Origin of the sequence: Allotamlana fucoidanivorans (assembly GCF_006265225.1) — a bacterium.
GTDB lineage: Bacteria > Bacteroidota > Bacteroidia > Flavobacteriales > Flavobacteriaceae > Allotamlana > Allotamlana fucoidanivorans.
Genome location: NZ_VDCS01000016.1, coordinates 1 through 57,671, shown reverse-complemented (window position 1 = coordinate 57,671; position 57,671 = coordinate 1). Strand labels below are relative to the sequence as shown.

Sequence of the window (57,671 nt, the reverse complement as noted above, 5' to 3'; positions counted from 1 at the left end):
CGCCTATTTTGAACCTTATTATTTAAAAGATTTTGTGGCTATAAAAGCCAAACCTAAACATTAAGCTTGTTTGTGTATTTCTACTTGATGAGGATATGGAATTTCAATACCAGCTTTGTCAAGTGCTTCTTTTACTTGTTCGGTAACCTCAAAGTATACTTTCCAATAGTCATCTGAAGTACTCCAAGGTCTTACAGCAAAGTTTACCGAGCTATCCGCTAATTCAGAAACATTTACAGAAGGAGCAGGCTCTTTTAAAATATTTGGGTGCGAAGTAAGTACGTTCATAATGACTTCTTTTGTTTGTTTGATGTCAGAATCATAACTCACGCCAAAAGTGAGGTCTACACGTCGGGTTCCTTCGGCTGAATAATTTACAATATTTCCGTTCGATAAAGAACCGTTTGGAATGATGATTTCTTTATTTGACAATCCTGTAAGTTTAGTCGTAAAAATTTCTATTTCTTTTACTACACCAATTTCGCCTTGTGCTTCAATTAAATCACCTATTTTAAAGGGTTTAAAAATCATAATTAAAACACCTCCTGCAAAATTTGATAGTGACCCTTGCAAAGCTAAGCCAACGGCTAAACCAGCTGCAGCAATAATGGCTGCGAATGACGTGGTTTCAACCCCTAAGGTGCCTAAAGCAACAATAATTAAAACAATTTTAAGCGCCCATCCTGCAAGGTTTAATAAAAACTTTTGAAGGCTTTCATCATAATTTCCTTTTGACATAACTTGCTTTGTGCCTCCTAGGAGTTTTTTTATTACCCAAGATCCAATAATCCAAATGGCAATAGCTCCAATAAGTTTAAGTCCGTAGTCTGCGGCTAAATCAATCCATTTTTCTGCGTCGATACTTTCTAAATCCATAAATTTTTAGTTTGTGTTATAAAATGTAAAATTAATTCTATTTTATTAGTTGTAGGAATTATAAAGGTAAAGAAATGTTTAAATGTATCATAGAAGAAAAGAGAGAATACCTAGAATTGCTGGAACAGACTGCACATAAAACAGTTTTAGTTGTTTTGTAGAAAAAGCGCCATAAACACCTGCAATAGTAACACAACAAAGAAAAAATAAAGCAAAATTCATGTTGTCTTTTATTATAGAAAACAAAAGACCAAAGGCCAGAAAGCCGTTGTATAAACCTTGATTTGCAGCCAACACTTTGGTGTCTTCAGCGAAGGATTTCGATTTTAATTTAAAAGTTGTTATGCCTTTGGGGGTTGTCCAGAGAAACATTTCCAGAATTAGAAAATAGATGTGTTCTAATGCTACTATAATGATTATTAGGACGGTAGATACATTCATTGCTTTATAAGTTTTATAGCGTCATCAACTTCAGAAACAGGAAGCTTACACGCTTTATTAACGCACACATATATTAAGGTTTTCTCTGGATTGTACCGATTTTCTAAAAGTGGCATAGAGTTTTCTTGAGTACTTCCAGCAATCAATTTATTAGGAATGTACGTTTTGTTGAGTTTGTTTATTTTATTTAGAGCATCATTCCCTACAATGGCTACTTCATAGAAAGGTTTAGCATATGTAAGCATTAGGTCATACCAATTAGAATACGCTGACGGATATTCCTGCATTTCTGGTTTTACATTGTTCAGCATGGTTTCAGCGGTTTTAGTATAGTCGGTATTATCAAAATAGTGTGATAATTTAAATAGGTTTTTAGCCATGATAGAATTGCTAGCAGGAATCACATTATCTCTGTATTCAATATTTCTTGAAATCAATGCGTTATCTTCGTTTGAAGTGAAATAAAACATCTTGCGGGCATCATCATAAAAATGATTGAACGTATATTGCATTAATAGGTTTGCTGTATTGAGCCAATTTTCGTCAATGGTTACTTCATATAAACTTATAAACGCATCAATAACAGTAGCATAATCTTCTAAATAACCATTTATTTTGCTAGTGCCTTCCTTATAGGTGTGATTAAGGCCTCCATCTTCACGTATTAATTTCTGCTTGATAAAATGAGCATTCTTTAGGGCGGTTTCTATATATTCTGTATTATTAAAAACACGATAAGCATCCACGTAACCCTTTAGCATTAAACCATTCCAAGAGGTTAGTATTTTATCATCTAATCTTGGTTTTTCTCGTTTACTTCTAGCATCTTTTAGTATAAGTTTCCAGTTTTTAACGGTCTCGTGGAGTTCTTTTTGAGTGATATGATACTTATTTGCTAAATCTTCATCATGCGCTTTTCTGATTAATACATAATGCCCTTTTTCCCAAAAACCAAAGTTGTTGATGTTGTAGTAATCTGAAAAAAGATCAAAGTCCTGGGTTATTAATGTTTGAAGCTCTTCTTTGGTCCAAATATAGTAGGCACCTTCCTCCAATTCTCCTGTTTCATTCATGCTGTCGGCATCTAAAGAAGCTAGAAAAGCACCTTCTTGGGTGGTGAGTTCACTTTTAACAAACGCAAGAGTTTCTTGCACAGTTTGTTGGTACAGATTGTTTTTTGTAAGCAGATAAGCATCAACATAAAGGCTAACGAGTTGAGCGTTGTCATATAGCATCTTTTCAAAATGAGGCACATGCCATTTCTCGTCTACAGAATACCTAGAAAACCCGCCTCCCACTTGATCAAAAATACCACCGTAGGCCATTTTGGTTAATGTTAGATTTATAAACTCTAATAAATCATCGTCCTTGTTTTGATGGGCATACCTAAGTAAAAAATGGTAGTTATTTGGCATCATAAACTTTTGGGTGCTTCGTAGTCCTCCAAATTGGTTGTCAAACCTTGTAGACCATTTTTTTACGGCATTTTCAATATCTGTAATCTCAAAAACAGGAGCTTCTGTGTTTAAGGCAATCATATCAAAGGATTCAACCCCTTTTTGAATGTTATTGGCTTGCTCCAAAAGTTTGTCAGGGTTTTCTTTGTATAGGTTAGATAATTGTTTAAGGGCACTCATCCACTGTTCTTTAGGTAAGTAGGTGCTTCCCCATATAGGTCTGCCATCGGGCAAAGCTACAATGTTAAGCGGCCAGCCACCATTGCCGTTGTTTAAAAGGTAGAGGGCATTCATATAGGTTTGGTCCACATCAGGCCGTTCTTCTCTATCAACTTTTATATTGACAAAATGTTCATTCATCACTTGAGCTACCAAACTGTCTTCAAAACTTTCATGCTCCATAACATGACACCAATGACAAGCAGAATACCCTACGCTAATAACCATTAATTTATCCTCTTGTTTTGCTTTTTTTAGAGTTTTATCATTCCAGGCGTGCCAATCTACTGGATTGTGGGCGTGTTGAAGTAGGTAAGGGCTGGTCTCATGAATAAGTTTGTTAGTATATTGATGCTCCTTCTCTTGTTGATTTTCTCCTTTACAGGCAAAAACAAAAATAGCAACGCTAAGTATTATAATGTTTCTCATAGAACCAAAGTTAGCATAATTTAGGTATAAAAAAAGCGCTCATATTTTGAACGCTTGTTTTGTGTTTTATGAAACTAAAAAATATTTTGATTAACCGTTTATCGCTTCAACCATTTCAACTTTTCCAGGAAGCATTTCTTTTAGCATATTTTCAATGCCGCTTTTTAGGGTGAAAGTGGATGACGGACAACCACTACAAGCCCCTTGAAGCATCACACTAACGTTTTTTGTGTTTTCATCATAGGCTATGAACTGAATGTTTCCGCCATCACTTGCAACTGCAGGTTTTACATATTCTTCAAGGATATTTACAATTTGCTTTGAAACATCATCTAAATGTTCAAATTGAGAATCTAATTGCTCGGTTGACTTTTGCATGGCTTCGGCAGCTCCAGCAGAAACAATTTCTTTTCCATTTTCAACATAATGCTTTATGAATTCACGAAGCTGAATGGTTATGTCTTCCCATTTGGTAATATCATATTTTGTGATAGAAACATAGTTTTCATCAAAAAATACACGTTTTACAAACGGAAAATGAAACAACTCTGTTGCTAATGGTGATAGTTTGGCATCATCAATAGAGGTAAATTCAAATAAAGCGGTAACCAGCTTTTTGTTGGCAACAAACTTCATTACAGATGGGTTAGGTGTACTTTCCGCATAAACCGTAACAGGTAATTTTTTTGGTGCGGCAGTATCTTCAATAATAACGCCTCCATCATTGAGATAGGCTTCAATTTGCTCTGCTACTTCATCCTTTACATCATTCCATTCTACAATATTATAGCGTTCTACAGCAATAAAATTTCCAGAAATATATACTTTTTTTACAAATGGCAGATAAAATAGTTGCTGGGCTAAAGGAGATGATTTCGCTTCATCAATATTATTAAATTCAAAACTTTGATGCTTTGTAATAAACTCGTTTAACTCAAATTTTATAATGGCGTTATTTGTTGTTTCTCGCACAGAAACCTTAAAATTTTTCATTTTAGCTAATTTTTTACAAAAATACTAAAAGAAAACATTAGTATCCATATATTTGAGTATTGTAGTTTTGTGAAATAAAATGCTTCTACTGGCGTTTTTTAATGGCCCAATCTACGTGATAAGAAAGTTTATGAAAATAAAATACATTATTTGTGTTGCTGTTTTGACGTTATCATGTCTAAAGGTGACTGCTCAGGAAGGTTTACCTATTTATACAGACTATCTTACCGATAATTACTATTTAATACATCCTTCAATGGCAGGGGCTGCTAATTGTTCAAAAATAAGATTAACAGCCAGGCAACAATGGTTCGGTCAAGAGGATGCCCCTAAACTTTTAACCCTGAGTGCTAATGGTAGAATAGGGGATAGTCCTTCTGCAATTGGTGGCATTGTATATGCCGATAAAAATGGTTATCATTCCCAAAAGGGTGCCTATGCCACATATGCACATCATTTAATGTTTTCAAGGAGTGAAGTGGATTTGAATATGCTGTCTTTCGGGTTAAGTGCTGGATTTATTCAATACCAATTAGATGAAACTGATTTTTTGAATGATGCTCCAGTTGGAGATCCTAGTATTGGGGGCGGTGTTCAAAGTAGAACGAATTTTAATATGGATTTTGGTTTTTCATATCACTATTTAGATTTTTATGCTCATGGTACCATAAAGAATTTATTGAAAAATTCTGGAGTTAATAATGATCTTGAAATTACAAGCAATCTAACACGTTATTTATTGTCTGCTGGCTATGTTTTTAGCAGATTAGAAAGTACATGGAGTTTTGAGCCATCTTTGATGTTTCAATATAAGAGTGGTACAAAAGAGTCTACCATTGATGTAAATGCTAAGGTTTATAAAGCAACAGATTTTGGAAGTATTTGGGGTGGTTTATCTTATAGACAAAGTTTAGACGGGGCTCAGTATTTATCAGATTCTGGAGCCATAAACAGTCAGAAACTAAATCAGTTTACACCACTTTTAGGGGTCAATTACAAGAATTTTATGTTTGCTTATAATTACACCTATCAATCCAATGCTGTGGTGTTTACAAACGGGGGCTTTCATCAGCTGTCATTAGGTTATAATTTTAGTTGCAGACGAGAACCTTATGACTGTAATTGTCCTGCTGTAAATTAAATAAGTAAAGAGGTTTCATAATGAGAACCTCTTTTTTTACTACCAGATATAATTCTTTTTTTTAGCTTGATTTTTTATCGCTTGAATCATAACATGTTCAAGACCGTTGTTGGTTTCTTTTTGTTGCTTTAAAACGTAATCGTTTCGCTTTTTATTTAGTTTTTGAATTTCTTGTTGAATAGATTCGCGTTCTTGTCGTTTTGCATCAATATAAGATTTAATGTCTGCTTTTGATTTTCCTTTTAGTTCATCAGGTAAGGCATCATCAGAAATAGATTCAATAACCACTTCGTCTAAGGCTTCAGCGTCTACTAAATCCCACGATTCATTTTTATACAAATGAGAACTTTTACTTATGGCACGTTTTACGGCATTGGTTTTACTATATTTATTCGCATTTCGGTCTTGTGCTTCCTGCATACTTTTTTTATAACGACCTTTTGTTCCGTAGCTCACATAGGTTTGGTTGAGTTTTTTGTTTAAAATTAAAATAGCATCATCATAAGGAGAAGTAATGTATACTGTGGCTTTGTTAGAGTTTATGGCGGCGTAATTACCATGAGTTAAATCGGCACCGTCTTTCCAAAGTGATGAGATTCCTTGGTTATAATTACCGCAAAATATGGTGTTAATAGTAATGTGTTTTTCTTTTGCTTGCAAAGCAACATTTTTATAGCTGATTTTACCTTGGTTGAAAGGCTCATTGCCTGCAATAAAAATAAGTTTTAAATCGTCTGGGTTTTTGCCCCAATCCAGTTGTTTTATGGAGGTTTGAATCACTTGTCCGCAGTATTCTTCACCTCCATTTGTGGTAAGTGAAAAAAGCGCTTCAGATATATCATCTAAATCATTACCAAAAGGAAGCACCTGTTTAATATAGCCTTCTTTTGAACTCAAATTATCATTGCCGTATTCATATAAAGCGATTTGTAAATTTGGTTTTGTAGTGCCGCATTTAGCATATGAAAGCGTGTTGACAATATCCCATAGTTGTGATTTGGCCTGATTAATTAATCCATCCATGCTATTGCTTGTATCCAAAAGAAGAGCTACCTTAATAAAATGAGTTTCATTAGGCTCAGTGTTTTGAATCGTAAAAGAAGCCTTTGATTTGGCTTGCATGTGCGGAGCATAAAGCCCAAAGCAAAATAATAAGAATACAGAATACGTTTTCATAAGGTTTAGGTTTTTTGATTAATAGTTTAAAGCTACCACGAACAATATTTTTTTAAAAGTAGGAATGCGTATATTATGCTTATCAATGCGTGAAGCTTATCTAAGAATGATTAACCGCTATATTTTTAGAGTAAAAACAGTAGTATTTCACTTTTAAGTATTTTAATAAACCAATGAAAGTGCGTATGTTTATCTATGATATTTTAAGTCAATGCCGCGAGTAATAAAACATATAGTAAGTGTTCTTTTTCTTTGCCATGCTTTGTTGGTAGAGGGGCAGGTGGGCAATAGGTTATCTAGACAAGATGAAAGATTTGAAGTACACGGATCTGTTATTGAAAGCGATTCAAGAGCTCCTATTCCAAATGTAAATATTGAAGTGAGTGAAGGCGGATATACCACCACCGATAGTTTTGGTGAATTTAGAATAAAAGTTAAAATAGGGGATGAGCTCATTATAAGACATATTGATTTTGAAACCGTTTATTATACAATACGAAATAATGACAGGATACGTGTTGAAGTTGAACCAGACACCGATAAGTCAAGTAAAAGTCCTCAATTAAAAGAAGTATCATATACTGATGAAACACCCTTTAAATCTTTAATAGATTCAGCGCAAGTCTATTTGAAAAAGGATGCTAAAAAGAGTATTCAGTTTGTTGGAGATGCTTTAACCGAAAGTAAATCGGTAAAAGAGAATAGTGAGGTGTATGAAGTTTTAGGTGATATTCATTTCTACTGGAAACAATATGATTTGGCAGCGTCAAATTATCGCATAAGTTTACAAAGTCAAGAATCAAATGTGGTAAAACTTAAGTTAGCCAGGGCATACAGGCAGAATAAAAACTATCAGGAAAGTTTAACCATCTATCATAATATTGCTAAAAGGAATCTTTCTCCTGGGCAGCATATAGAACTCTATGAAGGTATAGGAGACATCAACGTGCAGATTAAAAAGTTTAAAGAAGCGCTAAATGCCTATAATTTGGGATTAAATAAAGCAAAGAAACATTTAGTAAAACCTAAGATTACCGATTTAAACTCAAAAATAGCGCAAGTGTACAAAGAGGAAGGTAAGGTTGAACAAGCTGAGGCTTATTTTGAAAAATCAATGCAATTGGCTAACACCGAAAATAAAAAGCGCGCTGTTCAAGAGAAAGCCAAAGTAGCTGAGTTTAGAAATGAAACCAATAATTTTTCAGGTGAAATAGAACTTAGAAAAGAAGTTTTAAATGAGCTCGATGATATAGAAGAAGATGCAGTTTTAGATAACGAAAGTAGTCTTACTTCTCAAAAACAGAATTATAAAATAGGAAAGGCGTACGCCTCTCAAAGTGATTTTAATAATGCTATTCCTTATTTGGAAAAAAGTATAGAGGAGGCTGATAAAAAATCGGATTTAATTGTTCAAAAAGACGCTACCAGAAAATTATCTGAAGTGTACCGAGATGCCGGGCAATTTGATAAAGCGTTGGCCGCCTATCAAGATTATGTTGAACTGGTAGATAAACTGTATATAAAGCGAGAACAAGAAATATCGCAAGCTAGTCGCTTAAGTAAAGATATCATCAATAAGCAAAACAGAATTTTAAGTTTAGAGAGTGATCGTGAACTGTCGCAAAGTAAATATCAATTATCGGTTGAGCAAACAAAACGTCAAAAGCTCGTTATTTATTCATTAATAGGAGGTGTTGTATTGCTGTTGGTTGCTGGTGTTTTTATGTTTAAATACATTAAACAACAACGTTTGGCTAATAATTTATTGGCTTTAAAAAGCTTACGAAGCCAGATGAATCCGCATTTTATTTTTAATGCGCTTAATTCTGTAAATAGTTTTATTGCAATGAATGATGAACGTACTGCCAATAAATATTTAACCGATTTTTCCTTACTCATGCGTGCTGTTCTTGAGAATAGCGAGCAAGATTTTATTCCATTAGAAAATGAACTTGAATTGCTTAAATTATACGTTCAATTAGAGCATTTTAGATTTAAAGATAAGTTTGATTATCAAATACATGTTGATGACAGTATAGCTATAAATGATTTTGTTATTCCGCCTATGTTGTTGCAACCTTATATAGAGAATGCTGTGTGGCATGGGTTGCGTTACAAAAAACAAAAAGGGATTTTAAAGATAGCCATAGCGCAAAAGACTACAGATGAAATTCAGATTACAATTTCTGATGACGGTATAGGGAGAGCAAAGTCAAAATCTTTAAAATCAGAACATCAGAAAAAACAGAATTCAAGGGGCATGGGAAATATAAAAAAACGCGTGTCTATTTTAAATAATATGTATAAAGATAAGGTACGTGTTTTAATTACAGATTTATCAACTCATGAAGATGTAGGCACAAAAGTAGAGGTAACGTTAAAGAAGAATTAAATGGATTTGAAAGCTATAATTGTAGAAGATGAGCAAACCAGCAGAGCTATTTTAAAGAATTATTTGAAAAAATATTGTCCTAATGTTTGTGTTTTAGGTGAAGCAGAAAATGTGGATGAGGCACTCGTTTTAATTAGAAACAAGGATGTAGATCTTGTGTTTCTTGATGTTGAAATGCCTTATGGAAATGCGTTTGATTTACTAGAAAAAGTAGGAGATGTTGATTTTGAAACTATATTTGTTACAGCGTACAATAATTACGCCATTGAAGCCTTAAACGCCCATGCATCTTACTATTTAATGAAGCCTATTTCCATTGATGAACTTATAAAAGCGGTTGATTATGTAGCCGAAATCAGGAAAAAAGAAGCCGCATTGCATCATCAAGTGTTAGTTTCAAAAATTAAGAAGAGAGTGTCTGGTAAAATTACCATTCCTCAATTAGATGGATTTGAAATTCTTAATACTTCTGAAATTTTATATTGTAAAGCGGATGATAATTACACAGAGATTTATCTTGTAAATGGTAAAAAGAAGCTAGTAAGTAAAACGCTAAAATATTTTGAAGATGCCTTAAAAGGTGTAGGGTTTGCACGTGTGCATAAATCGTATATGGTAAATGTAAGTGAGGTAGTAAAATATGTGAAGGGTAAAGGTGGGCACGTATTGTTAAGCAGTGGAAAAGAAATTATGGTTTCAGCATCAAAAAAATCTGAATTGTTATCTTATTTTAAATAAAAAATAAAATTATGCCAGTAATAAAATCTGTAAAGGGGAAAATACCAAAAATACCGAGCAATTGTTATGTTGCTGAAAATGCTACCATTGTAGGAGATGTTGTTATGGGAAACCAATGTAGTATATGGTTTAATGCGGTTTTACGCGGTGATGTACACTTTATAAAAATGGGGGATAAGGTCAATGTTCAAGACGGTGCCGTTATTCACTGTACGTATAAAACATCGCCAACCACCATTGGAAATCACGTGTCCATTGGGCATAATGCCTTGGTTCATGGCTGTACTATTCACGATAATGTACTTATTGGTATGGGTAGTATAGTAATGGATGATTGTGTTGTGGAGTCTAATAGTATTATTGCCGCAGGCGCGGTTTTAACCAAAGGCACTAAAGTAGAATCAGGTAGTATATATGCAGGAGTTCCTGCAAAAAAGATTAAAGATATTAGTAAAGATTTAATTTCAGGAGAAATTAATCGTATAGCCGATAATTATATTTTATACTCCAGTTGGTTTAAGGAAGAATAGAGGTAATATTAAGAATATATAGTATTGTATATCTTGTTTAAAAACCTTAAAAAAAAATTACGATTATTAATTACTTTGTTTTTGTGAAGCTTAACATAAAATTTATTTCCTGAAGCATCCAAAAAGCGGTAGGCAACATAACAGATACCGTCTTTATGCTCGTTTAAAATGTTTATGCAATCAAGTCCTAACTCCTTTTTAGGGTCTTTAAAGGTTTTTGAAAGGTGAGCTGATATGGTATCGATTATGGTTTTCTGGTGGTCTTCAAAAAAGTGAATGGCGTTTAACTGCTCGTCTTCCATATCATGCAAAAAACTAACCGCTATGCTATTTGCATACAAATTGGTGTAACCGTTAGTCTCTTGAGCAGGAATTACAGCTGTAAAATCTTCATTAAGCAGTCTAAAACCTTTTAGGGCTTCAATTAGTATATAGCAGTCATAGTCGCGTGTTTGCATATGTATTTCTGTCGATTTTATCTAATTACTCGGTATAAAATTATGATTCTGTAAATATGAAGAAACATATATATTATTTTGAAAGTAAAATCTTAATTTATCCCAATATTAATTAATTTATATGATTTTTTTTAATTTGTAACAATAATCAACAATACGATAAAAATTAACTGATATACAATTTCTAATAACACATAATAATTTATTTACCACAACTATTAAAAAGTAATATTAATGCAATCTTTTTTACCCAAACTAAGCAAACACTATTTTGCTATTCTTTTTCTCTCTTTATCATCTTCAATCTCTTTCACTCAGTTTATTGAGAATGTAGGCGATTGTCTAAATGTTGGTTTATCTGCCAACCAGGGGACTTATAGTTACAGAGCAACTGTAAAAGCAAGAGCTAATAATCCAGGAAAAAACGAGGTTGAAATACAAGTTTCCATAGTTACTTATGAGATTACTGATTTTCTTTTTAATGGAGAGCATTCGACTACTCTTCAACTTCGCTCAGGGCAGGCCTTCGAATCCACTCAGAGTTGCTAGCGACAGTGCTTAACCAAAAATTAACTTAAATCAAAATACATGAAAGCTAAACTACTATTTTTCAGTTTTTTTATCCTAACATCATTTTTGTGCATTGCTCAATCTGAGACACCAACAGTTGTTCCCGCTGAAAGTGGAATGACCGAAGAAGAAAGGAGGGCTCATAATGCTAGACTAAAAATGCAAAGTGAAGAAGTAAAACGTGAAGTAGAAGCTTACAAAATTGCTGAGAAAGAAAAAACAGCTAAATATTGGGAAGAAATCGAAAGAAGAACCAAAGAAGCCGAAGATGCTGAAACCAAAATCTACTTAACCAATATGGATGAATTAGAACTTTCCAACTTCGAAGTGCAAATGGCCATGCATGAAGCTTTGAAAAAAACAAATTTCTATTCGTATAGATATTCGGGGATTTCGGAAGCGGATTCTTATAACATGGTTCAACAGGACGTCCAGATGGAAACCTCTTCGAAACAATTAGAAAATTCACTTAATGCCCTTGGAAAATCTATTTTAGATGGTATTGAAAGAAAAAGACTAGAAAAAGAGGCTAAAGAACGTGAACAAAGCAATGCCAGGCGCAGCTATAAAGAAAACTTTTCTCAGAAAATGAAAGAAATTGATAAACAGAACGATATTTTTAACACGGCATTTTCTAAAAATCTAGACATTAACTTTCCTGTAAGCAGCAATGTAGTCGCTCTAAAAAAAAGGATTCTAGCTGTATCAGCTGGTTATCAAGACATATATTACACCTCTACTTTAAGATATGATTATATGATAGTTCATCAAACCATTCAGCGGGCCTATTTTAAAGGGAATACATTAATTCTAGAAGTAAATCAAGAGATTGTAAAAACCTCGCTTGATCATGATGAAATCTCTCCTATTAAACATACGGTAAGCTCAATAATGACCTTAGATTTTGACACCAATATCGAGTCAATAAAAAGAAAAATTTTCTGGAAAAACAGCACAACCATTGCCTCTGGTAATTATTTGCCTTCATACAAATTTAGAAACGAGACTAAAAAAGTAAAAGCTGCAAATAGGCGTTATACGCTGCCCCATAAACTTACTTTTAGCTTGGGTATGTATAATGGTTTTCAATCGAAATTAGTAAGTGCTATATGGTCTTTAAAGCAGGAATTTAGCCGATTAGCTATGGAAGATGCCTCGGCCTCCTTCAAAAACAACAATGATGCATACACACAAAGGATAAACAACATAAAAGAAAACATTACATATTTATCTAACAATGCCGTTGCTGTTTATTACTATAAGAAATTACCTCAAAAAGGACAATCGCCTAATCAATATGATGAAATTAATGTTCTCATTTTATTTTCTGACAATAGATATATCAGACTTTCTCTCGCTGACGAGGATGACACCAAGTTATTTACCTCCAATAAAATTTTTAATAATAACTGGGTAAATCCACCAACTTTGAGTCAAAAGGTAAGCGTAAAAATTGGAGGGGTTAAGCAAAAATTTGTTGAAAGTACAGACAAAAATTACTTAATTGGTGGTAGTACAGGCAAGGACCTATTATTGACAGGCTCCCACAATAGGACTTTCAACCAGCGTGTTTATGAATTATTAGAGTTCGGCACTCCTATAAAAGAGTTGGCTGGTAACTCAAAGATAAAAGAAGAAATTTATGAAACGATTACTAACCCAAGAATTGAGGTAGGGAAATATGAAATTGTATTCAACGAACAAGATATAAACAATGCTCTAGTTACTAATAAATTACAAGCCCATCCCATAAATGCACAACCATCAGATAGAATTGGAGAACCCGATTTTCAAATTAAGTTAAGAGACCTGAAAACCGGGTATTTTATACCCTCTACTTTGGTGACATACAATTATAAAGACCGTGTAAAAGTGGCCTACGAAACCCCAACCTTGAAATATAAATACAAGGCCTTACATTACACCCCGGTCAGTGAATCCAAGGAGTATACCGTTCATTTGGTAAGATCAAAGCTGCCTTCCTACAGGCTTATTAAATTTAATGACCTGGAAAGCTTCTATGAGGTTTCAAACAATTTACATGAACACGGTATTTCTCCTAATAATTTATTGAATGTCTATAATAGTATGACACATAGTGGTAATAATGCGGGTAAAGTATTTACAGGACTTGCCAATGAAGAACAACTTACTTCCTATGTAAAACAGTGGTTAGAGTCTATCAATAATTCTTATTATGCCACCGAACGACCAGGAATACTAGACGATGTTTCTAAAAAATATGATGACGGAAGTTTATATGTAGGTACCGTTAATAGGTATTTACAAAAACACGGTCAAGGAAAAAAGACTTATGCCGATGGAGATGTTTATGAAGGAGAATGGCAAGAAAACTATAAAAGTGGCTTTGGAATATATACCTGGCCTGATGGTAAGGTTTATACAGGCGAATGGAAAGATGATAAAAGAAACGGACATGGAAGTTTTACCTGGCTTAGTGGACAAATTTATTCAGGTGAATGGAAAGATGGTAAATATAATGGACAAGGTAAAATGTCCTATGCTAATGGAGATGTCTATGAAGGTGAATGGAAGAATGGCCTAAGAGAAGGTCAGGGGCAATTTACCAGATTGGACGGGTTCAATTATGATGGGGAGTGGCAGGCTGACAAACAACATGGGAAGGGGATGTTAGAGGAAAAAGGTATTATTTCGGAAAGTTCATGGGATCATGGTAAAATGATAACACAGAACCAGATCTATGAAATTGCTAGATTTAATGGTGATCTGACTTTCGTCGATTGGGTATTGGAAGAGCTTAATAAACTCGAATTACATGTCGAAAAAGGTTATGAAGAAGCACTTTTCATTTTCAAAATAAACAAGGAAGGAAAGCTTGTTATTGACAAAGCCCAAACCTTTTGTCATGACTGTGATGTAAACATTATTGAAGGAGAGATAACCGTAAGCTTACATAATTCATTGGAGACTTTATTAAGTTTATCCCCTGCTTGGATCCCTGCAAAATTGCATGGGGTAGCATATGAGGAAATTCATTTTATTGATGCTGTGATCAAAGGTGATAAAATAACGATTCAACACGATCTTAAAAAACCTTAATTAACCAAATGAGGCAAGAAGACTAGGGGGTAGAAGGCAAAGTTTATGTTCAATTTAGAGTAATGGAAGATGGAAGCATCACTTCTATTAAAGTCATTAAAGAAATTGGTGCGGGTTGTGACGAAGATGTTATCCGTCTTTTAAAATTATGTTCTAAATGGATACCAGCAACTCCACATCCAATTGCCAAAATCAATAGGGCAATTGAACAATCTCAAAGAACTGCTTTTAGGAGAAAATAAATTAGAACGATTGCCCACAAGTTTTTCCAAACTAAACAATTTGGAAATTCTTAACCTGTTTTCAAACAAGCTTTCAGAACTTCCCAGAGGTTTTGACAGCCTAAAGAACCTTAAGGAACTGTAATTTGGGAATCAGCCAGTTTGCTTATTTACCTAAGGATATTGTGGATTTGGAGCATCTTGAAATTTTATCGGTGCTAGAAAACACCTTGAAAGAATTCCCTAAGGACTTAGGAGAATTAGCCTCATTAAAAAAAGCAAGTTTTATTAAAAATGAGTTGGAAACATTACCACAATCCATCGCCAAGTTAACTAAGGTTGAAGAATTCTTTTTTTTATAAATAAATATCAATCAACCTAAATGACTGGTTGAATGGCTTAATAATTATTTTATATAATTAGACTTCTAGTCATTAAAAAAAAGTGTATTGTAATTTAGGTTTTAAGTACTTATTAGTAAGGGGCTCGGTATGTTTAAATACGATATGAGGAAACTTTTAAAAGTTCCTCATATCATGCTCATTAAAAAAATAGTCTGCTATGGTGAGTTGCAGATTGGCTATATACGCATTGTTTGCGTTGAGGTTTAAAAGAACTAAAGCATATCCTAATTTAGATAACTTGCAGTCTTTCATTAAACCATCGTTGTGTTGTGAGTAAAATGGTTTAAAGTGTTGGTCAACATCAAGGCTTAATCTGCGCATAACCATTAGAGCCTTTTTAATGCCTTGCGTAATGTCGCTAACAAGCAGACCTTTTTCTAAAAGATCACTAGCCAAATAAGGCATGTTATTTGAGTACAAAGCATCTAAAAAGCTATGGATACTTGGTTGGGTGTAAGACTTATTGTATAAAATAATGTTCATGCTATTATTCATTTAAATGTGGTTGAATAATGTTTGTGAGCTGAGCTTTGCTGTGAACACCAGAAGCTCTCCAAAGCAATTTCCCTTTTTTGTATAATGCTAAAGTAGGAACACCTCGAACCTGATATTGCTGGGCTATATTTTGGTTTTTATCAATATCAATTTTAATGACCCTAAGGGCACTATTCATGTCTTTAGCCAAATCATTAATAATTGGTGTTTGTGCTTTGCATGGCCCACACCAAGTGGCATAAAAATCTACTAATACAGGGGTGTCACTATTTACTATGTTACTAAAATTTCCTTTCATGTTTATAAATTTAAACGGCATTTTTATGCCTTATGTTTTTTAATTTTTTAAATAATTCTGTTTCTTCTTGATTTAAATTCTTGGGTAATTCCACCTTAATTTTTACCAATAAATCACCGTGTTTTTGAGTATTGTAAATAGGCATACCCTTTTCCTTTAGTCGTAAAAGTTTTCCAGATTCTGTTCCTGCCGGAATATTTATATTCAATGCTTTGTTAAGGGTTTGTACTCTTACTTTACCACCAAGAATGGCTGTATAAAGATCTACTGAAACTTCAGTTTCCAGATTGTTTTCCAGCCTTTTAAACTTAGGGTGATGCTCTTGTTTTAAGGTAATATACAAGTCGCCTCTATGTTTTTTAGAAAAATCAAGGTGACCCTTACCTTTTATTTTTAGTACCTGGCCATCATAAGCGCCAGGTTTTATACTAATGCGCATTTTTTCATTATCTAATTGAAAGGTGCGCTTGCTGCCAAAATAAGCTTCATCCAGTGTTATAGGTAACTCGGCTTGAATATCTAGAACTTTGGTATTGTGATGAGGTTGATTGGTGAAAGCGTTTGATTCACCGCCAAAAAACATATCAAAGAAGCTTGAAAATTCACTGCCTTTATTTTGTTCACCAAAAAAATCAGAAGCATTACCATAGTAGTACTGCCCTTGTTTGTTTTGGTTTTGTGTATATTTTTTCCAGTCTTCTCCCGCATGCTCATAGGCTTGCCAGTTTTCGCCTAAAGTATCGTATTTCTCTCTTTTATCAGGATTGCTTAAAACTTCATTGGCCTCATTTATTTCTTTGAATTTGGCTTCAGCAGCTACGTCATCCGGATTTTTATCAGGATGGTATTTAGCGGCAAGCTTCCTGTATGCTTTTTTTATGTCTTTTTCAGAAGCATTTTTATCTACTCCTAAAATGGTATAATAATCTTTATATGTCATGATGTTTATGGCTCTATTTTACATAATGATTAGCAAAAAAAATACCAAAGAGAATTGAGCTTTGATTGTGTTATTAGTTAAAGGGATAAGAGCTTTATTTTGCCAATTTTCGATTAAAAAATGACGTTTAGGCAGCAGTTAAATGATGTTTAGTGCCAAAATGACATTATTTTTGTAGTATATTACTTGGTTTTTTGAAGTTTGTGATGCCATTTTGCTTTGGCACTTGGTTTGTTCTATTATAGACGAGGTTGAGTGATAGTAATTCAATCCTTTAGTATGAAAATATGTTTAATTAAAAAATTATAGAAGTTATGAGTACACTAATGCATGTTCCAAAAAATGGACACGGAGCCCAAAAGAAATCGAGTTTTCCAACTTGGACTAACTGGATTGATGATTTATTCGATACAGAGCATGTGCCAACAGTTTTTTCTAGCAATTACAATTCTGGTATGTCTATGCCTAAAGTGAACATTAAAGAAACAAAAGATGATTATTTTGTTGAAATGGCGGTTCCCGGAATGAAAAAGTCAGATTTTGTTATAGACTTAGATAATGATATTTTATCGGTATCTGCAGAGCATAAGGAAGAATCTGAAACCAAGGAAGAGAATTACACTAGAAAAGAATTTGGTTATTCTTCGTTCAAAAGAACATTTTCGTTACCTGAATCCATTAACGAAAGTAAAATTAATGCCACATATAATGATGGTATTTTGATGATTCAGTTACCTAAGCGCGAAGAAGCTAAACAAAAACCAATAAGAAGTATTAAAATTTCTTAATAAAATTTTTGTTTTGATGTGGAAAGAAGAGGCTGTTTGGCCTCTTTTTTTTTAAATAAAAAAATGTAGTTTTAAGGAAGGGTTTTTACAGTAGAGTCAATAGTTAATAGCGACTTTAAAATCGCTGGGTTGCCATTGGTGTAAAAAGAAATCTTTGCTGAGGCACTGTTTTTATTCAACAAATTATGTTGTTCCAAAATGGCTTTGGTTTGTCTGGCTACGGCTTCACCAGAATCAATTATTTTAACATGTTTAGGTAATAGCTCAGCAAGTAATGGGATTAAATAAGGGTAATGTGTGCAACCTAACACTAAATAATCAATGTTGGTATCAAGCATGGGCTTTAAATATGTTTTGAGTAGGGTCTTCATGGCGTCAGAATACAGCTCACCGTTCTCTATAAGCTCTACTATACCATTGCCAATTTGTTCAATCACTTTGATGTTGTAAGCAAATAAACTAGAGGTTTTTGAAAACAAAGCGCTAGTCAGGGTGCCTTTGGTAGCTAGAATACCAATGGCTTTGGTTTTGGTTTGAAGAGCTGCAGGTTTTATGGCAGGTTCAATTCCTATAAAAGGTATTTTATAATGACTTCTTAAAAAGTCTATGGCATTTGTGGTAGCCGTGTTGCAAGCAACAACAATAAGTTTGCAGTTTTGTTTTAGTAAAAACTCTGTGTTTTTAACACTAAGGTCAATAATAGCTTGTTTGCCTTTTGGGCCATATGGCGCATTCTTACTATCGGCTAAGTAAATGGTATTTTCATGAGGGAGTAAGGCATGTATTTCTTTCCAGATGGAAGTACCGCCAATGCCGGAATCAAAAATGCCGATAGGTTGTTTACTCATGTTAAAACAAAAATAAAAAAGCTGCCTAGAAAAGACAGCTTTTATAAGTTTTTTTAAATCTATATTATTTAGATGCCTAACTTTTTCTTTACATCAGCTAAAATATCGTCACCATTAGCAACAATTAACGTAGCACGATCTAATACATACTGGTAGCCTTTTTCTTGAGCAACGTCATTGATTGCTTTCATAGCTTTTTCTTGAATAGGCTTAAAAAGTTCAGCTTCCTTTTCTGCTAAATCTTTTTGTGCGTCTTGACGAAACTGAGCAATACGTTGTTGCTTTTCTTGAAGTTCAACCATGCGTTTTTGGTTTTCTTCAGCTGTTTTAGTTTCAGCTTCAGCGTCATATTGTTTAACTGTATTTTGATATTCAGTAATTGAAGCTTGAATATCTGTTTGATACGTTTTACCTAAGGTTTCAATCTCTGTTTGTGCGGCTTTAGCTTCAGGCATAGCAGCTATTAATTCCTGCGTGTTTATATGAGCAACCTTACTTTGTGCTTGTGAAAAACTAACAGTTATTATACATAATGCAGTTGCTAAAAGGAGAGTTCTAAATTGTTTCATTTTCTTTAATCGTATTAAGTGTGTTATAAATTTATTATTTGTTTTTTATTAAATACTATCTTGTTTTTTTTGGCGCTCTTCAAGAATTTTTTGCTTACGTTCTTCAAGTGCCTTTTTTCTTTCTTCTCTTTGTTTTAGTTTTTTCTGTCTGTTCTCTTCAATAAGTTCAGCTCTGGTTTTTTTTACATGCTCAGGTTTAACCTCATTTGATTTTAATGCCGTTTCTGCCTTTTCAGAACTTTTTGAATCATCCGTTTTTTGAGTTGTTTGATTTCTGGTATCTAATTTGGCTTGCTTTGCTTTTTCTCTTTCCTCTAGCGTTTTTTTGCGCTTTTCTTCTGCGGCCTTCACTTTGGCTTCACGCGCAGCTAGTTTTTCTTGTCTGGCTTTTTCAATAGCACTTTCTCTAGCCGCTTTCTTTTCCTCTAATGCTTTTTCACGAGCTTCTAATTCTTCGTTAATTTCAGGAATGAGTTCTTCATCTTTAGCCGCTTTTCGTTCTGCTTTTGTTTGGGCTTGCTTACGTTTTGATGAGCGGTTTATGGTTCTTAATATCTGCTCACTTAAATCATATTGTTTTGCCGAAAAGAGCATGGTGGCATCAGAGGATTTGTCAAATATAAAATCATATTGTCTGCCTTTAGCTAAATCTTGAACAGCGGCAAATATTTGATCTTGTATAGGTTGCATCAATTGTTTTTTCTGAATAAATAAATCACCATTTGGGCCGAAACGTTTTTGTTGATAATCTAAAATTTCTTTTTCAGTAAACTCAATGTCTTCTTTCCGTTCTGCAAATAGCTCACTGGTTAGAAGGGCTTTTTCATTGTTTAGCGCTGTGCGCTGTTGTTCAACTTCTGCTAATTTTAGTTGGATCTCATTTTTCCACTTTTGAGCTTTACTATTTAATTGAGCTGTGGCTTCTTGATATTCAGGAACATTCTCTAAAATATATTCAGTGTCTATGTAGGCAATTCTAACGCCGCGTTGGGCAAAAGATGAAAGGCTTAGCATAAAAACTAATGTCAGTAAAAAAAGAACGTTTTTTTGCATTTGTTTGATGTTTTAATTATTAGGTTTCAATAAATTCTAAAATGCAAATAGATTTTAAATATGCTTTTTAAGAATTTAATCTTCAAAATTAACGAAATATAACCTTAAAAATTTTAATTCACTAGCAAATCATTAATGTGTTAATAGAAAATATCGTGCCAAAATAATTTATCGTTTTAAAACTGCTGTCCAATAATAAAGTGTGTTTCCCATCCATGAGGTCCAGTTTCGCCAGGTAAAGAATCAAATCCATGACCAAAATCAATACCTAATAGACCAAAAGCAGGCATGAAAATTCTAACGCCTACACCGGCAGATCTATATAAATTAAACGGATTATAATCTCTAAAATTATCAAAGGAGGCACCTGCTTCTAAGAAAGATAAGGCGTATATTTTTGCCGACGCTTTCAAAGTAATAGGGTAGCGCAATTCTAAAGAAAACTTATTATAAATACTTCCGCCATCTTCGCTTGACAACGATTGATTAGGGTAACCACGAAGCTGAATAGCTTCTCTACCATCTAAACTATAATTTCCTAAACCATCACCTCCTAAAAAGAAGCGTTCAAACGGGATAACACCTCTTGCATTATTGTAAGCTCCTAAATATCCTAACTCAACACTAGGTCTTAATACAAGATCTTTGGCTAGTTGTGTATACCAATCTCCTTTAAATTTTATTTTATAAAATTCTAGCCATTTAAAACGTTCCTGATCAATTTCGGCCACTCTTGCTTGGGCAGCTTGTCTTTCAGACTCAGGCTTTGTTGGGTCTCTTCTAATCACATCGTTTTCTTCTCTTTCATTAGCCAAGGCTTCGTAATCTACACCGTTAAATAAAGACCATGGAGGTGAAAATTTAGCAGTAATTGCAAAATTAGAACCACCCGTAGGGTAAATAGGGTCTACGCTAGTGTTATTTCTGCTTAAACCTATGGTGTAAGATAAATTGTTTGAATAACCATCACCAAAAGTAAATAAGCCCGTGTTATAGTTGTTTAAATCATAACGTTGAAAACCAATAGACTGCGATAAAGTAAAGAAATCATCAGGTACGGTTAAGCGCTTAGCAAGCCCGAATGTAATCCCTGTAATATTAAAGCTTCGGCTTTTATCAGCTTTTCTAGAAACAAAGTCATATAAAAACTGCTTGGTGTGCGACAGTGATGCAGAAAACTGTACAGGGCGTTTACCGCCTAACCAAGGTTCTGAAAACGAGAAACTATAGGTTTGATAAAATCTACTGGCTTGGAGGCGTAATGCTAATTTTTGACCATCGCCCATTGGGATAGGTTTGTAAGCATCTTTTTTAAAGATATCTTTAATAGAAAAGTTATTGAAAGATAGCCCTAAAGTACCAATGAAACCTCCACCACCATAGCCGCCTTGTAGTTCAATTTGGCTCGATCCTGTTTCTTTAACCGAGTATTCCATGTCTATAGTGCCTTCAACAGGATTCGGATTAATAAAATTAGGAGCTATTTCTTGGGCATCAAAGAAACCGAGTTGACCAAGTTCTCGTACCGTTCTTACCACATTGGCTTTACTGTAAAGCTGCCCGGGTCTGGTGCGTAACTCTCTGTAAATAACATGATCATTTGTCTTATCATTTCCAACAACGGTTACAGTATTAAAATAGGCGGGTTTACCTTCAGAAATTCTAATCTCTAAATCAATAACATTATTGTCTGCACTAACTTCAACGGGGTTAATGCTTGAGAACAAATACCCGTTATTTTGATACAGGTTAGTAATGTCTAAGGCATCAGGTTTTGAATTGTCTGCAATACGCTCCTGTAGCAGAATACCATTGTAGGTATCACCCTTATTAATTCTTAAAAGACGCTTTAAGTATTGGTCACTATAAACGGTGTTTCCTATGAATTTAATATCTCCAAAGGTATAGAGTTCCCCTTCATTAACATCAATTTGTAATGAAATGGTTTTGTCTGTATTGTATATAATACTATCTGAAAGTATTCTAGCATCCCGATACCCATTTTCTTTGTAGGTGTCTATAATATGTCCTAAATCTGCTTGATAAGCCGAATCAATATATTTTGATCGCTTAAATACTCTAAGGCGATTTATTTTCTTTGTACTTTTCATACTTTTTCTAAGCTTTTTATCGCTTAGAATATTATTGCCTGAAAAAGCAATGTCTTTTATTTTTACTTTTTCTCCTTTATCAATATTAAGTACCATATTTACTCTTGCGGTTTCAACAGAGTCTTGCACATCAATAGTGTTAATATGAACCTTCGTGTTTAAAAAACCTTCCTTTTGATACTTTTTAGTTAAGAAGTTTTTGGTTGTAGTAATAAGGTTTTCAGTGACTTTTACCCCTTTGTTTAATTTGTTGTCTTTTATTATAGCGTCTTGTTTGCCTTTTTTTACACCATTGATTTTTAAGTCATTCAATTGAGGTAAATCAGATAGCTTAATTTGCAGGTAAGCAGAATTGTCTTCAATTTTAGTGACATACACTTCAATATCATTAAAAAGTTTAGAATTCCACAGTTTTTTTATGGCGTCACTTATTTTTTCACCAGGTATGGTTATTTCAGACCCTTTTCTTAATCCAGAATAGGTTATGATGGTTTGTTCGCTAAAAGAGGTGTTGCCAGAAACCGTTATTTCTGCAATGGTATACTTTCCGTTAAATTCTTGAGCTTGAATATTAAAGTAATTTATAAAAAGGATAAAAGCTATAAAGTACTTTAACAGTGCGGTTTTATGTAAGATATTAACTAAGTTGTTCACTTGTTTTCCCAAATCGTCGTTCTCGTTTTTGATATTCAATAATAGCTTCATACAAATGCTGTTTGGTGAAATCTGGCCATAATACATTTGTAAAATATAATTCGGCATACGCAATTTGCCATAACAAAAAATTACTTATACGTTGCTCACCGCTTGTTCTAATAAGCAAATCTACGTCTGGTAAATTTTGCGTGTAAAGATGCTCATTTATAATTGATTCATCAATAGTTTCGGGCGAAATTATATTATTTTTAACTTTAATGCTAATTTCTTTTACTGCGTTTGTTATTTCTTCTCTTGAACCATAGCTTAAGGCAAGTGTTAAGGTCATTCTTGTGTTGTTTTTTGTTTTTTCAATGACTTCAAAAAGTTCTTTATATACTTTTGAAGGCAGAGTGCTTAAACAACCTATAGCATTTAGTTTGATATTGTTGTCTTGTAGTGTTTTAATCTCTTTTTTAAGAGAAGACACTAAAAGTTTCATAAGGGTTTGTACTTCTAGTTTTGGTCTGTTCCAATTTTCTGTTGAAAACGCATAGAGGGTTAAGTTTTTTACACCTAACTCGGCACATGCTTCAACTGATTGCTTCACAGATTTAGTGCCATTCTCGTGTCCAACCGCTCGTATTAAACCTTTTTGTTTAGCCCAACGACCATTGCCGTCCATGATTATGGCTATGTGAACGGGTAGTAAATCTGTGCGTATGTTGGCTTTCAAATTCATATCATTTAACGCAGTAACAAGGATTTTCTCCAAAGGTGTAAGTTAGTGTAATTCCTGAGAAGACATACCAATCATTATTATTAATGTTTCCAAATCTATACTGTTGATTTTCAGGTTTTGATGGCAAGCTTCCGTCCATTTCATCGGTAAAGGTGTAACGTGCTCCAATTTCAATACCCAATACAAAGCTATTAATAACAGATACTTTAAACCCAGCAACCATTGGAATCCCAACTGTCCAGCTTGATGTGTTTTCAGAAACCTGAAGGCCATTGGGGAAGTAATAATTGTCAAATTTAGTTGCTGTAAGACCTGAATACAGGTATGGTGTATAGGCTGTTTCTCCACTATGAAGATCAAAATCCATAAAAGTAAACTCTAAACCTGCTGAAATTTCAAGTAAATTAGAGTTAAAGTAGTAATCTCTTTCTTGGCGTCTTGGGTCATCAGATTTTATATCTTCTGCAATTAAATCTGAATACAGTATTGAAGCTCGCCAAGAATGCCTTTCACTAGCATTCCATTTGTAAAGCACTCCTAAGGTTGGGGCGTTTGGGGCAATGTAATTGGTAGCACCCACATCCCCAATAAAATTACTCCCGCCAAGAAAAACACCAATTTCGTTGATTTGGGAATAGCTAAAGTATGTGCTTAATATGCTTAAAATCAATATGGTTAATCGCCTCATAAATAATCAAAAGTTTGCAAATATAATAAATAAGATTAGCTCGTGGTAATTTGAACTAATTAGTATGAGGTTAAAACAGTTTTTCCTTCAAAATATTGCTTTGATGCCACATCAAGTTAGATTTAATTACGTCTGTCTTCTCCCCAAAGTAGCTTTTTTCTGAGGGTAATAAGAAAGCTTTCATCTAAAAGGTCAATCATTTTAATTTTGAAATCAGCTTTTTTTATGGTGATTAACGTGTCATTGTTTAATGTAGCAATTCTGGAATCTAATGAAACTAAATGTTGTTCTTCACGGCCACTTACTCTAAGTTGTATTTCTGTGGAGTCTGGAATAATAAGCGGGCGTGCGCTTAAATTGTGCGGTGCAATGGGTGTTAAAACAAAGCTATCGGTTCCCGGAGTAATCACGGGACCGCCACAACTTAGAGAGTATCCTGTAGAGCCTGTTGGGGTGGACACTATAAGACCGTCGCTCCAATATGATGTTAAATATTCTCCATTTAAGTGTGTTTCAACAGTAATCATAGAGGTGGTGTTCTTTCTGCTCACTGCTACTTCATTTAATGCAAAATTTAGAGCCTTTATATCCTTATTATCTGATGAGGTTTCTACAGACAGTAAACTTCTTTCTGAGATGCGGTATTTACCATCAATAATGTTTTGTAAGGCGTTCTCAATAACATCAACCTGTATGGTTGCTAAAAAACCAAGTCTACCTGTATTGATTCCTATTATTGGAATTTCAATGTCTTTTACAAAAGTGATGGCTCTTAAAATGGTACCATCACCGCCAATACTTATTAAAAATTCAAAGGAGGTGTCAAGTGTTTTAAAGGTCTTATATCTGTTAAAATCTTTAATTAAAACAGATTCTTCTTTTATGAGATTAAAAAAGGTGCTTTCAATATAGACATCGATACCTTTTTTTAGGAGAAAATTAGAAAGCCTCTCTACAGAAGAAGAAGTTCTTTTGTTGTAAAATCGGCCAAAAACAGCAACTTTCATAGATTAAATGTTAAGGTATTTTCTTAGATAATTTGAGCGTTCTTTTAAGCTTTCTAAGTAGCCGTCTTCTTCATGACCAGAAACAATGTTATAGCTGTATCTTCTAAACGTTTGAATGACCTCATTAAGGCTGGTATTACCTACTTTAAGAGTAATTTGAACTAAGTCTGAATTCATTTTTGAAATAAAGGCGCCTAACAATTTACCATCATTTGATTCTACAATCTGGCTAAGTTCACTAAAAGAGTAATCATTTATGCCTTTTTCTATCACCAATATACCACCCGCTTCAGCAAAAAATGGTGCCTCGCCTAGTAAATGGATAATATCGTTTAATTCGTAATATCCTAAATACCTATTATTAATATCTAATATAGGCATGATGTTGGTTGAGTTTACGGCAAAAGCCTCAACAATATCAAGTAAAATAGTTGTGTCTCTAACAAAGAAGTTTTCAAAAGAATGTCTGTAATCATCTAAGGTTTTGTCCTTTTCACAACAATAAGCATCGGCTTCAGAAAAACAACCTAAATAATTTTTATGGTCATCTTGAATGGGCACATGAGAAAATGTTAATTGGTTAAACAGCAACTGTAAATCGCTAATTTTACTTTTGCTATTTAAAGGTTTAACATCGTTTATGATGAATTCTGAAAGTTTCATCTTTGATAGTTTTTTTAGTTAAAAACAAAGTTTTGTTGTTATAATTCCAGTGCTTTTTAGTAGGAATAGCATATAACAGATTCTGCAAATTAATTAAAAAAAAAGTATGTAAGGCTGTTCAACTTTGTATTTTTGTTTTTAAAATAGATTTATGACAAAGTTAAGTGTTAATATAAATAAAATAGCGACTTTAAGAAACTCAAGAGGTGGAGATGTGCCTAATGTGGTTCAGTTTGCGAAAGATGTGCAACGTTTTGGGGCAGAAGGTGTTACCATTCATCCAAGACCAGATGAAAGACACATTAGATATCAAGATGCCAGAGATTTAAAACCTGGAGTTTATACAGAATATAATATAGAAGGGAATCCTATTCCTTCTTTTATTGATTTAGTGCTTGAAGTGAAGCCTACTCAGGTAACTCTAGTGCCAGATGCCGAGGATGCTATAACAAGTAATGCAGGATGGGATACCATAAAACACAAAGACTTTTTGGTTGATGTTATTGCAGAATTTCAAAGTAATGGCATTAGAACCTCCATATTTGTTGACCCAGTTTTAAATCAAATTGAAGGTGCTAAGGCAACAGGAACAGATAGGATTGAACTATATACAGAAGGTTATGCGCACCAGTATAGTTTTGGAGATAAAGATGCTATTAAACCTTACGTAGAAAGCGCAAAATTGGCAAATGATTTTGGGTTGGGCGTTAATGCTGGGCATGATTTGTCTTTAGAAAATATTAAATATTTTAAGTCATGCATTCCAGGTCTGTTAGAAGTTTCTATTGGGCATGCTTTAATAGCAGAGAGTTTGTATATGGGGGTTGAAAATGTGATTCAAATGTATTTACACAAATTAAAATAATGCTGTTACATTCAAATATTTTAGGAGAAGGTAAACCATTTGTAATTTTGCATGGTTTTTTGGGGATGAGTGATAACTGGAAAACTTTAGGAAGTCAGTTTGCAGACCAAGGTTTTCAGGTGCATATAATTGATCAAAGAAACCATGGTAGAAGTTTTCATGATGAAGCTTTTAGTTATGAAGTGTTAGCCGAAGATTTAAAACGTTATTGTGAAGCACACCAATTGGAAGATGTTTTGCTTTTGGGACACTCTATGGGAGGGAAAGTAGCTATGTTGTTTGCCTCTGAATATCCAGAATTAGTATCAAAATTAATGGTAGCCGATATTTCACCCAGATTTTATCCTGTACATCATGATGCTATTTTAAACGGATTAAGTGCTTTGGATTTTAACACGATTAAAAGGCGAGGTGAGGCCGATAAAGCACTTTCAGATTATGTTTCCGATTTCGGAACACGACAATTTTTGTTAAAAAATTTGTATTGGGTTGAAAAAGGACAGTTGGGACTAAGAATAAATTTGAGTGTTTTAAGAGATGAGGTCGCTGAGATAGGAGAGCCTTTGCCGAGTTATGCCTTGTTTGAAAAGCCAACCCTGTTTCTGCGTGGTGATCGGTCTGAATATATAGGAGTTGATGATGCGTCTATTATTAAAAAGCACTTTCCAAATGCCAATATTGTAACGGTGTCAAATGCAGGGCATTGGCTACATGCCGAAAATCCTAAAGATTTTTTTGAAAGTGTAATGCAGTTTGTAGGCTGAAATAATTTTGTACATTTAAGAAAAATTAATGTATGAATATTTTAATCAAATTACTCATCACAGCTCTAGCTGTTTTTATCTTGGCTTATTTTCTGCCAGGAGTCACTTTAACAGGCGATAAATTTGTTACGGCCATTATAGTAGCGGTTATTTTGGGGGTATTAAATTTATTTGTAAAGCCAATTTTGGTCATATTTACCCTGCCTATTACTATTTTAACCTTGGGGCTGTTTTTACTTATTATCAATGCGCTTATAATAATGTTAGCTAGTAATTTAATTGACAACTTTTTGGTAAGTAGTATCTGGACTGCCATACTTTTTAGTATATTATTGTCTGTTTTAGAATCTATACTTCATTCGCTTTTAAAAGAAGATAAAAATTAGCTTATAATCAAGCAATTAAAAACTTTGTTGGGATGTAAAAATGTATTACTTTTGCATCCCAATTTTGGTTTGGTGGGTTTTCATTCCAACCCTTTTGTTAAATGCCCTGAGCGGGTTTTATATAGTTTAAAATGAATATTACAAGAGAAAACGTTGATGCATTAAATGCTGTAGTAAAAGTTGATATCGTTAAGGAAGATTATAGCGATAAAGTTGAAAAGATCTTATCTGATTACCGTAAAACAGCAAATATCCCTGGTTTTAGAAAAGGACATGTGCCAATGGGGATGGTGAAAAAACAATATGGTAAAGCAGTATTGGTTGATGAAGTAAATAAATTATTGCAAGATGCGTTAAATAAATATTTAACCGAAGAAAAGTTAGATGTTTTAGGACAGCCTTTACCAAAACCACAAGACGATATCAATTGGGATGCTGAAGGGTTTACATTTGAATTTGAATTAGGCTTAGCACCAGAATTTGATGTAGAGTTGAAAAGCAAAGAGCCTATTACACAGTATAATATCATTGCTGATGATAAGATGATTGATGAGCAAATTGAGCGTATTCAAAAGCAATACGGGAAATTGGTTTCTCAAGACGTTGTTGAAGCAGATAGTGAAATTACAGGAACTTACACCAATGAAGAAAAAGAGATTGATAATACAGTAACACTTACTTTAGATAAGTTTAAAGGAGATGCTACTGAAAAACAATTTGTAGGTGCAAAAGTAGGGGATGTTATTACCTTAAATACAAAAGGTCTTTTTGAAGATGAGCACGATTTAATGCATGCTTTAAAATTAGGTCATGATGAGGTTCACGGACTTGATATTGAAGTTAATTTTACAATTAACGAAATTAACAAGCGTGAATTAGCTGATTTAGATCAAGAATTATTCAATAAAATTTTCCCTCAAGGAGAGGTTACATCTGTTACTGAATTAAAAGAGAAGATTAAGGAAGATGCTGAAAAACAATTCAAGCAACAATCAGATCAAAAGTTATTAAATGATGTTACCGAGTACTTAGTAGAGAATACTAAGTTTGACTTGCCAGCTGAGTTTTTAACCAAATGGATGCAAACGGCAGGTGAAAAGGAGATGGATGCAGATCAAGCCAAAGAAGAATATGAAAAGTCTGAAAAAAGCTTGCGCTACCAATTAATTGAAGGTAAATTAATTGAAGCTAATGAAGTAAAAGTTACTATGGATGATATAAAAAATCATGCCAGAGAGATGATCAAAGTACAAATGGCGCAATTCGGACAAACAAATCCTTCTGATAAGGAGTTAGATGATATTGCAGCGCGTGTGTTATCAAATCAAGATGAAGCACGAAGAATTTCAGAGCAATTGGTAAGCCAAAAATTACTTGAAGTATATAAAGAAAAGGCTAATCTTAAGGTTAAAGAATTAAGTTACGAAAACTTTGTGAAAGAAGTTTATGGTGATAAATAAGTAAAATAATAAATGCTTATATTTAAGCGCTTAAATCCTTTGATTTAGGCGCTTTTTTATTCAAAACAAGACCTGTAAATAGTATGGTTTAAGGGTTAAGTTTTGTAAACCAGTACATTATTTAATAAATAACGTTAAAAAATTATGGATTACGCTAAAGAGTTTGAAAAATTTGCGATAAAAGATCAAGGTATAAGTAGTACATATTACAATAAAATCATCAGTAGTATGTATCCTACCAACCTAACGCCAAATATTATTGAAGAACGTCAAATGAATATTGCAGTATTTGATGTGTTTTCTCGCCTAATGATGGATAGAATTATCTTTTTGGGAACAGGAATCAATGATCAAGTCGCTAATATTGTACAAGCGCAATTGCTTTTTCTAGAGAGTACCGATGCTAATAAAGATATTCAAATTTATATAAACTCTCCAGGAGGAAGTGTATATGCTGGTTTAGGTATTTATGACACCATGCAATTTATAAAGCCAGATGTAGCAACAATCTGTACAGGAATGGCGGCCTCTATGGGAGCTGTATTGCTTTGTGCTGGAGCAAAAGGAAAACGTAGTGGATTAACTCATTCTCGTGTTATGATTCATCAACCTTTGGGTGGCGCACAGGGGCAAGCAAGTGATATTGAAATCACAGCTCGTGAAATTTTAACCTTAAAGGAAGAACTCTATAAAATTATAAGTAAGCACTCTGGGCAGGATTACGACAAAGTATATGCTGATAGTGATAGAGATTACTGGATGAAGGCAGATAAGGCGAAAGAGTACGGTATGATTGATGAGATATTAGCCCGTAATTAAATAAAAAAATTGTAATTTTAAAGAATTATGACTGAGGAAGTTGCAAAAAAACTTCTTGAAATAGAATTAGATTAATGGCAAAAGAAGAATTAGAATGTTCGTTTTGTGGTAGAAAGAAGCCAGAAACAAATCTGTTAATAGCAGGCTTAGATGCGCATATTTGTGATCGATGTATTGAGCAGGCGCATGGTATTGTTTTAGAGGAATCTAAGCAAAATGATAATGGGGATTTATCAGCAGAATTAAAACTTCGTAAACCACAACAAATAAAGGCTTTTCTTGATGAATATATCATAGGGCAGGATGTTACAAAAAAAGTAATGTCTGTGGCCGTGTATAATCATTACAAAAGGTTACTACAAGCACCAACAAGTGATGAGATTGAAATTCAAAAAAGTAACATCATCATGGTTGGGCAAACAGGTACTGGTAAAACATTAATGGCAAAGACCATTGCAAAGATGCTCAATGTGCCTTTGGCTATTGTTGATGCCACCGTTTTAACTGAAGCCGGGTATGTTGGTGAAGACGTTGAAAGTATTTTAACGCGGTTACTTCAAGCAGCCGATTATAACCTTGAGAAAGCACAAAAAGGGATTGTTTTTATTGACGAAATTGATAAAATAGCACGTAAAAGTGATAACCCTTCTATTACGAGAGATGTTTCGGGTGAAGGTGTACAGCAAGCCTTATTGAAATTATTGGAAGGTACAATTGTTAACGTTCCGCCAAAAGGAGGAAGAAAGCATCCAGATCAAAAATTTATTGAAGTTAATACAGAGAATATTTTATTTATTGCTGGTGGTGCTTTTGATGGTATTGAACGTGTCATTTCTAAACGTTTAAATATGCAGGCCGTGGGCTATAGTGCTTCAATGTCTGATGATGTTGTTGATCAAAATCACTTGCTACAATATATTATTCCTAAAGATTTAAAAGATTTTGGGTTAATACCTGAAATTATTGGTCGATTACCCGTATTAACGTATATGGATCCTCTAGATGCTAATACTTTGAGAGCTATTTTAACCGAACCAAAGAATGCTATTATTAAACAGTACAAGAAACTGTTTGCGATGGATAAAATTGAATTTTCGGTAACTGATGGAGCATTAGATTTTATTGTTAATAAGGCTATTGAATACAAGTTAGGGGCTCGTGGTCTTAGATCCCTTTGTGAGGAAATTTTAACCGATGCTATGTTTGAATTGCCAAGTAGTGATGAAAACACATTAAATGTTACTAAGGCTTACGCTGAAAATAAATTGAACAAAACGGCTATCAAGAAATTAAAAGCGGTTTCATAGAGAGAAAACTATTGGAGTTTAAAATAAAAAAGCTGCATGATTATGCAGCTTTTTGTGTATAATGGAAATTAATTAATAATGGATATTTGTGTTTCGTAATTGTATGCCTTTTTTAAGACAGGATAAAAGTATAGGTAAAACATTTAAAGGCAAAATGACTTTTGTTGCTTTTAGATGATTAGACGAAAAACTCGTTAAAGCACTTTTTTTAGATGCAGATTATCGAGTGTGAAAATCAAACATGAGTTTGTCGCGTCAAAACAGTAAAGCTTATGCGTTTAAAACCAAGAGTTCATCCATGTATTCTCTGGTGTTGGATAGTCTTGGTATTTTATGTTGCCCGCCTAGTTTATTATTTTGTTTCAGCCAATCATAAAACAAGTTCTTGCGAGCCACATGTATTTTAGGTTTGTTTAACGTAATGTTATTAAAACGTTTGGCTTCATAGTCTGAATTTAACGATTTTAATGCATCATCAAATAATTCATTGAATTGGCTCATGTCTTTTGGCACCGTTTTAAATTCAATCAACCATTCATGAGCGCCCTTTTCTTTACCTAGCATGAAAATAGGTGCCCCCGTAAAGTCTACAATTTCAGAGTCTGTGGCATTACAAACATTTTTTAAAGCTTCTTCTGCGTTTTCAATAATGAGTTCTTCGCCAAATACATTGATATGATGTTTTGTTCTTCCAGAAACTTTTATCCTATACGGATTTAATGAAGTAAATCTTATAGTGTCTCCAATTTTATAACGCCAAAGCCCAGCATTTGTGGTTATTATGACAGCATAATTTTGATGCAAGGTCACATCGCTAAGCGGAATGGCTTTTTCTTCTTCGGTGCCGTAAATAGTCATTGGTATAAATTCATAAAAGATACCATAGTCTAACATCAGTAACAATTCACTGGAATTATTCCTATCTTGAATAGCAAAAAAGCCTTCCGAAGCATTGTAAATCTCGTAATATTTGAAATCCCTATTGGGAAGTATTTTTTTGTATTGATCTTTATAAGGTACAAAGCTAACACCACCGTGAAAATACACTTCTAGATTTGGCCAAATGTCATGAATACTTCTTTTTCCTGTTGTTTCTAACACATTATTCAATAAAACAAGCATCCAAGAAGGTACACCAGCAAGACTGGTTACATTTTCGTGTATGGTTTCATCAACAATAGCCTGCATTTTGTGTTCCCAATCACTCATTAAAGATACTTTGTTGCTCGGTGTACTGCTAAACTCGGCCCAAAAAGGCATGTTGTCAATCAATATGGCCGATAAGTCACCAAATACAGTGCCGTTTTCTTTGTAGAGTTCTTTGCTGCCCCCCAACCTTAGACTTTTGCCTGTAAATAGCTGAGCATCCTCATTATTGTTAAGATACATGCAGAGCAAGTCCTTGCTAGCCGCATAATGGCAATCTTCTAAGGATTCTGAACTTACGGGAATAAATTTACTTTTCGCTCTGGTAGTACCACTCGATTTTGCAAACCATTTTATAGGGCTTGGCCAAAAGATGTTATTTTCACCATGCCTTGAGCGTTCAATTAAATCTTGCCAGCCATCATAATTTTTAATAGGTACGCGCTCTGCAAAGGTTTTATAATCCTTTATAGAAGCAAAGTCGTATGTTTTGCCAAACTCGGTATGTTTTGCATAATCTATTAAGCTTAATAGTAATTCATTTTGAACTTCGTTAGGGTATTTAAGAAACAATTCTATTTGATGAAATCGTTTTTTTAAAAACCAAGAAGCAATGGAATTAACTATAGGTATTGGCATATTTATTTTATCTTTAAGATTTAAAAATAATATTTTTTTTTATGACCTACCAAGGTGTTTTAACAAAAATGAGAACCGAGTTTTTAAGTCCGATTCAATACTATTTGGTTTTTGAAAATGATTTTTTAAATATAAATCAATTGCTGAATAGAACGATTGATATTCAGTTTGTTAAGTATCAGTGTTTAAATTGTGGACAGGACAAACCTATTTATCGTCAAGGTTTTGATAAACAATGTTTTTATGAAGTGCCTCAGGCTGCCGATTGGATTATGCGACCAGAATTAAGTACGGCCCATTTGGGAAAGGAAGATCGTGATTTAGAGTATGAAAAGGCCATGCAGTTGCAGCCACATATTGTGTATTTGGCCAATTCAAGTAATGTTAAGGTTGGCGTTACTAGAAAGAGCCAAGTACCTACACGTTGGATTGATCAAGGCGCTCATGAGGCTATTGAAATAGTTGAGGTGCCTAACAGATACTTAGCAGGAATTACGGAAGTGGCGTTGAAAGATTATGTATCTGATAAAACAAATTGGCGTAAAATGCTAAAAAATGATATTGAAGATGAAAATTTGGTAGAATGGCGAGAGCGTTTAGCTGCATACATTCCAGAGGAAACTAAGGCTTATTACATTGAAAGTAATAAAGAAACGAACTTAGATTTTCCTGTGGAACAGTATCCAGAAAAGCCCAAAAGTTTAAATATTATAAAATCACAACGCTATTCTGGGAAGTTGGTTGGTGTAAAAGGGCAATATCTCATTTTTGAAGATAACACCGTATTTAATATTCGTGCCAATGAAGGTTTGGTGGTGGACATTACGGTTAGTTAACTAGTTAGAAAATTAAAACCCCATTTAAAGTGTTTAAATGGGGTAGTGTATTTTTAATGAGAATAAGATTTATATTTCTTCTTGATCTCTTAAGCCTTGAATATATGCTGCTTTTTGAATTTCTCGACGTCTTTTTACAGAAGGTTTAGTGAAAAATTGACCATCTCTCAGGTTTTGCATTACTTTTACATTTCTGTGTTTTCTTTTGTAGCGTTTTAAAGCGCGTTCTATATTTTCGCCGTCTTTTACAATTATTTTTAACATATACAGTACTTAATTTTTTAATTTTCAGATGCTTCTCTCAGTAGAGAGGTGCAAAATTCTTGTTTTTTATTTAGAAAACCTAACAAATGCGTAGGTTTTTTATGTTTCAAAAGGATTCAACTAGTTCAAGGTATCTTTTTTCTTTTTACCAAGCAATCCGCCTAGCACATTTTTTACAGCATCTGTGGTACTTTTTGATGCGCTTGAATCTGTCTTTTTATCATTTCCTATAATGTCTGTAAGTACTTTTTCAACAGCATCATTTTGTTCCTTTTTTGTAGAATCCGCCTTGGTTTTATTGCTACTAATAACATCTCCAATCAGGTCATTAACTTTGTCTTTGCCTTGATTCAATAGTTTTTGCTTTTGAATTTCAAGGAGTTGATTGGTTAGCTTTTTCACACCACTTGATAAATCTGTTTTTATCGAAGGGTTTGCATAGGTTCCTGATATGTTTGCCGTTACAGGAATGCTAATTTTATTGACTTCTTGGTCGTCAATTTTTCCAATAAGTCGATTGATATCACTACCTAAATATGTTGCAGGAACGTTTAAAACCGCTGTATAATCAACAGTTTTATCAAACCCATGCGACCCAGAAACAGTGATGTCAATATCCTTATAATTAAAATCAAAAGGTTTAACGCTTACTTTACCATTTGCAAAAGACAATTTGGTTTTTAAATCTTTTAAATCGAGCGCTTGAAAGTCAATAAATTCAAAAGAGTTGTCAAGTTTACTCAGCAAACCGTCAGATGTTTTATTTATTCGCGTAGCCAGTAATTCAGCCAAAGCATCACCAGAAATACTCGTTAAATCTGGAGTAAATTCCTGATCGAGGTTACCTGAAAGCACAATGTTTGTGTTTAATTTTCCATCTAAAATTTTGGCAATTGGGGCTAAGTTTTTTAATAACTCTAAATCATTGAATGATTTGGATATATCAAAATCTGTAGCATTTAAGTTAAGACTAAACGAAGGTGTGTCGTTTTTAGTTGAGACATTTCCAGATATAGCTAGTGCGCCATCAAATAGACGTGATTGCATATTATTTAAAGTAGCTTGCTGGTCTGCAATAATCAATTGGCCCGTAACATCCTTTAAAGTTAAATTGTCATAAATAACAGTTCTCGCATCCGCCGAAATAGTACAATCTAAAAAAGCGGGGATTTTCAGTGATTCGTTGCTAGAGGTTGTTTTGTTACTTTCTGGATTTGAAGTGTCTTCAGTCATAAAATCACTAACCTTAAACAGGTTTGAGGTGACTTTAAAATTACCTTTTAAGGTATTGTTGCTTAATAAAAACCCAAGCAAATTATTGATGGTTCCAGTGGCGCTAATATCACTCTGTCCTGTTTTAGCTTTAAAGGAATTCAGAGTCACTGTGCCAGGATTAAAAGTTACATTAGCTTGAGAAATTTCAATGGGATTGACTATATCTTTTGAAGCATAAACAAAATTTGAAATACTTGCAGAACCGCTACTTTTTATGCGCTCATAGGCGTTGGTTTCAATAGCGTTCATGTCAAAGTTTGTCTTTATTTTCCCTTTTAAAATTCCGCTGAGTTCGTTTTCTAAATCTACTGGATAAACTTTGGTGATATGAGCCAAATTAAGTACGCCATCTAAGTTGCCCGAAATCAGCATATTTTTGGTGAGATTTTTTATGGTAGCAGACGATTTAAAAACATCTTCATCTATTTTAAAATTTAGGGTTTCAATAGCAACATAGGTGTCGTCAGCCTTGCCTGTAGTGTTCTTTATCGAGGTGTTTATAGTGATGTTGCTAACTTTTTTAGGTAAATCTGGGTATTTGAAAGAGGCATTATTTGAAGTAATTTGTATATCTAGATTCGGAATCGTTTCTTCAGAATTTAATCCTTTTATGATACCTTTTACCTTAAAGTTGCCTGTGGTTTCAACCGTTTCAACATTTTTAGAATAGTTTTTTGGAATCACGGCCAGAAATGCTTTAAAATCAGATTCCGGATTTTCAAATGTAATATCAATATCTTGTCCGTTTTCAAACTGCTGTACATAACCGTTAAAGTGAAGCGGTAGATTATTTATAAACCCTTTATTTTCCTTAAAAGTGTATTTGCCAAGGGCTAAATCTAAATCTATTAACGCATCTAATTTTAACAGATTATTATTTAAATAGTTTGTGCTATCTAAAGAAAAGCTAATATAAGCTTCGCTATTAGTGTTTAATTCAGATAAGCCTGCCGAAAAAGTACCATGACCACTATGATTGAGTTCGGTGAGGTGAATAGTGGTTTTTGAAAGCAGGTCCATGTAAGTTAAAGCACTATTATTGATGCTATAATCTTCTATACTGAACGCAAAGTTGCTGGGTTGTGACCCTGTTGATGTGTCTGGGGCTTCTTTAGTAATGTCATAATTGTTGTTACCAAACTTGTCGGTTTTTAAAGTAAGCAATGCTTCATCTATGGTGATGGTGTTTATTATGATTGGGGCTTCTTCTGTAGTTTTAAAAAGTTCTTTTAGAGACATGGTAAACGCTATGTTTTTTACCGAAGCAAACGTTTCATCTTTAAAAGGGGCATAGTTGGTTATTACTAAATCACTAACATCAATATGGGCTTGTGGAAAACTTTGAATAAAACTTAGGTTAACATCACTAAACGCAACCTCAGCATTTACATTGTCATTGATAAATCGTTTTACCATGTCTTTAATTTGACCTTGAAAAGCAAACGGGATGATTATTAAAAGAGCAAAAATAGAGAGTAAACTAATGCTTATAATTTTTAAAACTTTTTTCATATGTCGTTTTTGGTTTTTAGTTGATATGTGGTTCTTTGTAAGTGCAACCTCATAATAATATATACGTAGGGCATGTGTTAAAAGTTTAGAAAGCTATTTTACGTTTTAGTTAAGGTTTACTAAAGGAGGTTGAGTTCATCATTTACTTTAAGATTAAACCGTTTTCTAAACAGAAATACGCCAAGGTATAAAAACGGGGTGTCGCAAGCAGCAACAATAACTTTAAACAAAAAACCACTTAGCAGTAAACCTTTAAAATTTACCCAATCAATGATGCCGAAAGAGCATAGTAAAAAAACAATAGTAAAAGTGTCTATAAATTGAGAAAACCAGGTTGAAAAATTATTTCTAAGCCAAAGATGTTTGCCTTTAGTAACGCGTTTCCAGAAATGATATATTTGAATATCTACAAACTGAGCGAATAAGTAGGTTAGCATGCTTGAAAATACGGCTATAACCGAATTTCCAAATACCGTTTGAAACATATCATCTTTCACATAAGACCATGAAGTGGCTGGAACAATATCGGCCACATAAATAATAAGCAATGAAAATAGAGAGGCAAATATACCAGTGACTACAACATCATTTGCCCGCTTCTTTCCGTAAATTTCACTAATAAGATCTGTGATTAAAAAGGTAATAGGGTAAGGTAGAATGCCTACTGAAACTTCAAAAAGTTTGTTCCCAAAAATTTCAATATTGAACGGGTACCAATAGAAAAATTTTTGAAAAATAAGATTTGAAACGACCAACGATGTTATAAATAGGGCGCCTAATAAAATGTAAATACGTTGAGCGGCTAATTTGTTTTTTAAGGTCATTTATAATTGTGAATAAATAGCTTTGGTAAATATAATAGATTAAAAATTGTTTTAGTTATTTTGCTTCCATATGAAGCACCCAATACTATTTTATATTGCCTTAGGAAGTAATAAAGGCGATAGATTTGATAACTTACAAAAGGCGGTGAATGCTATTTTTGAACAACTGGGCATGGTGCGCACCATTTCAAAAGTATATACCTCGGAAGCTGTTGGTTTTGAAAGCGACGATTTTTTAAACTGTTGTTTGGAGCTAGAGAGTATTTGTACCCCGCAAGAGGTTTTAAATAAGCTACTAGAGATTGAGGCAAGTCTTGGTAGAATGCGAACTATTGGGGCAGGTTATGAAGCCAGAACCATTGACTTAGATATTATTTTTGCAGGGCAAGATAGCATCATACAAACAGAAACACTTATCGTGCCACATCCAGAAATGCATAAAAGGAATTTTGTGTTGATGCCTTTAAATGATATTGCTTCAAAAATTAAGCATCCTAAGTTTATTAAAGATGTAGCAAGTTTGCTGCATGCCAGTCAGGATACTTGTAAATTACAATCCATTAGTGCCAGACTTAAAAACCCCAGTGAGTCGTTTCATTTTTCAAACTTCAATTATATAGCTATAGAAGGTAATATAGGTGCTGGAAAAACGAGTTTGGCTACTATGATTTCTCAAGATTTTAATGCGAAGTTGATATTAGAACGTTTTGCTGATAATCCTTTTTTGCCTAAGTTTTATGAAGACACTCAACGTTACGCATTTACGCTAGAAATGTCATTTTTAGCTGATAGATATCAGCAAATCTCTGATGACCTATCACAGTTAGATTTGTTTAAAGACTTTATTGTAAGTGATTATGATGTTTTTAAATCTTTAATTTTTTCAAAAATCACCTTAAATAATGATGAGTTTGAACTATATAGAAAGCTGTTTTACTTGATGTATAAAGATATTGCTAAGCCCGATTTATACGTGTATTTGTATCAAAACACGGAACGATTACAGCAAAATATAAAGAAACGCGGTCGTGATTATGAACAAAACATTGCTGATGATTATTTAGAAAAAATAAATTCAGGGTATTTAGAGTTTTTAAAAACACAAAAAGATTTTAATGTTAAAATCATTGATGTTTCTAATAGGGATTTTGTGGCGAACCGAGCAGATTATTTGTGGCTATTGGAGGAGTTAATGAAAGTATCAGCAATAGGAATTTATTAAACGAATTTAAGGTTTTATGTTTTTTCTGGGGTTCATTTTTCCTAGCTAATAATCATAAGTTTTAGGAGTATTAGATCTATATATAAGTGATAAGGTTTTATAGATTTTGATAACGCCACTGCATTCCAGTAAAAAGAAGTTTAGTCTTGTTTGCTCTTTGTAAGCTGAATGAAATCAATTTCCCCATAGTCTTATCCTTTGAAATTTAACATTTTATTGGGTGTAAATCAGATTTAGGACATGATAGAGCAGGATAGAATGGTGTGTTATTACTCCTATTTTTGTAGAAATAATTGCTATATATTATGAGGAGATTAAAGTTTAAATGCAAGGTGACTTTTTTAGTGGTTCTAATGGCATTTTCCGTGTTGTTGTCGTGTTCTAAAGAGGATGAACTTGAACCTGTAAAAGAAGAAGAAAAGGTTAATCCCATTCCAGAAGAAGAAAAGGAAGAGGAGAAAGAGGAAGAAACAGGGCCATATGCCGTGTATGTTGCAGATGAATTGACAGGTGTTTATACCACTTGCACAGATGGGAAAGATAACCCGCAAAGAGATACAGCCGATATACTAAATCCTGTAAATGTTGGAACAATTGATGATAGAAGTTGTTATGCTGATTATGAAGAGGTTGATGCTAATGGTATTGTTTATGGTGTTTACAATATAACTGCAGGATCCAATCACTTAGATGCAGAAAACACACTGCAACCAAGAATTGAGCGTTCGCTATCAAGGTCGCAAACTACAGGTATTGGAAGCTATGCAAGGTTTACGGGTACGGTCAGGATACTTGAGGTTGGTAAAACCAGTAGTGAGGGTAGTGACGGAACATACATCATGCAAGCTAAAGGAAAGCATACAGGTGGTGGTGGTTCAGCCGATCCTGCAATTTGTTTGTATTTAGCCAAACCAGTATATGGAAAAGATAGTGCAGGTAATAATGTTCAAGTATCGTTTGACTTGTATAGAGAGCAGATTAAGGTAAGAGGTGGATCAGGAGCTTCAGGTCGAGATGTTGTTTTTTTAACTAATATTGAGAAAGGTAAACCAACGGAGGTTGTTTTAGAGGTTGGTTTTAGAGCAGACCCTAATGATGCCTCAAAAAAAATACACTATGCTGATGCTCTAATAGGAGGTGAGGCATATAATTTTAATATTCCAGAGCCAGAAAGAGGGACACAATCAGGTATCCGCTATGGTGCGTATCGGGTAAAAGGCGGCAGAGCACAAATTAGATGGGCAAACACTACTTATAAGAAGGAAGAAAAGTAAATGTATCTAATCTAAGGATATTGGCTATCAGAAATGATAGTCTTTTTTTTATTAAAAAGGATTGTTCTCTAAAGTTGTTCCTTTTAGCGATTACTTAAATTAATTGATATAAAATAGTTGTTATTTTACTTTTTTTATCAGGCTCTACATATGTCGTTAGATCACGCGCTGTTTGAATTTTTAAGTTGAACGGTGGTTTTAAAACATCAACGCCACTAGATTTTTTAAGACGAATACCTTGTCCTGTTATGATGTCTATGTTTGGAATGTATTTTCCCATGGGAATATGCTCGGTAAGGATTACGAATTTATATTGGGGTAGTTTTTGTACCACTTGATGAATTTCAGCGTTGGATAAATGTTGTAAAACATTTCGTAATATAGCGCATTCGGCTATTGGCAATTGGTCATTTACAATATCGAGACAATAAAATTCAAGATTATTTGAAGCGAAATATGTTTTATTTTGTTGTATCAAATTTTCAACAATATCAATTGCTGTGTAAGATTTACAATAAGGTGTTAAATGTTTTCCTATATTAAAATCACCACAACCTAAATCACTGACGCTTAAAGGATTTTTAAACGATCTTAAAAAATCAATAACAACTTTTAAATAGGGTTCTGTGATACTAGTGTCATGGGAACCATAACCAGAAAAGAACTCACCACGCTGTCCTCCCCAGAGATTAAGGTCATAGATTTGATTCATCACTGCTTTAGTAGGCCACGGCTTTTTTGTTTTTTCCCTCACGTAGTTTTTAATTTGTGTTGCTAAATCTAAAGATTAGCTTTAATTTTAGTAGCAAATTCTTTATCATGAATTTATAATTATTCATTTTTCTCTCCGGTCATCAAAGCCCGATTGGTTTCATCTATTCTTTCTCTTTGAGTTTTATTTAATCCATATTTAAAATAAAGCTCGTTTGGATACAATAAGTTTGATTTTTTCATACTAGGGTCGTTTGTTTTTCTACTTAAATCACAATCAAAACGTCCTAACTTGGTATACATTTTATTCCAGTTATTTCCGGCATTAATGAAATGTGATAATCCCCAAGTAATTCCATCTGCATCATCGGTGTCTGTAAAGGCATCAGGAGAAAATGGACCTGCCGCTACAGGCAATAATTTACTTACTGAGGCAATTTCAAAATTAACCCAGTCTTTTGCGTATTGTATGGTGTAATGTTCTATACCATCAGTGGTTACAATGGCGGCAACACCTTCTTTATATGGAAATAAAATGGTTTCATGTCCAGAATTCATTACAGGGTTTAAGGGGTGTTTTTTATAGGGGCCTTCAGGAGATTCGGCAATAGCAACGCCCCAGCCATCCCAATGTTTGCGGTTTGCATCGCGTTTGTCCATGCCAGATTTATAATACACATATATTTTCCCATCATGAACTAAAGGGTAAGGGTCGTGTATAACACGGTGATCCCACTCGTTTTCTTTGCCAAAGTCAATGACTACTTTATTAAGGGGTGTCCATGGCCCATCTGGAGAATCTGCATATGACATGGCCACAGGGCAAACATCACTTCCACCTCCATTAGAGGGTTTACCACTGGGGGCACTAAATGCCTGATAATACAAATAATATTTGTCTTTCCATTTTAAAATATCCGTGGTTGAAACCGATCGCCAACCGGGATTTGGTTTGTCGGGTTTAGGAATGGCAACACCTTGTTCTTCCCAAGTAAAACCATCTGTACTTGTGGCATACCAAATATCGCATAAATCCCAATCTACAGAAGGTATGGTGTCATTACATTTAGAATATCCCATTGGTTTGGTGGGCGTATTTCTATAGGTATACCAAACATAATATTTACCGTTTTCAAAAATTATTTTTGAAGGGTCTCTGCGGGTTATGGTGCCATCACCATTGTTATAGTCAAAACCTTCTAACTCAGTATATCTAAAGTTTGAATACAATTCGTTATCCAGAAGGCGAGGTGCTTCATATTGTTTAAAACTGCGCTCCATGGCGCTACTTAGTTTTCTGTTTGGATCAATATTGTCAATAAATAAAGGAAAAGCATCTTGAGAGTTAGTGCTAGTAGATTGAGTTTGTTCTTCAGGTTTGCTGTTGCAAGCAAAAACAGTTATTATTAGGAATAATGATAAAATTGATCTCATTGTTATTAAGGTTTTTTAAATTAGTTTAGTTGCCATTCTACTTCATCGGTAATGGATTTGCCAGAACGAACTTTAATCTTGTTCTTTCCTTTTTTTAGTTTGACGTTTTCAAAAGTGATAATGTGAATGTCTGATGTTAGTTTCTTTTTGCTAATTTTTCTGTCATTTACATAAAGTGTAACTTTATCTTGATTTGTATAGATTTTTATATTAACAAGTTCGTTTTTGCGTTTAGTATGTCTGCGTTCAGCTATATATAGTACTGGTGTGTCTAACCAATTCGCTTTATAGAAATAAAAAGCATCTTTTTTAGTTGACCTATCGTATGTAACTAATCCTTTGTGATTTGTGAAAGGAATGCCACCACGGTTCCAGTCTCCTGCTGAGAAATCAAACATATTCCATAGATAGGAACTCCAAACAAAAGGACGATCTTTTATTATTTTCCAAGAAACCTCGTGACAAAGAGTTTGATCTTGTTCAGGAAAAAATTCTCCAAAAGGTTTATCTAGCTTTGTAATATCCTGCTGAAAAATGTTACCTCCAGCCCCATATTCACTAATAGATAAACCAATATCTGGGTGTGCTAAATGTGATTCATCTAACCATTTGCCCAGATCTTCGTATTTACCATAATACCAGCCAAAGTATTTATTCCAAGCCTGTAGGTCGCTAATACCATTCATATTGGATTTGATACTACGGTCACTGGCAGAAACTGTTAATCGTGTTTGGTCTAATTTATGCGCCAATTCGTTTAATTCTTTGGTAAGTTGTACGCAAGGTTCATCTGCGCTTTTCCAAGCGCGTACTTCGTTCCAGAGTCCCCAAATAAAAATGCTAGGATGGTTGTAATTTTGTAAAATAAGTTCAGTTAATTGTTGTTTGGCATTGCCAAATTCACGACCACTATAATCGTGTACAAAAGGAATTTCACTCCAAATCAGAATTCCTTCTTCATCTGCAAGTTTATAAGTTGTTTCTGAATGCTGATAGTGAGAAAGTCTTACTGTAGTAGCGCCAATTTCTTCAATAAAAGACATGTCGGTTTCATGATGTTTTTCTTTTAGAGCAGGTCCAAATTGTTTCCATTCTTGGTGCATAGCAACACCATGCAAATCATAAGATTCTCCGTTTAGATAGAATCCAGATTCGGGATCAACTTTATAAGTTTTTATCCCAAAAGTTTGAGAAATTTTATCTGATGAAGTTTCAGTTTTAAGTTCTATTTTAGCAGTATATAGATGTGGGTTTTTTTTGCCGTTCCAGAAGATAGGTGCTTGTATTTCGATAGGTGTTTTAAGAATCTCTTTCTTATCAGAAAAAGTAATTTCAGTAGTTTTTGAAGAAATTATACTTTCATTGGCATCTTTGATTATACAATTTAGTTTAGCAGTTTTACCGCTTTCACCTTTAACATGAGTTTCAATAACTAATTTGGTTACATCTTTGCCTATTTTAACAGGTTTTGCAAAAACACCAGAAGAACCAAAATATAATGGTGAAATATGCTCTTTAGGTGTAGCAAAAACTTGAACAGGGCGGTAAATACCACCGTATATGTTAAATAATTTATCAGTAACAGGTATTCTTTTAAAATCATGTTCGTTAGTAACTTTAACTGCAATAGTGTTTTTATCATCTGTTCTAATATGCTCTGTTATATCAAAACAAAAGGCAGAATAACCACCTGAATGAGTTCCAACTGATTTTCCGTTTATGTAGACTTTTGCCTCATGCCCAACAGCTTCAAAACGAATAAAAATACGTTTGTCTGTCATTGATAAAGGGATTTCTAAAGAGCTTCTATACCAAGCAGGGCCTCTATAATATCCATTCTCTTCAATGGCGTCCATAGAATAGGTGTGAGGCACCTTAACAAGGGACCAATCCGTATCATTATATTCAACTTTCTGAGCATTGTAAAGGTTGCCTTTTTTAAAGTTCCAATTGGTTATTTTAATATGCTCTCTTGATGAAACGAAATCATTTTGGGCTTGAATTGAAGCACTTAAAAGAATAAATAGTGCAATAACAGGAATTAAATTTTTCAAAATATTAGTTTTTATTACAAAGTAAAAAATAGCAGTAGATTATTTTTTGGTTAATTTACTAAATACGTCCCAAATAATTATCCCACAACTTACCGAAATATTTAAAGAGTGTTTGGTACCAAATTGAGGGATTTCAATAACGGTATCGCTGGCAGAAACTACATCTTGAGTAACACCTTTTACTTCATTACCAAAAATTAGAGCGTATTTTGTGTTGTCTGCAATTTTAAAGTCATTAAGCATGACGGCCTGTTCGGCTTGCTCAATAGCGCAAACGTGAACGCCTTCGGTTTTTAGTTTTTTAACCAAATCTAATGTGTTTTCCACATATTCCCAATCAACGGTTTCGGTACTTCCTAAAGCTGTTTTATGAATGTCTTTATGTGGTGGTTTTGCGGTAATACCACAGAGGTAAATTTTTTCAATTAAAAAGGCATCACTCGTTCTAAAAACAGAGCCAATATTGTTTAAACTACGTATGTTATCCAGAATAATGATAAGAGGTGTTTTTTGGGCATCTTTAAAAGCGTTAATACTTAAACGATTTAATTCGCTATTTTTTAGTTTTCGCATGGTTTTATTGTTGAAATCTCATTCTAATTGTAGATAACTTCTAAAAAATCAGTTTCAAAAAGCATGAAATTAATAGTACATTGCAAGCTACAATTTTGTCAAAAGTAACATTTAAAAACCATATTTTCCATTGGCTAAAAAAGTAAAAAAAGAAACTCCATTAATGAAGCAATACAATGCAATCAAGGCAAAATATCCTGATGCTTTATTATTGTTTCGTGTAGGCGATTTTTATGAAACCTTTGGAGAAGATGCTGTTAAGGCGGCAGGTATTTTAGGTATCATTTTAACAAAACGAGGAGCAGGGAGTGAAAGTGAAACTGAACTGGCAGGGTTTCCGCATCATTCTTTAAATACCTATTTGCCCAAATTGGTAAAAGCAGGTGAACGTGTGGCTATTTGTGATCAATTAGAAGATCCTAAACAAACCAAAACGATTGTAAAGCGAGGGGTAACTGAATTGGTAACGCCTGGTGTGGCGCTGAATGATGAGGTGTTAGTTTCTAAGTCAAATAACTTTTTGTGTTCTGTATATTTTGATAAAAAACATATAGGTGTTTCCTTTTTAGATATTTCAACAGGAGAGTTTTTAACCTCTCAAGGGAATGCAGAGTATATAGATAAATTACTCCAAAATTTTAGTCCGAGTGAGGTTTTAGTGTCAAAGCAAAAGCGCACCTTGTTCAAGGAAACGTTTGGTGATGATTTTCATACTTTTTTTCTTGAAGATTGGGTGTATCAAACAGATTATGCTTATGAAACTTTAATAAAACATTTTGATACAAAGACCCTAAAAGGCTTTGGTATTGAAGATTTGTACGAAGGTATTATAGCATCAGGATCTGTATTACATTATTTAAGTGAAACCCAACACCATAAACTACAACACATCACTTCTATAGCAAGAATAGCTGAAGATGACTATGTGTGGATGGATAAGTTTACTATTCGGAATTTAGAACTGTATCATTCTACCAATAATAATGCAGTAACCCTTTTAAATATTATTGATAAAACCATTTCGCCTATGGGCGGAAGATTGTTAAAGCGTTGGTTAGCGCTGCCCTTAAAACATGTAGGTAGGATTAAACAACGTCATGAGGTTGTTAGCTATTTAACGCAAAACGATACAGTGCTTCAAAAAATACAGCATCAGATTAAGCATATTGGTGATTTGGAGCGACTTATTTCAAAAACAGCTACAGGTAAAATTAACCCGAGGGAAGTTATCCAGCTAAAAAATTCTCTTGAGGCCATAGTACCTATAAAGGCATTAGCCTCAAACTGTGTCAATGAGTCCTTAAAAATTATAGGTGATACACTTCAAAGTTGTGATGTGCTTCGTGAAAAGATTAAAGCTACTTTAAATGAAGATGCTCCTGTCAATATTTTAAAAGGACATACCATAGCTTCAGGGTTTTCGGCTGAATTAGATGACTTGCGAAATTTATCCAAATCAGGAAAAGATTATCTTGATAACATGCTTGAGCGCGAAAGTGAGCGGACTGGAATTACTTCATTGAAAATAGCTTCAAATAATGTGTTTGGATATTATATTGAAGTAAGAAATACACATAAAGATAAAGTACCTAAAGACTGGATAAGAAAGCAAACCTTGGTAAATGCCGAGCGCTATATTACTGAAGAGTTGAAGGAATATGAAGCAAAAATTTTAGGTGCCGAAGAACGTATCCTAACCATTGAGCAACAGTTGTTTTCAGAATTAATTGCTTGGCTGCATCAGTATATAAAAGCAGTACAACAGAATGCTCATTTAATTGGACAATTAGATTGTTTATGTGGGTTTTCGCAGTTAGCTAAAGACAACCATTATGTATACCCCGTTATTGATGATTCTCATGATTTGGATATTAAGGATGGTAGACATCCCGTTATTGAAAAACAATTACCTTTAGGGGAGGCTTACATTGCTAATAATGTGTTTTTAGACAGGGAAACTCAACAAATTATTATGATTACAGGACCAAATATGTCTGGTAAATCGGCCATTCTGCGCCAAACAGCTTTAATTGTATTATTGGCACAAATAGGCAGTTTTGTTCCTGCTAAATCTGCAAAAATAGGCTTAATTGATAAAATTTTCACTAGAGTAGGAGCCAGTGATAATATATCTATGGGTGAGTCCACATTCATGGTAGAAATGAATGAAACGGCATCTATTTTAAATAATGTGTCTGAAAAAAGCTTGGTGTTACTTGATGAAATTGGTCGAGGTACCAGTACCTATGATGGGATTTCTATCGCCTGGGCTATTAGTGAGTATTTGCATGAGCATCCAGCAAAACCTAAAACGCTATTTGCAACGCATTATCATGAGCTCAACGAAATGACCGAAACGTTTAATCGTATTAAAAACTATAATGTTGCTGTTAAAGAATTAAAAGATAATGTGTTATTTCTTAGAAAACTAGTTGAGGGTGGTAGTGAACATAGTTTTGGCATTCATGTAGCAAAAATGGCAGGAATGCCACAGCAGGTACTGCATCGCGCTAACAAAATTTTGAAGAAATTAGAAAAATCACATTCTAGTGAAGAACTTACCGATAAGGTGAAATCGATACAAGATGATATGCAATTGAGTTTTTTCAAGTTAGATGACCCTTTGTTGGAAAATATTAAAGAAGAAATTTTGCATACTGATATTGATACACTTACACCTGTTGAAGCACTCATGAAATTGAATGAAATAAAGCGTATGTTAGTCAAGAAAAAACAGGCTTAAAATATTTTTTCTTTTTTTTTAGAAAAGGCTTTGGATTTAGGAGAAATAGTTTAAATTTGCATCCGCAATAGCGATATTGCTCGTTCATTAAAAGACTGCGAAAGTAGCTCAGGGGTAGAGCATCACCTTGCCAAGGTGAGGGTCGCGGGTTCAAATCCCGTCTTTCGCTCTGAAACTTTCTTAAAATATACCAAGATGCTGAAGTGGTGGAATTGGTAGACACGTTGGACTTAAAATCCAATGACCATTAGGTCGTGCGGGTTCAAGTCCCGCCTTCAGTACTAAATGGGACAAATCAGATTTTTTTGATTTGTCCCTTTTTTTATTCCCTTGTAAACCCTTATTAATACTAGCTATTTTTAAGAGTAACGGATTGATATCAGCGGTTCGAACTTGATTATTTTCAAATTGGAATTTTTTCGGGAATATCGAACCAAGGAGCTTTCTTTTGTGTTCTATGTCAGATTCAACAAACTGAAAATCGATGTCATGCAGGTTTTTTAATCCGTTTTTGTAAGTATCCAATAATACAGATGTTTCCTTTTGTCTAATTTCTTTTTCTTTAAGTTCATCTAGAATATTATTATAGCGCTGTTTGGCAGTTTCATAGTCTGATTTACCAATATCTCCATCAATATATAAATCCTGAAGTTTAATAAGTTTACTGTCAACTTTGGCAATGGCTTCATAGTGTTTAGGACCTAAATGTTTTTGTGATGTCTGAGTATTTATGCGCTCTTTTATCATTTTAAATAAGAGTTTCTGAACATTTGGTTTCAAGGAAATTCCCCCAAGAAAGTTTGCAAACCATTGTTCTACGTCTTCCGCTTTGTAGCGCGTTCCACAGGGTTTAGTGCAATGATAATATGCATAGTATTTAGAACGCCCCTTTGATGCACTAGCTAATAGCGGATTTCCGCATTGAGGACAAAGCACAAAATCCTTTAAAGGGAATTTTTTGTTTACTTTTTTATGTAATGTACCATGTTGTTTCTTTCCTCCATTTATAATCTTTTGTACGTTATTAAAAAGCGTTTTTGTGATTAAAGGTTCATGAATGCCTTTGGTAACCATTTCTTTCTCATCCTTATAAGCTGGAATAAGAATATCTCCACAATAAAGCGAATTGCGTAGCATACGAGCAAAAGAAGAAGAACTCGATTTAAACCCTTTTTTAGACAAGCGTGCTAAAACTTCTTTTTGATTGTAAATTCCCGATGCAATCAGTTCAAAAGCTTCTTTAATAAATACGGCATCATCATTTGGTATTAAAATGGGTTTTTTACTACTATCTCTGCCCATAGCGTAGCCTTTAGGCGGGGTAACAACATAGCGCCCTTCTTTAAAAGCTCTTCTCATACCTGCTTTGACATTTAAAGAACGTCTTTGGTTTTCTACCTCAGGCATTGATAAATATACAGCAAGCATAAGTCCTTGTTCAGGTATTGACAAATCCAGTGGTTGTTCTATGGCATTTACAAGAATACCTAGATCTCTAAATGAATCTATAACATTATAAGACTCCATGGTGTTTCTGGAAAAACGATCCCATTTAACGAATAGTAATTCATTAATATTGTTTTTGTTCTTCTTACAATAAGTCGACAATTTTTTAAATTCAGGACGATTAAATGTTTTGGCGGAATAATCTTCTTTAAACAGTTCTAGCACATTCAAATTATTAAGCTTACAATAATTTAATAGTTTTTGCTCCTGATCTCTTAATGAGAATCCTTTGTCGGCTTGCTCATCAGTTGATACTCTAACGTATAAAATAACATTTTTCATGGCTTAAGGCTTTAAAGGGTTTAAGGTGTGACATATCATGTCTGACATGATATTTAATAATTTTAAAATGTCTTTAATCTCTTGGTCCGTGTAAGGACATTCATTGTTTTTGTTTAAAATGCTTTTTGCATCGTTAAAATTCATGGGTTCCAATAGGTGTCCATAAGAAGTGTACTAAACTTGTTATGTAACTTTGGAATGTTATGAGCTAGGTATTGCCTAGGTCTATCTTTTGTTTTGTTGTATTAGTAATAACTAAATGCTTATCATTTCTGTGAATAATCTCAGCCCGTTCATATTGTTTAAGACCAAGGGTTCTCCTAAGTTCTATGGCTTTATTTCCTAAAACTTGTTCACTTGAAGTGCTCTCTATAGTGATTTGCTGATCATTGTTTTTATGAATGATGATTTTATTAAAATCCTTTGATTTGAGAAGTTTTAATATTTTCAATTCTCCATCTGTGTACAGGTTAAAATCAATAGCATATTTAATCAACAATTTATTATCGAAAAAGTGCTCAAACAGTGGTCTTATAGGAATATTAATAACACTATGTTCTATAAGCCCATTAATAAGATGACTTCTGTAATCCTCATTTATTTGACTATAGTACTTGAATTCTAACGTTGGATTGAATATTTCAAAGCCCAACTCTTCTTCAACGGGTTTTTTAAATATAAATAGTGAAGGTGCTTGACCAGATAATAAAATGACATTGATTAAGATGCTTAAATTACTGTAGTAGATCTTGTTGGAATCAGTAAGATTATTAAGATGGTCAATTTGAGTTTCAACATTAAGGTCAAATGCACTCAAAAAGCTATTCATACCTTGGTTAAGCATATGCTCACTAATCTCTTTTAGCTCAGTCTTTGAAAGATCCTTTATAAAATTATAATTGGGTACTGTAAACAAAAAAGTCTTCAGTTTTCCTATGGTATCTAAACCTATATTAAAAGATCTCAATTCCTTTATTATAAGAATCCATAGGGCTTCGAATGCGTTTAGTTTAATTTTTTTTCGTGTTACATTATTATCAAGATCTTCTTGTGTAAAATTATGTTCATAATCAATAAGTCCTTTTTCTTTCCAATTGAAAAATACTCGATGTGCTACTCCTAAACTAGAAATAGAAACTTTTGATTCTGATAACTTAGGGTATTGATTTAATAATGTGATAAAATCTTTCATACATCAAATATACATAATATATGTAATATAAAAAGCATACTTAAAAAATTTAACGATCATTTGTTTAGTGAAAGTATTAAGCTATTTTTACCTGATGCAGAGCAAAATATTTTACCTTGGTTGATGTGATAGCAATTGCATTTTGGTTTTAATGGCCCGCGGTCTGAAAAAGATAAAACACAAGGAAAACTTATTTTTAAAGTTTATTTTTTTTACTATTTATGTGCAACAGAACTCGAAAAACAACTATTACGAACTTATTTTAGTATGAGTAGGTGTAACCAATTTAATCGTAAATTAAACGTCTAATTTACGTATATATCATGAAAACCACCCAAATTTGCCGTCATTGTGGGGGTGATTACACTCCTAAACGCAGAGGTGCACAAAAATTTTGCAGTAACTCCTGTAGAAGTCGTCACTGGTATTTAAAGCAAGACAAAACAAAACTACCAGGCACCACGCCATCACAAGAAATAGCTCCAGACACATCGGTAACACCACCAAAAAAAGACAGTGTCAATTTAGCCGGTGTTGGAAATGCTGCTATTGGTTCTATAACGGCTGATATTGTGCAAAAGTTTTTCACTTCGAAAGATAATCAACCAGCCACCAAAAAGGATCTGGAAGAACTTAAATCGTTTTTTGCCGGAAAAAAATACTTTCCTATACATAATCTGCCTGTTGATGTTTCCGGAAGAAAGCCTTATTACAACATTGAAACTGGTCATGTAGAGTATTTGTATTTAGCCCCTTTTGAGGGCTCTTAATCCTAAAATTAAAAGCTTATTTACCCATATAACTCTGCCAGGTAATCAACACGTATTTTTCCACATCATGTTCATGACGCTTTAAAAAGCCATATTCATAAACAAACAGATAGACATCTCCCTTAGTATTCTTCCAATAATGGGTGAAGAATTTAGGGTTAAAACCCTGATCATGCAGGACTTTGGCTCTTATAGTTGATTTACCTGATTTGTTATAGGCCTTCAATAATCTCCTGTTCTGTCTGAGTTGATTATCCACAAAATTGTAAAAGCGCTGTGCCTCTTCAAGTGACCTTCGATAATGGTAAGAGCTTTTGCAATGCAAATCACAAAATTTTTTATCAGAACGCCCTGTCATTGGTTTTTGACATGCTAAACACAACCTTGCTTTCATAAAAATGTCATTTAGTCGAATGTTACACGAATACTATTCGCTTAACATTCGAATATAAGGTTTTTATCACTTATTTTTAAGAAAAAACTGATGATTACTATTTCTCTTAAACCACTTTGGCACAAAAAAATACTTTATATTATTATTTACTTTGATAATAGTTCTGAAGTACACAACTATATAAAATCATTTCCAGATGTAAAATGGAGTTTTACTTACAAGACCTTTTATGTTAAATCTTATAAAGGAGCTATCTCAGACCTATTTAAGTACTTCAGGCGAAAAAAATGGTATGTTAATTACAGTGAATTTATTACTAAAAAAAACGAAAGTGAAGAATCTTCAAAGAAAAACCTATCTATTATTAATAAACTACCGCCTTTAAGTGCGGACCAGATTACAGAAATGAATAAATTCAAAAGATGGTTAGAACAAAAACGATTTAGTGCAAATACTGTTGACACCTATGTTGAAGTTACCAGCTTGTTTATACGATATATTAATTTGAAGCAAATCACCAATATTTCTGTTAGATCCATTGAGCAATTTAACTATGACTTTATTTTTAATGCTAAAAAGTCTGTTTCTTATCAAAATCAATGTATTAGTGGTATTAAACATTATTTTACTTTTAAAGATATTGATATAGAACCCTTAGAGATCAAGCGCCCTGATAAAGATAAAAAGCTACCAAATGTACTAAGCAAAAGCGAGATTAAAACCTTGCTGGATAACATCCAAAATATTAAGCACAAAACCCTTCTAAGCTTAGTTTATTCAGCTGGACTACGCATTGGAGAAGCTCTTACTCTAAAACCAAATAATATAGATTATGAGCGTAGATTAATACATATTAAAGCGGCTAAAGGCAGAAAGGACAGATACACCCTCCTTTCCAGTAGTATAATACCATTACTTCATACTTATATTAACCATTACAATCCAAAAAAACACCTATTCGAAGGAAGAAACGGAGAACCATATACACAAGTCAGTGCCAGACAAGTATTAAAACAAGCCTTACAAAGAGCTAACATTACGAAATATGCTACCTTGCACACCTTACGACACAGCTTTGCAACTCATTTATTAGAAAGTGGTACGGATATAAGGTATATTCAAGAACTTTTAGGGCACAATAGCCCAAAAACAACCATGATTTACACACATGTATCTTCAACCAATTTAATGGATATTAAAAATCCTTTTGATACATTGTAAGAAAGTTATTATATTGTAACCAGAATTTATAAAACCAAAATGATAAGTATAATAATTAAGTTAAAAAATCATCGTTATCCCTCCCTCTTTGGTATATTATATAGTTCTAAACCATTCATATAAACAAGTTGTAGGTAATTAAACAGAACTCAATAAACATAAAAAAAATGAAAAAAACACTAATCGTATTAATGATATTAGTATCAAGCAACTTATTTGCACAATCTAGTCCGCAAAATTTGATTGACACTTTTTTTGCTACTTATGAAAAAGACGCTGGAAAAGCAGTAAAGGATTTATATGCAACAAATAAATGGACTGACAGAATAAAAGATGATATTGATAAAATTATTGGAACGGTAAATGGATTTACAGAAAGTTATATGGGAAAGTATTACGGACAAGAACTAATCACTACAAAAAAGTTTGCTGAAAGTTTTGTTTTATACTCATATCTCGTAAAATACGACCGACAACCACTTAGATTTATTTTTAAATTTTATAAACCAAACGATGAATGGGTACTTTATTCATATGCGCTAGATGACAATTTAGATGATGAAATCCAGGAAGCTGCAAAACTGTATTATCTGAATTTAGATAAAGAATAAATAACTACCTACAACAATGGCTATAAGTAATTGCTTATTCTCGCCAACTTATGAAAATCCTCGCGGATTTTCAGTTTGGTGTTTACTTGCAAAGTTAAGTGCTAACCCACGCAACTACTCATAGCCGAGACCGTTATGCCACATTAACCAAAAATTACGCAAATAAAAAAATGACTTTAGAAAAATTTTTCTCATCAGAATTGATTCTTGAAAATGATTCGATTTTATTGCGTCCTTTATCAATTAATGATATTGACTCAATTGAGAAAATAAGTTACAATAAAGAGTTAGGCGAATTTGGAGCAAGAGTAAAAAACAGAAATGATTTAATCGATTATTTTGACTTCTGTTTGAAAGCAAAAAAAGAAAAAGAATTATATCCTTTAATAATTATAAATCGGAAGAATAATAACCCAATCGGATTGACAATGTTTGGAAATATTAGTTTTCAAAGTAAAAGGATAGAAATAGGTTGGACTTGGATTGGCGAAAAATTTCAAGGAACTGGAATTAATGCAATTTGTAAAGGACTACTTTTAGACTATTGTTTTGACAATTTAAATCTACGAAGAGTTGAATTTAAAATAGACATTAATAACATAAAATCTCAAAAGGCGATAGAAAAAATTGGAGCTTATAAAGAAGGTCTTTTAAGAAATTACAATATCCAGTCTTATGGAGAAAGCAAAGGAACTTATGTTTACAGTATTCTTAAAGAAGAATGGAAAAAATAAAAACGTGGCATAACACCGTATAAAAAAAATTGCTAGTTTTAGCTAAACCAAAGTTAGTTGCTCGTTTGCCAGCTTCTGATTTTCCTTCGGCAAATCCTCGCAAGCAAACACGCAACTTTCCTTATACATAAACGTTGGCAACAATATGATGAAACGCAGAAATCATAACAAACAAAGTCGATTTTCGATTTTATTCCCAATTCTGACAATACTCGGAATTGGAATTGTAGTTGTGTTATCTTCATTCTATGAAAAAAGTTGGTCGCATAATTGGAATGATGTTTCGAAATCTATAAAGGATTCTGTTTTAGTAGCTAAAAACATTGGATATACAGGTGGAATTGGACCAAATGGAAGGTCAATGGAAAAGTTTGCCAAAACAAGACTTTGGATAATGAATAACGCCACCGAAAACGAACTCTTGAATTTAATAAAATACCCAAACGGAACTGTTAAAGCAATTGGATACGAAGGACTTTTAAGAAATAATGATTATAATAAAAAAATAGATTTGATTTCAAAATCAATTAATGACAAAGAATATAAAGTTTATTATTCAGCAGGTTGTGAAGGAATTGAATTAGAAATTAGCCAATATTTAATTCAATGGTTTTTAAAAATTGATAATAAAATACCACCTTTCCGACCTGAATTAATTGTTGATTATGGGTTGTCGGAATCCGAAAAAGAAAAAATTCTGACTGAATTTCATAATCGGAAAAAATAAAATACTGTTGCCAACATTGTATATAAAAAATTGCTATTTTGTGCTTAACCAATGTTAGTTGCTTTGTTTGCTAGCTTCTGATTTTCCTTCGGAAAATCCTCGCACACAAACACGCAACATTTCATATACGTAACCGTTGTAAGTAATTTTGACGCACATTTATGGACAATATAAAACCAACATTATTTTTCATTTTCGCAGCTTTAATTTTTTGGTTTGTTGGACCTATAATTGTGAAATTCCAATTAATGTTTCATAAAAAGCATAATCCAAATTTAGTTGAAAAAGCACCAAGGATTTTTAAAGGAATGAAAATCTTTTTTCAAGTCTTTTCGATCATTTGTGTATTATTTGCTTTCATTGTGCTTTTCGGTATTAAAATTTAAAATTAATGAGCAAATTGCAATTAAAGTTTGAAATTCCTAAAAATGGTTGGTTACCTACAAACTTTAAAACTTCGGACTTTGAATTGAATTTTATTATTTCAAATGTTCCCGAAAATCCGACTGACAAGCTTTGTGAATCTCTGATTTTAACTCTGAACGGAATCGAAACGGAAATATGTTGGAACTTGGAGCCTGATTGTTATTTCATTGAATTAAAACCAAGCGGAAAGGTAATTGACCTTATTATCTCAAAAAGTGGCGGAATAAGTAAAAAACGTAATCTGATTTATAAATTGACTGGAGGTTTTGAGACTATAATTTTACCAATGTATCGGAGTTTAAAAAAGTTAAACTCATTGGAATTTGATAAAACGGATTGGAAAAAAATTGACCAAACAAAAATGAATATATTAACCGAATTAGTAACTGAAAGAAAAAACTACTTACAACACCGGCTATAGTTCATTGCGGCGGAATTTCCTCTCGGAAATTCCTGTGTATTTGCTAATTTTGGTTTACGGCGGAATAGTTCTGCCGAACCATTCCGCAACGAAACCATAGCCAAGACCGTTAGCTTTAATGCTAAAGGTCATTGCAAAGCCTCAAATTTCGGGTTTAAATCAAAAGTTATTTAAAGCGGAATTTGAAAATAAAATACGGAATATTAAGCTGAATTACCACTCAAACTCTGAATTGAATTACGTTTGACTTTTAAGCTCGTTGCGGAATCGAAAACTGAATTGAAAAGCGGAATTTCACTCAATCGGAATTTAGCAAGTTATGGAATTGCTTACTTGAAATCTGAATTAAAAATATTGCAGAATTTGAGCAAGTTTGCGGAATGAAAATCGAGCTGAATAAAACATAAAATGCGGAATTAAAAAACCGACTGAAATAAAATATTAACGAAAAAGTAAACGGATAAAAAAGCACTAAAAGCTAACAATGTATAAAAATAATTGCTATTTTAGGCTTAAACAAAGTTAGTTGCTCGTTTGCTTGCTTCTGATTTTCCTTCGGAAAATCCTCGCACTCAAACACGCAACTATTCTTATACTAGACCGTTGTGTGCAATTTGAAAAACGAAAAGTTTGAGAAATAAATTACTGATTTTACTGACCTTAATTTCTCTCAATTCTTGCCAAATGAATTGGTATGGAGATATAGATTTAGGCGCTGACTTTTACTATATGGTTGAACCAGCTTTCAACAGTATTGTAATCCCAGTAAATCTGGACGAACCTTATAAATCCAGTATCTACGTAATAAAGGACATTGAAAGTGTCGGATTTAATAAAAACTATATTCTTGCGACTTCGAAAAACGGAGAGGAAATAAAATATTGGCGGATTGACAAAAATGCGGAATCAAAAGAATTAGGTTATAAGGATGACTCAATAATGGAATTATCAAACGTTTCGGAAATCAATTCAGCGGAATTTAATCAAATAAAGACTGCCGAAAATATCAATCTGAAAACCAAATCGGAATACCGAAAAGAGCTGAATTATGAATAAAAAACTGCACACAACAATGTATAACCGCAATTACGGCGGATTCGACTACGTCCGAATCCACGCGGAATTGCTAACGTCAGTGCCAAACCGAAAATTAACGCATATTAACCCGTAACTGACGGTTATACGAGACCGTTGGCAAACATTATGAGAAATGACTGAAAAAAGACCAATTTATAGTACTTTTTCGTGGATACGCTTTGTAAAGGACATAATTTTTGTATTAATAATCCTCTATTTCGTAATAAATATATTTATT

Annotated in this window: 54 protein-coding genes, 2 tRNA genes and 2 pseudogenes (1 of these 58 running past the window's edge); 30 read left to right on the top strand and 28 right to left on the bottom strand. The window is 33.5% G+C overall.

Features of this window, described 5'->3' with window-relative positions; all coding sequences use genetic code 11:
• On the top strand, window positions 1-64 hold the 3' portion of the coding sequence (gene tsaB, locus FGF67_RS15285; protein ID WP_233244100.1) for a tRNA (adenosine(37)-N6)-threonylcarbamoyltransferase complex dimerization subunit type 1 TsaB. The gene continues 617 nt to the left of window position 1, outside the view; 64 of the gene's 681 nt are visible here — the last part of the coding sequence; its start codon lies beyond the left edge, outside the window; its stop codon occupies window positions 62-64.
• On the opposite strand, the gene FGF67_RS15280 is transcribed toward tsaB, so the two are convergent.
• The 4 genes from FGF67_RS15280 to FGF67_RS15265 all read right to left on the bottom strand — a co-directional run bounded on the left by FGF67_RS15280 (window position 61) and on the right by FGF67_RS15265 (window position 4,415).
• Window positions 61-876: a mechanosensitive ion channel family protein gene (locus FGF67_RS15280; RefSeq protein ID WP_139698629.1), complete on the bottom strand. Its 816-nt coding sequence runs from the start codon at window positions 874-876 to the stop codon at window positions 61-63. The two genes, tsaB and FGF67_RS15280, sit on opposite strands and share 4 nt — an antisense overlap.
• An 87-nt stretch (window positions 877-963) precedes the next feature.
• Window positions 964-1,317: a DUF1304 domain-containing protein gene (locus FGF67_RS15275; protein ID WP_139698628.1), complete on the bottom strand. Its 354-nt coding sequence runs from the start codon at window positions 1,315-1,317 to the stop codon at window positions 964-966.
• Complete coding sequence (locus FGF67_RS15270) at window positions 1,314-3,422, bottom strand: thioredoxin domain-containing protein (protein WP_139698627.1); 2,109 nt, start codon at window positions 3,420-3,422, stop codon at window positions 1,314-1,316. The genes FGF67_RS15275 and FGF67_RS15270 overlap by 4 nt, the downstream gene beginning before the upstream one ends.
• 90 nt (window positions 3,423-3,512) lie before the next feature.
• The gene (locus FGF67_RS15265) at window positions 3,513-4,415 is read right to left on the bottom strand and encodes a NifU family protein (RefSeq protein WP_139698626.1); all 903 of its coding nucleotides are present in this window, start codon (window positions 4,413-4,415) and stop codon (window positions 3,513-3,515) included.
• A gap of 130 nt (window positions 4,416-4,545) precedes the next feature.
• On the opposite strand from FGF67_RS15265, the gene FGF67_RS15260 reads away from it, so the two are divergent.
• A complete protein-coding gene (locus FGF67_RS15260; RefSeq protein ID WP_139698625.1) occupies window positions 4,546-5,556 on the top strand; it encodes a PorP/SprF family type IX secretion system membrane protein in 1,011 nt (336 codons plus the stop codon).
• Window positions 5,557-5,595: 39 nt separating this feature from the next.
• Here FGF67_RS15260 and FGF67_RS15255 read toward each other — a convergent pair whose 3' ends face one another.
• Window positions 5,596-6,732, bottom strand: a complete 1,137-nt coding sequence (locus FGF67_RS15255; RefSeq protein WP_139698624.1) for a vWA domain-containing protein — start codon at window positions 6,730-6,732, stop codon at window positions 5,596-5,598.
• Window positions 6,733-6,943: 211 nt separating this feature from the next.
• On the opposite strand from FGF67_RS15255, the gene FGF67_RS15250 reads away from it, so the two are divergent.
• The 3 genes from FGF67_RS15250 to FGF67_RS15240 are packed head-to-tail and all read left to right on the top strand — an operon-like array spanning window position 6,944 to window position 10,392.
• Complete coding sequence (locus tag FGF67_RS15250; protein WP_139698623.1) at window positions 6,944-9,124, top strand: histidine kinase; 2,181 nt, start codon at window positions 6,944-6,946, stop codon at window positions 9,122-9,124.
• On the top strand, window positions 9,125-9,862 hold the full coding sequence (locus tag FGF67_RS15245) for a LytR/AlgR family response regulator transcription factor (RefSeq protein WP_139698622.1): 738 nt from the start codon (window positions 9,125-9,127) through the stop codon (window positions 9,860-9,862). It begins immediately after the preceding gene.
• Window positions 9,863-9,873: 11 nt separating this feature from the next.
• Complete coding sequence (locus FGF67_RS15240; protein ID WP_139698621.1) at window positions 9,874-10,392, top strand: gamma carbonic anhydrase family protein; 519 nt, start codon at window positions 9,874-9,876, stop codon at window positions 10,390-10,392.
• 8 nt (window positions 10,393-10,400) lie between these two features.
• Here the strand turns inward: FGF67_RS15240 and FGF67_RS15235 are convergent, their stop codons facing one another.
• Window positions 10,401-10,850 carry a hypothetical protein gene (locus FGF67_RS15235; RefSeq protein ID WP_139698620.1) on the bottom strand — a complete coding sequence of 150 codons (450 nt, stop codon included), beginning with the start codon at window positions 10,848-10,850 and terminating at the stop codon, window positions 10,401-10,403.
• A 234-nt stretch (window positions 10,851-11,084) separates the two neighbouring features.
• Here FGF67_RS15235 and FGF67_RS15230 point away from each other — a divergent pair, with 234 nt between their 5' ends.
• The 5 genes and pseudogenes from FGF67_RS15230 (at window position 11,085) to FGF67_RS15210 (ending at window position 15,084) form a co-directional block, all read left to right on the top strand.
• Entirely contained in the window at window positions 11,085-11,399 is a 315-nt protein-coding gene (locus tag FGF67_RS15230) for a hypothetical protein (protein WP_139698619.1), read from the top strand.
• Window positions 11,400-11,438: 39 nt separating this feature from the next.
• Window positions 11,439-14,501, top strand: coding sequence for an MORN repeat-containing protein (locus FGF67_RS15225; protein WP_139698618.1), 3,063 nt, complete (start codon window positions 11,439-11,441; stop codon window positions 14,499-14,501).
• Window positions 14,502-14,539: 38 nt separating this feature from the next.
• A pseudogene (locus FGF67_RS15220) lies at window positions 14,540-14,743 on the top strand (energy transducer TonB); the annotation flags it as partial.
• On the top strand, window positions 14,685-14,867 hold the full coding sequence (locus tag FGF67_RS17670; RefSeq protein WP_158293231.1) for a hypothetical protein: 183 nt from the start codon (window positions 14,685-14,687) through the stop codon (window positions 14,865-14,867). The pseudogene FGF67_RS15220 and the gene FGF67_RS17670, both read left to right, overlap by 59 nt.
• A gap of 1 nt (window position 14,868) precedes the next feature.
• Entirely contained in the window at window positions 14,869-15,084 is a 216-nt protein-coding gene (locus FGF67_RS15210; protein ID WP_139698616.1) for a hypothetical protein, read from the top strand.
• 156 nt (window positions 15,085-15,240) lie between these two features.
• On the opposite strand, the gene FGF67_RS15205 is transcribed toward FGF67_RS15210, so the two are convergent.
• Genes FGF67_RS15205 through FGF67_RS15195 form a run of 3 tightly spaced genes read right to left on the bottom strand, consistent with a single transcriptional unit; the run spans window position 15,241 to window position 16,859 of the window.
• On the bottom strand, window positions 15,241-15,609 hold the full coding sequence (locus FGF67_RS15205; protein ID WP_139698615.1) for a hypothetical protein: 369 nt from the start codon (window positions 15,607-15,609) through the stop codon (window positions 15,241-15,243).
• Window positions 15,610-15,613: 4 nt separating this feature from the next.
• Complete coding sequence (trxA, locus tag FGF67_RS15200) at window positions 15,614-15,919, bottom strand: thioredoxin (RefSeq protein WP_139698614.1); 306 nt, start codon at window positions 15,917-15,919, stop codon at window positions 15,614-15,616.
• A 10-nt stretch (window positions 15,920-15,929) separates the two neighbouring features.
• Window positions 15,930-16,859 carry a DnaJ C-terminal domain-containing protein gene (locus FGF67_RS15195; protein WP_139698613.1) on the bottom strand — a complete coding sequence of 310 codons (930 nt, stop codon included), beginning with the start codon at window positions 16,857-16,859 and terminating at the stop codon, window positions 15,930-15,932.
• 314 nt (window positions 16,860-17,173) lie between these two features.
• Between FGF67_RS15195 and FGF67_RS15190 the strand changes: the two genes are divergently transcribed.
• A complete protein-coding gene (locus FGF67_RS15190) occupies window positions 17,174-17,647 on the top strand; it encodes an Hsp20/alpha crystallin family protein (protein WP_139698612.1) in 474 nt (157 codons plus the stop codon).
• A 71-nt stretch (window positions 17,648-17,718) separates the two neighbouring features.
• Here the strand turns inward: FGF67_RS15190 and murI are convergent, their stop codons facing one another.
• From murI to FGF67_RS15150, 8 genes are all read right to left on the bottom strand, one after another.
• On the bottom strand, window positions 17,719-18,495 hold the full coding sequence (murI, locus tag FGF67_RS15185; RefSeq protein ID WP_139698611.1) for a glutamate racemase: 777 nt from the start codon (window positions 18,493-18,495) through the stop codon (window positions 17,719-17,721).
• Window positions 18,496-18,563: 68 nt separating this feature from the next.
• Window positions 18,564-19,064 carry an OmpH family outer membrane protein gene (locus tag FGF67_RS15180; protein ID WP_139698610.1) on the bottom strand — a complete coding sequence of 167 codons (501 nt, stop codon included), beginning with the start codon at window positions 19,062-19,064 and terminating at the stop codon, window positions 18,564-18,566.
• 48 nt (window positions 19,065-19,112) lie between these two features.
• Window positions 19,113-20,117: an OmpH family outer membrane protein gene (locus FGF67_RS15175; RefSeq protein ID WP_139698609.1), complete on the bottom strand. Its 1,005-nt coding sequence runs from the start codon at window positions 20,115-20,117 to the stop codon at window positions 19,113-19,115.
• A gap of 176 nt (window positions 20,118-20,293) precedes the next feature.
• Window positions 20,294-22,933: an outer membrane protein assembly factor BamA gene (gene bamA / locus FGF67_RS15170; protein WP_139698608.1), complete on the bottom strand. Its 2,640-nt coding sequence runs from the start codon at window positions 22,931-22,933 to the stop codon at window positions 20,294-20,296.
• On the bottom strand, window positions 22,866-23,606 hold the full coding sequence (locus FGF67_RS15165; protein WP_139698607.1) for an isoprenyl transferase: 741 nt from the start codon (window positions 23,604-23,606) through the stop codon (window positions 22,866-22,868). Before FGF67_RS15165 ends, bamA begins: the two co-directional genes overlap by 68 nt.
• Before the next feature lies 1 nt (window position 23,607).
• Window positions 23,608-24,294: a type IX secretion system protein PorG gene (gene porG / locus FGF67_RS15160; RefSeq protein WP_139698606.1), complete on the bottom strand. Its 687-nt coding sequence runs from the start codon at window positions 24,292-24,294 to the stop codon at window positions 23,608-23,610.
• A 122-nt stretch (window positions 24,295-24,416) separates the two neighbouring features.
• Window positions 24,417-25,301, bottom strand: a complete 885-nt coding sequence (locus FGF67_RS15155; RefSeq protein WP_139698605.1) for an NAD kinase — start codon at window positions 25,299-25,301, stop codon at window positions 24,417-24,419.
• 3 nt (window positions 25,302-25,304) lie between these two features.
• Window positions 25,305-25,964, bottom strand: a complete 660-nt coding sequence (locus FGF67_RS15150; protein ID WP_139698604.1) for a CBS domain-containing protein — start codon at window positions 25,962-25,964, stop codon at window positions 25,305-25,307.
• A 151-nt stretch (window positions 25,965-26,115) separates the two neighbouring features.
• Here FGF67_RS15150 and FGF67_RS15145 point away from each other — a divergent pair, with 151 nt between their 5' ends.
• From FGF67_RS15145 to clpX, 6 genes are all read left to right on the top strand, one after another.
• A complete protein-coding gene (locus FGF67_RS15145; protein WP_139698603.1) occupies window positions 26,116-26,829 on the top strand; it encodes a pyridoxine 5'-phosphate synthase in 714 nt (237 codons plus the stop codon).
• Complete coding sequence (locus FGF67_RS15140) at window positions 26,829-27,593, top strand: alpha/beta fold hydrolase (protein WP_139698602.1); 765 nt, start codon at window positions 26,829-26,831, stop codon at window positions 27,591-27,593. The genes FGF67_RS15145 and FGF67_RS15140 overlap by 1 nt, the downstream gene beginning before the upstream one ends.
• Window positions 27,594-27,625: 32 nt before the next feature.
• The gene (locus FGF67_RS15135; protein ID WP_139698601.1) at window positions 27,626-27,979 is read left to right on the top strand and encodes a phage holin family protein; all 354 of its coding nucleotides are present in this window, start codon (window positions 27,626-27,628) and stop codon (window positions 27,977-27,979) included.
• 131 nt (window positions 27,980-28,110) lie between these two features.
• Complete coding sequence (gene tig / locus FGF67_RS15130) at window positions 28,111-29,439, top strand: trigger factor (RefSeq protein ID WP_139698600.1); 1,329 nt, start codon at window positions 28,111-28,113, stop codon at window positions 29,437-29,439.
• 144 nt (window positions 29,440-29,583) lie between these two features.
• Window positions 29,584-30,258: an ATP-dependent Clp endopeptidase proteolytic subunit ClpP gene (clpP, locus tag FGF67_RS15125; RefSeq protein ID WP_139698599.1), complete on the top strand. Its 675-nt coding sequence runs from the start codon at window positions 29,584-29,586 to the stop codon at window positions 30,256-30,258.
• A gap of 74 nt (window positions 30,259-30,332) precedes the next feature.
• The gene (gene clpX, locus FGF67_RS15120) at window positions 30,333-31,565 is read left to right on the top strand and encodes an ATP-dependent Clp protease ATP-binding subunit ClpX (RefSeq protein WP_139698598.1); all 1,233 of its coding nucleotides are present in this window, start codon (window positions 30,333-30,335) and stop codon (window positions 31,563-31,565) included.
• 270 nt (window positions 31,566-31,835) lie between these two features.
• On the opposite strand, the gene FGF67_RS15115 is transcribed toward clpX, so the two are convergent.
• Window positions 31,836-33,350: a GH3 auxin-responsive promoter family protein gene (locus FGF67_RS15115; protein WP_139698597.1), complete on the bottom strand. Its 1,515-nt coding sequence runs from the start codon at window positions 33,348-33,350 to the stop codon at window positions 31,836-31,838.
• Window positions 33,351-33,391: 41 nt separating this feature from the next.
• Between FGF67_RS15115 and FGF67_RS15110 the strand changes: the two genes are divergently transcribed.
• Window positions 33,392-34,186, top strand: coding sequence for a DUF2797 domain-containing protein (locus FGF67_RS15110; protein ID WP_139698596.1), 795 nt, complete (start codon window positions 33,392-33,394; stop codon window positions 34,184-34,186).
• A gap of 69 nt (window positions 34,187-34,255) precedes the next feature.
• On the opposite strand, the gene rpsU is transcribed toward FGF67_RS15110, so the two are convergent.
• From rpsU to FGF67_RS15095, 3 genes are all read right to left on the bottom strand, one after another.
• Window positions 34,256-34,450, bottom strand: coding sequence for a 30S ribosomal protein S21 (rpsU, locus tag FGF67_RS15105; RefSeq protein ID WP_139698595.1), 195 nt, complete (start codon window positions 34,448-34,450; stop codon window positions 34,256-34,258).
• A gap of 120 nt (window positions 34,451-34,570) precedes the next feature.
• The gene (locus FGF67_RS15100) at window positions 34,571-37,237 is read right to left on the bottom strand and encodes an AsmA family protein (RefSeq protein WP_139698594.1); all 2,667 of its coding nucleotides are present in this window, start codon (window positions 37,235-37,237) and stop codon (window positions 34,571-34,573) included.
• 119 nt (window positions 37,238-37,356) lie between these two features.
• Entirely contained in the window at window positions 37,357-38,061 is a 705-nt protein-coding gene (locus FGF67_RS15095; RefSeq protein ID WP_139698593.1) for a queuosine precursor transporter, read from the bottom strand.
• A 70-nt stretch (window positions 38,062-38,131) separates the two neighbouring features.
• Here FGF67_RS15095 and folK point away from each other — a divergent pair, with 70 nt between their 5' ends.
• Together folK and FGF67_RS15085 are read left to right on the top strand one after the other, a co-directional pair.
• Window positions 38,132-39,283: a 2-amino-4-hydroxy-6-hydroxymethyldihydropteridine diphosphokinase gene (gene folK / locus FGF67_RS15090; RefSeq protein WP_139698592.1), complete on the top strand. Its 1,152-nt coding sequence runs from the start codon at window positions 38,132-38,134 to the stop codon at window positions 39,281-39,283.
• 305 nt (window positions 39,284-39,588) lie between these two features.
• The gene (locus FGF67_RS15085) at window positions 39,589-40,557 is read left to right on the top strand and encodes a hypothetical protein (RefSeq protein WP_139698591.1); all 969 of its coding nucleotides are present in this window, start codon (window positions 39,589-39,591) and stop codon (window positions 40,555-40,557) included.
• A gap of 94 nt (window positions 40,558-40,651) precedes the next feature.
• Here the strand turns inward: FGF67_RS15085 and FGF67_RS15080 are convergent, their stop codons facing one another.
• From FGF67_RS15080 to FGF67_RS15065, 4 genes are all read right to left on the bottom strand, one after another.
• On the bottom strand, window positions 40,652-41,311 hold the full coding sequence (locus FGF67_RS15080; RefSeq protein ID WP_233244099.1) for a class I SAM-dependent methyltransferase: 660 nt from the start codon (window positions 41,309-41,311) through the stop codon (window positions 40,652-40,654).
• Window positions 41,312-41,388: 77 nt separating this feature from the next.
• On the bottom strand, window positions 41,389-42,702 hold the full coding sequence (locus tag FGF67_RS15075; protein ID WP_139698590.1) for a glycoside hydrolase family 117 protein: 1,314 nt from the start codon (window positions 42,700-42,702) through the stop codon (window positions 41,389-41,391).
• Between the two features lie 20 nt (window positions 42,703-42,722).
• Window positions 42,723-44,756, bottom strand: a complete 2,034-nt coding sequence (locus FGF67_RS15070; protein WP_139698589.1) for a glycoside hydrolase family 2 protein — start codon at window positions 44,754-44,756, stop codon at window positions 42,723-42,725.
• 39 nt (window positions 44,757-44,795) lie between these two features.
• Window positions 44,796-45,329, bottom strand: a complete 534-nt coding sequence (locus FGF67_RS15065) for an RNA methyltransferase (protein WP_139698588.1) — start codon at window positions 45,327-45,329, stop codon at window positions 44,796-44,798.
• Window positions 45,330-45,459: 130 nt separating this feature from the next.
• On the opposite strand from FGF67_RS15065, the gene mutS reads away from it, so the two are divergent.
• The 3 genes from mutS (at window position 45,460) to FGF67_RS15050 (ending at window position 48,353) form a co-directional block, all read left to right on the top strand.
• Window positions 45,460-48,072, top strand: a complete 2,613-nt coding sequence (mutS, locus tag FGF67_RS15060) for a DNA mismatch repair protein MutS (protein ID WP_139698587.1) — start codon at window positions 45,460-45,462, stop codon at window positions 48,070-48,072.
• A 97-nt stretch (window positions 48,073-48,169) separates the two neighbouring features.
• Window positions 48,170-48,241: transfer RNA gene (locus tag FGF67_RS15055), tRNA-Gly, on the top strand.
• A 28-nt stretch (window positions 48,242-48,269) separates the two neighbouring features.
• Window positions 48,270-48,353: transfer RNA gene (locus FGF67_RS15050), tRNA-Leu, on the top strand.
• 733 nt (window positions 48,354-49,086) lie between these two features.
• On the opposite strand, the pseudogene FGF67_RS17665 reads toward FGF67_RS15050, so the two are convergent.
• Window positions 49,087-49,860: pseudogene (locus tag FGF67_RS17665) on the bottom strand (recombinase family protein); the annotation flags it as partial.
• A 208-nt stretch (window positions 49,861-50,068) separates the two neighbouring features.
• Entirely contained in the window at window positions 50,069-51,052 is a 984-nt protein-coding gene (locus tag FGF67_RS15040) for a hypothetical protein (protein ID WP_139698586.1), read from the bottom strand.
• Window positions 51,053-51,375: 323 nt separating this feature from the next.
• Here FGF67_RS15040 and FGF67_RS15035 point away from each other — a divergent pair, with 323 nt between their 5' ends.
• Entirely contained in the window at window positions 51,376-51,822 is a 447-nt protein-coding gene (locus FGF67_RS15035; protein WP_139698585.1) for a hypothetical protein, read from the top strand.
• Between the two features lie 16 nt (window positions 51,823-51,838).
• Here FGF67_RS15035 and FGF67_RS15030 read toward each other — a convergent pair whose 3' ends face one another.
• Window positions 51,839-52,216: a hypothetical protein gene (locus FGF67_RS15030; RefSeq protein WP_139698584.1), complete on the bottom strand. Its 378-nt coding sequence runs from the start codon at window positions 52,214-52,216 to the stop codon at window positions 51,839-51,841.
• Window positions 52,217-52,306: 90 nt separating this feature from the next.
• Between FGF67_RS15030 and FGF67_RS15025 the strand changes: the two genes are divergently transcribed.
• The 6 genes from FGF67_RS15025 (at window position 52,307) to FGF67_RS14995 (ending at window position 57,412) form a co-directional block, all read left to right on the top strand.
• Complete coding sequence (locus tag FGF67_RS15025; RefSeq protein WP_233244098.1) at window positions 52,307-53,437, top strand: tyrosine-type recombinase/integrase; 1,131 nt, start codon at window positions 52,307-52,309, stop codon at window positions 53,435-53,437.
• 167 nt (window positions 53,438-53,604) lie between these two features.
• A complete protein-coding gene (locus tag FGF67_RS15020; protein WP_139698583.1) occupies window positions 53,605-54,048 on the top strand; it encodes a hypothetical protein in 444 nt (147 codons plus the stop codon).
• A 170-nt stretch (window positions 54,049-54,218) separates the two neighbouring features.
• Entirely contained in the window at window positions 54,219-54,782 is a 564-nt protein-coding gene (locus FGF67_RS15015; protein WP_139698582.1) for a GNAT family N-acetyltransferase, read from the top strand.
• A 145-nt stretch (window positions 54,783-54,927) separates the two neighbouring features.
• Window positions 54,928-55,509, top strand: a complete 582-nt coding sequence (locus FGF67_RS15005; protein WP_139698581.1) for a hypothetical protein — start codon at window positions 54,928-54,930, stop codon at window positions 55,507-55,509.
• 391 nt (window positions 55,510-55,900) lie between these two features.
• Window positions 55,901-56,356: a hypothetical protein gene (locus FGF67_RS15000; RefSeq protein ID WP_139698580.1), complete on the top strand. Its 456-nt coding sequence runs from the start codon at window positions 55,901-55,903 to the stop codon at window positions 56,354-56,356.
• Window positions 56,357-56,986: 630 nt separating this feature from the next.
• Complete coding sequence (locus FGF67_RS14995; protein ID WP_139698579.1) at window positions 56,987-57,412, top strand: hypothetical protein; 426 nt, start codon at window positions 56,987-56,989, stop codon at window positions 57,410-57,412.
• Window positions 57,413-57,671 lie beyond the last annotated feature (259 nt).

Bases quoted from the DNA above. Each gene is read 5' to 3' on its own strand.
- rpsU (WP_139698595.1), bottom strand. From the start codon at position 34,450: ATGTTAAAAATAATTGTAAAAGACGGCGAAAATATAGAACGCGCTTTA.
- FGF67_RS15025 (WP_233244098.1), top strand. From the start codon at position 52,307: ATGATTACTATTTCTCTTAAACCACTTTGGCACAAAAAAATACTTTAT.
- clpX (WP_139698598.1), top strand. From the start codon at position 30,333: ATGGCAAAAGAAGAATTAGAATGTTCGTTTTGTGGTAGAAAGAAGCCA.
- FGF67_RS15110 (WP_139698596.1), top strand. From the start codon at position 33,392: ATGACCTACCAAGGTGTTTTAACAAAAATGAGAACCGAGTTTTTAAGT.
- FGF67_RS15015 (WP_139698582.1), top strand. From the start codon at position 54,219: ATGACTTTAGAAAAATTTTTCTCATCAGAATTGATTCTTGAAAATGAT.
- FGF67_RS15250 (WP_139698623.1), top strand. From the start codon at position 6,944: ATGCCGCGAGTAATAAAACATATAGTAAGTGTTCTTTTTCTTTGCCAT.
- FGF67_RS15275 (WP_139698628.1), bottom strand. From the start codon at position 1,317: ATGAATGTATCTACCGTCCTAATAATCATTATAGTAGCATTAGAACAC.
- FGF67_RS15260 (WP_139698625.1), top strand. From the start codon at position 4,546: ATGAAAATAAAATACATTATTTGTGTTGCTGTTTTGACGTTATCATGT.
- FGF67_RS15115 (WP_139698597.1), bottom strand. From the start codon at position 33,350: ATGCCAATACCTATAGTTAATTCCATTGCTTCTTGGTTTTTAAAAAAA.
- FGF67_RS15175 (WP_139698609.1), bottom strand. From the start codon at position 20,117: ATGCAAAAAAACGTTCTTTTTTTACTGACATTAGTTTTTATGCTAAGC.
- FGF67_RS15205 (WP_139698615.1), bottom strand. From the start codon at position 15,609: ATGAACATTATTTTATACAATAAGTCTTACACCCAACCAAGTATCCAT.
- FGF67_RS15265 (WP_139698626.1), bottom strand. From the start codon at position 4,415: ATGAAAAATTTTAAGGTTTCTGTGCGAGAAACAACAAATAACGCCATT.
- trxA (WP_139698614.1), bottom strand. From the start codon at position 15,919: ATGAAAGGAAATTTTAGTAACATAGTAAATAGTGACACCCCTGTATTA.
- FGF67_RS15145 (WP_139698603.1), top strand. From the start codon at position 26,116: ATGACAAAGTTAAGTGTTAATATAAATAAAATAGCGACTTTAAGAAAC.
- FGF67_RS15255 (WP_139698624.1), bottom strand. From the start codon at position 6,732: ATGAAAACGTATTCTGTATTCTTATTATTTTGCTTTGGGCTTTATGCT.
- FGF67_RS15035 (WP_139698585.1), top strand. From the start codon at position 51,376: ATGAAAACCACCCAAATTTGCCGTCATTGTGGGGGTGATTACACTCCT.
- FGF67_RS15245 (WP_139698622.1), top strand. From the start codon at position 9,125: ATGGATTTGAAAGCTATAATTGTAGAAGATGAGCAAACCAGCAGAGCT.
- FGF67_RS15065 (WP_139698588.1), bottom strand. From the start codon at position 45,329: ATGCGAAAACTAAAAAATAGCGAATTAAATCGTTTAAGTATTAACGCT.
- tig (WP_139698600.1), top strand. From the start codon at position 28,111: ATGAATATTACAAGAGAAAACGTTGATGCATTAAATGCTGTAGTAAAA.
- FGF67_RS15235 (WP_139698620.1), bottom strand. From the start codon at position 10,850: ATGCAAACACGCGACTATGACTGCTATATACTAATTGAAGCCCTAAAA.
- FGF67_RS15195 (WP_139698613.1), bottom strand. From the start codon at position 16,859: ATGACATATAAAGATTATTATACCATTTTAGGAGTAGATAAAAATGCT.
- FGF67_RS15190 (WP_139698612.1), top strand. From the start codon at position 17,174: ATGAGTACACTAATGCATGTTCCAAAAAATGGACACGGAGCCCAAAAG.
- FGF67_RS15135 (WP_139698601.1), top strand. From the start codon at position 27,626: ATGAATATTTTAATCAAATTACTCATCACAGCTCTAGCTGTTTTTATC.
- FGF67_RS15075 (WP_139698590.1), bottom strand. From the start codon at position 42,702: ATGAGATCAATTTTATCATTATTCCTAATAATAACTGTTTTTGCTTGC.
- porG (WP_139698606.1), bottom strand. From the start codon at position 24,294: ATGAGGCGATTAACCATATTGATTTTAAGCATATTAAGCACATACTTT.
- FGF67_RS15165 (WP_139698607.1), bottom strand. From the start codon at position 23,606: ATGAATTTGAAAGCCAACATACGCACAGATTTACTACCCGTTCACATA.
- FGF67_RS15000 (WP_139698580.1), top strand. From the start codon at position 55,901: ATGAGCAAATTGCAATTAAAGTTTGAAATTCCTAAAAATGGTTGGTTA.
- FGF67_RS15240 (WP_139698621.1), top strand. From the start codon at position 9,874: ATGCCAGTAATAAAATCTGTAAAGGGGAAAATACCAAAAATACCGAGC.
- FGF67_RS15085 (WP_139698591.1), top strand. From the start codon at position 39,589: ATGAGGAGATTAAAGTTTAAATGCAAGGTGACTTTTTTAGTGGTTCTA.
- folK (WP_139698592.1), top strand. From the start codon at position 38,132: ATGAAGCACCCAATACTATTTTATATTGCCTTAGGAAGTAATAAAGGC.
- murI (WP_139698611.1), bottom strand. From the start codon at position 18,495: ATGAGTAAACAACCTATCGGCATTTTTGATTCCGGCATTGGCGGTACT.
- FGF67_RS15230 (WP_139698619.1), top strand. From the start codon at position 11,085: ATGCAATCTTTTTTACCCAAACTAAGCAAACACTATTTTGCTATTCTT.
- clpP (WP_139698599.1), top strand. From the start codon at position 29,584: ATGGATTACGCTAAAGAGTTTGAAAAATTTGCGATAAAAGATCAAGGT.
- FGF67_RS15155 (WP_139698605.1), bottom strand. From the start codon at position 25,301: ATGAAAGTTGCTGTTTTTGGCCGATTTTACAACAAAAGAACTTCTTCT.
- FGF67_RS15150 (WP_139698604.1), bottom strand. From the start codon at position 25,964: ATGAAACTTTCAGAATTCATCATAAACGATGTTAAACCTTTAAATAGC.
- FGF67_RS15225 (WP_139698618.1), top strand. From the start codon at position 11,439: ATGAAAGCTAAACTACTATTTTTCAGTTTTTTTATCCTAACATCATTT.
- FGF67_RS15100 (WP_139698594.1), bottom strand. From the start codon at position 37,237: ATGAAAAAAGTTTTAAAAATTATAAGCATTAGTTTACTCTCTATTTTT.
- FGF67_RS15095 (WP_139698593.1), bottom strand. From the start codon at position 38,061: ATGACCTTAAAAAACAAATTAGCCGCTCAACGTATTTACATTTTATTA.
- FGF67_RS15270 (WP_139698627.1), bottom strand. From the start codon at position 3,422: ATGAGAAACATTATAATACTTAGCGTTGCTATTTTTGTTTTTGCCTGT.
- FGF67_RS15140 (WP_139698602.1), top strand. From the start codon at position 26,829: ATGCTGTTACATTCAAATATTTTAGGAGAAGGTAAACCATTTGTAATT.
- FGF67_RS15005 (WP_139698581.1), top strand. From the start codon at position 54,928: ATGATGAAACGCAGAAATCATAACAAACAAAGTCGATTTTCGATTTTA.
- FGF67_RS15280 (WP_139698629.1), bottom strand. From the start codon at position 876: ATGGATTTAGAAAGTATCGACGCAGAAAAATGGATTGATTTAGCCGCA.
- FGF67_RS15040 (WP_139698586.1), bottom strand. From the start codon at position 51,052: ATGAAAGATTTTATCACATTATTAAATCAATACCCTAAGTTATCAGAA.
- bamA (WP_139698608.1), bottom strand. From the start codon at position 22,933: ATGAAGCTATTATTGAATATCAAAAACGAGAACGACGATTTGGGAAAA.
- FGF67_RS15030 (WP_139698584.1), bottom strand. From the start codon at position 52,216: ATGAAAGCAAGGTTGTGTTTAGCATGTCAAAAACCAATGACAGGGCGT.
- FGF67_RS15020 (WP_139698583.1), top strand. From the start codon at position 53,605: ATGAAAAAAACACTAATCGTATTAATGATATTAGTATCAAGCAACTTA.
- FGF67_RS15180 (WP_139698610.1), bottom strand. From the start codon at position 19,064: ATGAAACAATTTAGAACTCTCCTTTTAGCAACTGCATTATGTATAATA.